Raw genomic sequence first — 57,113 nt, forward strand, 5'->3', positions numbered from 1 at the left:
GACAAGGGCAAGGGCTTTGGTTTTGCCAACGTCTTTGGCCGCCCCGAAGATGTGTTCATTCACATCGAGGTGCTGCGCCTGTCGGGCTTTGCCGATCTGTCGCCGGGCGAAGCGGTCTGCCTGCGCATCATCGAAGGCAAGCGCGGGCGCATGGCGGTTCAGGTCGTCTCTTGGGAGGCAGCCACCCGCGAACCCATCGAGGTGACCGCGTGAAAGCCTTGGCCTTGGCGCTGATGGTTCTGCCTGCGGGCGGGGCCTTGGCGCAATGCGCTCCCGACCGGGTGGATATCCGGGGGGCGGGCGGGGCCATGGCGCATTTCACGGTGGAAGTCGCCGATGAGGTTGACGAACGCGCGCAGGGCCTGATGTTCCGCGAAAGCATGGCAGCAGATGCTGGCATGCTGTTCGTCTATCCCGCCCCCCAGCGTGCCATGTTCTGGATGAAGAACACACTGATTCCCTTGGACATGGTTTTTGTCGGGGAATCCGGCAAGGTGCTTGCCGTCCATGAAGGCGCCGTGCCGCATGATGAAACCCCCATCGACGGCGGGCAGGGGGTGAAATTAGTGCTGGAAGTGAATGCTGGCACCGCCCGCGCCACGGGAATCACCCCCGGCGCGGAACTCCGGCACCCTTCCATCGACGCCACATTGGCCGTTTGGCCCTGTGCAGGCGATTGACCCTTTTCATCCGCAGAAAAGCCGGGTAATCCCCCGCCCAGTCGGGGCGTAGCGCAGCCTGGTAGCGCGACGGTTTTGGGTACCGTAGGTCGAGAGTTCGAATCCCTCCGCCCCGACCATCTTCTAAATTGTCTAACCTGGTCGCTCGCCCCTTGGGCGAAAGACCGCCGCCTTGACGCGGCATCCGAAAACCCGTGGAACGTATTTCCTGCCCCGCCGTTGTCTGGCTGATGTGACCGAACCGTCACAAACCCCCAGACGACAGGAGCTTTCCATGCTTGGATACAAGACAACCCTGCTTTGCGCCGCTTTCACCGCTGCCATGGCCAGTGCTGCCGCCGCACAAGGCACCGCCGACTGCGACGCGCAATTCACCGCCCTCGACACTGACGGCAACGGATTCCTCTCGGACACCGAAGCCCCGCGCGACTATGCCCGGACACGGATCGACGCCATCACCTTGCAGGAAACTGGCATCTCGCCCGCCGAATTCGCGGCCCTTTGCGCCTCGGAAAACTGGGCCGAGAACAAGCCCGAGGAGGGCGCGCCTTTCGAAGGGGCCAACAGCTTTACCGAGGAACAGGCGCGCGACCGGGCCTTGGCTTGGGACGTGACCGGCGTTTCGGCGCTGACCCTGGATGAGCAAGGCATCTGGCGGGGCGAAGGCCAGCTGGCCGGGGCCGCTGTGTCGGTGGCCATCGACTACAAAGGCAATGTCGTCACCACGCCGAAGTCGTAACGCCATAACAATTCGCCAAAACATCTGAAAACGAAGGAGAATATCATGTCTGTGATCACCCGCGTTTATGACGACTACACCGCCGCCCATGCCGCCCGCCTGAATGTAGAGGCTTTGGGCCTGCCGGGTGTAGAGGTTTCCCTGATGGGGAATGAAAGCATCCAGGCGCATTATCAGCACGATCCGATCCGGTCGCCGGACGAGGTTTCTGGGACCGCGACGGGGGCTGGTGTCGGGGCCACCATCGGTGGTGGGGCAGGGCTTTTGGCCGGTCTGGGGATGATTGCCATCCCCGGTGTTGGGCCGCTGGTGGCCGCCGGTTGGCTGGCCGCAACGGCGGTGGGGGCTGCCGGTGGCGCGGTGGCGGGCGGCGCGATTGGGGCTCTGGCGGATATCGGCGTGCCGGACGAATATGCGCCGGTCTTTTCCGAAGCCATTCGGCGGGGTGGGGTCGCCGTCAGCGTGCAGTTCCCCGAAAGCGCGCGGGCGGATGTCGAGGCCGCACTGGACCGGATTTCCACCCTTCCTTTGGCCGACCGGCGCGTGACCTATGAGGCCGACGGCTGGCGCTATGACGAAACCGAGGCCGAACGCGAAACCCGCCTGCGGGCCACCGCGCCGCTAAACCCGGCCCTGCCCATCGTCTGACCGAAGATGTCGTACAAGACAAAGGGCCGCAGCAATGCGGCCCTTTGGCATGGAACGTTCTGTTTCGATATGAAAATCTCTGGAGGCGGGTACCGGAATCGAACCGGTCTACTCGGATTTGCAATCCGGTGCATAGCCTGCCTGCCCACCCGCCGTCTGGACGTTCCCTAGACGATCTTTTCCGGCCCCGCAAGACCTCTCCGGTCCGCACTGCAAACATATTGCATATTTTGAATATATAATATATTCGAGAATCGCAATGTATGCGAGGCCAGAGGAGGGCCGTTCAGCATGGCGCATGTCGTGGTTCTTGGGGCGGGCTTGGGTGGAGTCATCATGGCCTATGAAATGAAGGATCAGTTGGGGCCGGGGGACAGCCTCACGGTGGTCAGTAAGGGCACGCATTATTCCTTTGTGCCGTCAAACCCTTGGGTTGCCGTTGGCTGGCGCGGGCGCGACGAGATCGAGGTTGATCTGACCGAAACCATGGCGCGCAAAGGCATCACCCTGCGGCCCGAAGGGGCCGCGCGGGTGCATCCCGCCGAAAACCGGGTGGAATTGATCACGGGCGAGAATCTCCCCTACGACTATCTCATCATCGCCACGGGACCCGATCTGGCCTTTGACGAAATTCCGGGCTTGGGCCCCGATGGCCATACCCAATCGGTCTGTCACATTGACCATGCCCTCGTCGCCGAAAAGGCCTTTCATGCACTCGTCAAAAACCCTGGCCCGGTGATCATTGGCGCCGTGCAGGGGGCCAGCTGCTTTGGCCCGGCCTATGAGTTTCTTTTCATCCTCGAAACCGCCCTGCGCCGCGCCAAGATTCGGGACCGCGTGCCGATGACCTTTGTCACCGCCGAACCCTATATCGGCCACCTGGGGCTGGATGGGGTGGGCGACACCAAGGGCCTGCTGGAAAGTGAAATGCGCGCCCATCACATCAAATGGGTGACCAATGCCCGTGTCACATCGGTCGACCCCGACGTCATGCATATCGAGGAACTGGCCGAGGACGGCCAGCTGAAGAAAACGCTTGATCTGCCCTTTGCCTATTCGATGATGCTGCCCGCCTTTCGCGGCGTCCCGGCCGTCAAGGGGATCGAGGGCCTGACCAATCCGCGCGGCTTTGTCCTGATCGACAAGCATCAGCGCAACGCAGCCTTCCCCAATGTCTTTGCGGTGGGCGTGGGCGTCGCCATCCCACCCTTGGGGCCAACTCCGGTGCCCGTGGGCGTGCCGAAAACCGGCTTCATGATCGAAAGCATGGTCACGGCCACGGCGCATAACATTGCCAGCCTTTTGCGGGGGGAAGAACCGCATGAGGTGGCCAGTTGGAATGCCGTCTGTCTGGCCGACTTTGGCGACAGCGGCGTGGCCTTTGTGGCCCAGCCGCAGATACCGCCCCGCAATGTGAATTGGTCGTCTTCGGGCAAATGGGTCCATTACGCCAAGGTCGGGTTCGAAAAATACTTCCTGCGCAAGATTCGCATGGGCAAATCCGAACCCTTTTATGAACGCCTGGCGCTACAGGCGCTGGGCATCGACAAGCTGAAATCCACACATCAGGAGTAAGAAAATGACCGTTCAACGCGCTGTCACGGCTTTTGCCGGTTTCATGGTGCTTTTGTCTTTGGCGCTGACTTGGTGGGTCTCGCCGCATTTCGTCTGGCTGACCGTCTTTGTCGGGGCCAATCTGCTGCAATCGGCCTTCACCGGCATTTGCCCCGCCGCCAGCATCTTCCGTGCTCTGGGTTTGAAAGGGGCCGTGTGATGCTTCGAGTCTCTCTGATCGCGCTGCTTCTGGCCGGGCCCCTGGCCGCGGCGGAATACGAGGTGCAGCCAGTTCTGCGAACCGAAACCAAGGCGCTGTTCGGCACGGTCGAGGCGCGGTTCGTCTCGGCGGCAAGGGCGCGGATCGGGGGGACGCTGGTTGAACTGACGGTGGTCGAGGGCGATATCGTACAGGCGGGCCAGCCCATCGGGCGCTTGGCCGATGCGAAACTCGATTCGGCTCTGGCTGCGGCCGAAGGGCAGTTGGCCTCGGCCCAGTCGCAGCAAGACAATGCCCTTGCCGAACTGACCCGCAACGAAACCTTGTTGGAACGCGGGGCAGTGACGGTGCAGCGCGTGGATCAACTGCGCACGCAACTGGGCGTGGCCGAAGGGGCCGTTCGCGCGGCAAAGGCCGCCCGGGAAACCGTGTTGCAGCAAATGGCCGATGGCGCCGTTCTGGCCCCTGCTGACGGTCGCGTGCTGGCCCTGCCGGGCCGTCTGGGTTCTGTGGTGATGCCGGGCGAGGCAGTAGCCACCGTCGCGGGCGGTGGGTTGTTCCTGCGGCTGGCCATCCCCGAACGCCATGCGGCTGGGCTGGCCTTGGGGGCCTTGGTCGACGTCGCGGGGCAGGGGGGGCAGATCGAAAAGATCTATCCCCAGATCGAACAAGGGCGGGTGATGGTCGATGTCGCGGTTGCAGGGCTGGACAAGGCCTTTGTCGGTCAGCGGGTTCTGGTCGCCGTGCCTGTGGCCGAGGAACAGGTTCTGGCCGTGCCAGAAACCGCCTTGGACAAGGTCTCGGGTCTTGACCTCGTGCATCTGGTCGGCGGGGCCACGGTCACCGTCGTGCCCGGGCGCCGCTTTGATGCCAAAGGCCAGCCGATGCGGGAAATTCTTTCGGGCCTGCGGCCCGGCGATCTTGTGGTGACGCCATGACCAAAGCCAAACTGGGCATCGCTGGGGCCTTGACCCGGGCCTTTATCACCTCGCCGCTGACACCGCTTTTCCTTTTGGCCTCTCTTGCCTTAGGCCTTGTGGCGCTTGTCACCCTCCCGCGTGAGGAAGAGCCGCAGATTTCCGTGCCGATGGTCGATATCCATATCATGGCCCCCGGCCTCAAGGCCGAGGATGCGGTCAAGCTGGTCACCGAACCGCTGGAAACGGTGGTCAAATCCATCAACGGCGTCGAACATGTCTATTCCCAGACTCAGGATGACGGTGCCCTTGTCACCGCCCGTTTTCTGGTCGGAACCCCCGCCGATGCGGCTATCCTCCGCGTGCATGAAAAGATTCGTGCCAACATCGACCGTCTGCCCAAGGGCATTCCCGAACCGCTGATCGTCGGGCGCGGCATTGATGATGTTGCCATCCTTGTCGTCACGCTGACCCCAGAACCGCAGGTCGCTGACCGCTGGACCGCTGCCGACCTGACCCGCGTTGCCGCAGAATTGCAGGTGGCGCTCTCGGCCCTGCCGGATGTCGGGCTGACCTATCCCATCGGCGCCCAGACCGAAGAACTGCGCGTTGTGCCCGACCCGGAACGCCTGGCCCAGGCGGGGCTCACCTTGCAGGCACTGGCCGCCAAGCTGGAAGGGGCCAACGCCAGCCTGACCCTGGGCACCATCCGCGCCGACGGTGGACAAATCCCCTTGGCGGCGGGTGAAACCCTGACCGACCCCGCCCAGATCGCCAATCTTCTGATCACCACCCGCGACGGACGGCCCATCTATCTGCGCGATGTGGCCGATGTTCTGCTGGAAGCCGACCCTGCCGAAACCCGCGTCTTCCATCTGTCGCGTGACGGCGAAGGCTTTGCCCGCACCCCGGCCGTCTCGCTGGCTGTCGCCAAACGCGCCGGGGCCAATGCCGTCACCATCGCCCATGAAATCCGGGCCGAGATTGATCGCCTGACCGGCACAACCATTCCCCCCGGTCTTCAGGCCGAAATCACCCGTGACTATGGCGAAACTGCCGATGAAAAGGCGAATGAACTGCTGTTCCATCTGGCGCTGGCCACCCTGTCCATCGTCGCCCTGGTCTGGCTGGCCATCGGCTGGCGCGAGGCGGCTGTCGTGCTGGTCGTCATTCCCGTCACCATCCTGCTCACCCTCTTTGCGGCGCGCGTCATGGGCTACACGCTCAACCGGGTCAGCCTGTTCGCCCTGATCTTCTCGATCGGCATTCTGGTGGACGATGCCATCGTCGTCATCGAAAACATTGCCCGCCATTGGGGGATGAAGGACGCCCGCAGCCGCAAACAGGCCGCCATTGATGCCGTGGGCGAGGTGGGCAACCCCACCATCATCGCCACCCTGACGGTGGTCGCCGCCCTGCTGCCCATGCTTTTCGTGTCAGGCATGATGGGCCCCTATATGTCACCCATCCCCGCCAATGCCTCGGCGGCCATGCTCTTTTCCTTCTTTGTCGCGGTTATTGTCACGCCCTGGCTCATGCTGAAATTCGGCGGCGGCGCGGGCGGCCATGCGCAGGATCACGGCACGGGTGGCCGCTTGGGCGCGCTTTATCTTGCGGTTGCCCGTCCCATCCTCGCCACCCGCCGCCGCGCGGGCCTGTTCCTGCTGCTGGTCACAATGGCCACCATCGGCTCCATGGGCCTGTTCTACACCCGCGATGTCACCGTCAAACTGCTGCCCTTCGACAACAAGTCCGAGCTTTCCATCATGGTCGATCTGCCGCGCGGCGCTGCGGTCGAAGAGACTGACCGCAGCCTTCAGCAGATCGCCGCCGCCTTGGCCCCGGTCGCGGAAATCGACACTATTCAAAGCCATGCAGGCACCGCCTCGGCCTTCAACTTCAATGGCCTTGTCCGCCACTATTACCTCCGCAGCGAACCTCGCTATGGCGATCTTCAGATCAATTTGCTGCCAAAAGGCGAACGCACGCGCGAAAGCCACGCCATTGCCCTGGATCTTCGGGCCCGCATCACAGCCCTCGATCTGCCCAAGGGCACGGTCGTCAAGGTCGTCGAACCCCCGCCCGGCCCGCCGGTCATGGCCACGCTTCTGGCGGAAATCTACGGCCCCGATCCTGAAACCCGCCGCGCTGTCGCGACCAAACTGCGCCAGATCTTCGCCAGCGTCTCCTTCATCGTCGATGTCGATGACAGTTTTGGCACCCCCGGCCCGCGTCAACGGCTGCTGCTGGATGACGCCCAACTCGCCTATCACCGCGTCGAACAGGGCGACGTTTTCCAAACCCTGCATCTGCTCTATCACGGCACCACCGTCGGCTATTCCCACCGCGACGGTGGCCGCCGGCCGCTGCCGATCACCCTTGCCCCCTCGAAGTCAGGCAAGGTTCTGGACGAACGTGCCTTGGCCACCCCCGTCCCCGCCAATCTTTTGCCCGGCGACCGGGCCGTGGTTGAACTGGGCGATGTCGTCACTCTGCGCCAGGAAACCCAATCCTTCCCCATCTTTCGCCACAACGGCAAAGCCGCCGAAATGGTCACCGCCGAGCTGGCCGGCGATTTTGAGGCCCCGCTCTACGGCATCATGGCGGTCAATCAGGCCATCGAACAGGCCGATTGGGGAACGCTGCCGAAACCTGAAATCCGCCTGAACGGTCAGCCGGACGCCACTGACAAACCCGTCATCCTCTGGGATGGCGAATGGGAGGTGACTTGGGTCACTTTCCGCGACATGGGGGCCGCGTTCATGGTCGCCTTGTTGGGGATCTATATCCTTGTCGTCCTGCAATTCGGCTCGTTCAAACTGCCGCTTGTGATCCTGACGCCAGTGCCCCTCACCTTTATCGGCATTCTGGGCGGCCATTGGCTGTTCGGCGCACCTTTCTCGGCCACCTCCATGATCGGGTTCATCGCTTTGGCGGGCATCATCGTGCGCAATTCCATCCTCCTCGTGGATTTCATCCGCCATGCCCACAAACCGGGTGCCCCCCTTCTGCCCGTTTTGCTTGAGGCGGGGGCCATCCGCTTCAAGCCTATCCTGCTGACTGCCCTTGCCGCCATCATCGGGGCCATCACCATCCTGACCGATCCGATATTTCAGGGGCTGGCCATTTCGCTGCTCTTTGGCCTTGCCTCGTCAACGCTGTTGACCGTTCTGGTCATTCCGGCGATTTATATCTTGCTGCGCGGGGGGCGTGCGGCATGAACGGTGGGTGTTGGATGGACGGTGCAGTGAAACGGCGCAGTTTCAGCGACGAGGGTCCGCTGACCCCCGCCGCGCGCGAGGCGGCCGCGCTTTTAAAGGCGCTGGCGCATGAGGGGCGCTTGGAAATTCTTTGCCTCCTGCTGGAAAACCCCTGCACCGTGGGCGAGATGGAAGAGGCGCTGGGCCTGCCGCAGGCTGCGGTCTCGCAACAACTGATGCGCTTGCGCGGCGATGGCTTGGTCCGCGCCGAAAGGGAAGGGCGGCACATCCGCTACTCCCTGGAACGGCCCGAGGTGCGCGGCATCATCCAGGAATTGCAGCGCGCCTTCTGCCCGCCGGAATAGAGCAATGCCATTGCAAGACCGCCGCCGCGTCTGACCTCTGTCAGGCGCGGTTTTGCTTTGCCTTGCCGGGCAGGGGGCTTGCGCGCAAGCTTGGATGGATATACCCATACCCCCTATAGCTATGGAATCATCATGTCCCACCTGCACCGCGACAAATCCAAACTCCTCGCACGGGTCAAACGCCTCAAGGGCCAGATCGAAGGCATTGAACGCGCTGTTCAGGCGGATGAGGATTGCGCCGCCCTGCTGCATCTGGTGGCCTCGGTTCGCGGTGCGATGCAGGGTTTTACAGCGGAACTGATCGACGAACATCTGATCCACCATGTCCGCGATGTGACCGATGAACGGGCCCGCCAAAAGGGCGCCGATGAACTGGCCCGCGCCCTGCGGACCTATCTGAAATAGGGGGGCTATCATGCACGATCATCACCACGACCACGCGCATGACCATTCCGCCCTCCACAGCCATGATTTCCTCGGCGAAAACCACGACCGCAACGCCCGCCGCACCTGGGCCGTCATTGCCATCACCGCCGCCACCATGGGCATCGAAATCTCGGCGGGGCATCTTTACGGCTCTATGGCCCTCATTGCCGATGGCTGGCACATGTCCACCCACGCCGCCGCCTTGACCATCACCGCCCTCTCATACGGTTTCGCCCGCAGACACGCCCAAAACCCGCGCTTTGCCTTTGGCACCGGCAAGGTCGGCGATCTGGCAGGTTTTGCCAGCGCTGTCGTCCTCGCCATCGTCGCTTTGCTTATCGCTTGGGAAAGTTTCTGGCGGCTCGCTGACCCAAGCCCAATTCAATACGGGCAGGCCACACTTGTCGCCATCATTGGCCTCCTCATCAACCTGCTCTGCGCCTTCATCCTGCGCGATGATCCTCACGGCCATGACCACGGCCCCGCCGACAACAATCTGCGCGCCGCCTATCTTCATGTTCTCGCCGATGCCCTGACCTCGGTCCTTGCCATCGCCGCCCTGCTTTTGGGCCGCGCCTACGGCTGGCTCTGGCTTGACCCCGCCATTGGCCTCCTTGGTGCGCTCATCATTGCCCGCTGGTCCTGGGGTCTCATCCGGCAGGCTGGGGCTGTCCTCGTTGACTATACCCCTCAATCAGAAGACATCACCCCCGACATCCGACGCGCGCTCGAACGGGACGGTGATACCATCACCGATCTCCATGTCTGGCAGCTTGGCCCCGGCCATCGCGCCGCCATCATCAACCTCAAATCCCCCCACAGCCCCAACGAATGCCGCGCCCGCCTTGCCGCCATTCCCGGCCTGTCCCATGTCACGATCGAGGTTGCCCCCTAGGCCAGCGTCAGTTCCACGCCTGCCGCCTCCAGCATCGCCCCCACATCACCGGGCGGCGGCGCATCCGTTACCAACCTCCGGATCGCCCCCGGCTCGCAAATCCGGATCGGTGCGCTTTGCCCGAACTTTGTTGCATCCACCACCATCACCGCCTCTTCCGCGCTGGCAATGATCGCCCGGCTGAATTCGGCCTCCCGCATATCTTGCAGCATAAAGCCTGAACGCGCATCCACCGCCTCGGCCGTCAACACTGCATGTTTGACCTTGAACTGCCCCACAAAGGCCAAAGCTTGTGCCCCAAACACCCCCCCGTCATGCGCCCGGATTTCACCGCCCGCCACAAAGACCCGATTGCCATTCCGCATCGCCAGCGCCTGGGCCACCATCAACGAATTCGTCACCACCATCAGATCGTGATGATCCCGCAAAGCCTGTGCCACATAGGTTGTCGTCGTTCCCACGTCCAGAAACAGCGACGCCCCGTTTTCCAGCATTCCCGCCAACCGTGCCGCAATCCGTCGCTTCGCCGTCGGGTTTACCCCCATCCGCACCGCAAAGGCCGCCTCATGCCCCGAATCCCGCAGATGCACGGCCCCATGCACCTTTGTTACCAGACCCTGCCCCTCCAGCCGCCGGATCGTCCGCCGGATCGTCTCTTCCGTCACATTCATCGCCCGCGCCAGATCCTGCACCCGCGCTTCTCCTGCCGGTTTCAGCAGCGCCAGCAATTGCCCTTCCCGTCGCGGTTCTGACATGTTGGAATTCCTGTTGTTATTTTGGTAATAGTAACGTTTACAATAGATAAAGCCACAACCATCCTGTAAAAACAACAAAAAACCCAAATTGGTTTTTGACACGACTCGCTTCCGGCGCGATGAATTCTGTATTGGCCGGTGCCGGGGCATCCCGTGCAGACCCGCAACGTCCCATCAGGCGGGGACCGGTCGCGTGACAAAACTTTTTCCGGAAGATTCCCGCATCTTGTGGACCGAGGATTGCGTATTGAGTGCCGGGATAGTGTGACCCGGATCTGATCTTGCCCCATGGGCTTGGTCAGCAACTTTTGGGGGGGAAGGCGCGTCTCTGCTTTCCCCCCAAATTGCCGCTAGGAACCTCTCGTCCAAATGCTTGAATTTGTGTCACTTTGCCTCAAGATGGGTTCGATGCCCGGCAAAGGAGTTTTGGCCGCATGACGGCGATGGAAAAATTGCAGGCCCTGTCCTTCTGGCAGGGAAATGTGCGTGCTCAGCCTTTGAATGGTGGCATCACCAATGTGAATTTCGTGGCCGAAGATGACAGCGGCCGCTATGTCGTTCGCATCGGCGACGATATTCCCGTGCATCAGATCCTCCGTTTCAATGAACTGGCGGCCAGCCAGGCGGCCCATGCGGCCGGGGTTTCCCCAGCGGTCCGCCACGCCGAACAGGGTGCTCTGGTTCTCGATTTTATCGACGGTCGCACCTATGCCCCAGGCGATGTTCAAACCGATCTTGACAGTTGCATCAACCTTATCGCCCGCGCCCATCGCGACATCCCGAAATATCTGCGTGGTCCGGTCCTGTCGTTCTGGGTGTTCCATGTGATCCGCGACTACGCCAACCGCTTGATCGCCGAAGAAAGTCCCCACGCCCCCGCGCTCGCCCCCTTGCTGACCAAGGCCGAGGCGCTGGAACAGGCCGTCGGCCCCATCGACATCGTCTTTGGCCACAACGACCTTCTGCCCGCCAACTTCATGCGCGATGCGAACCGCCTTTGGCTGATTGACTGGGACTATGCCGGCTTCAACTCGCCGCTGTTCGATCTGGGCGGCCTCGCGGCCAACAACGCCCTTGCCGCGGATCAGGAAACCCACCTCCTCACCGCCTATTTCGACCGTCAGCCCGACCTTTCCCTGCTGCACCGCTATACTGCCATGAAAGCGGCCAGCGCATTGCGCGAAACCCTTTGGTCCATGGTCAGCGAAACCCATTCTGATCTCGATTTCGACTATGCCCAATACACCGCCCAAAACCTTGCCACCTTCCAAGCCGCCTGGGATCACTTCATGCAAAGCTGATCCTTTCATCTTGCCATAAATACCTGCGGGGAAGGGGCCCCTTGGCCCCTTGGGGGCCGCGCCCCCACCGATCCAAGGGGGCTCGATGCCCCCGCGGATCGGCCCCTGCGCTGACATCACAAGCTTGAGGCCCCTATGTCCGACTTCCCCAACACCGCCCGCGTCGTTGTCATCGGTGGTGGCATCATTGGCTGCTCCACCGCCTATCATCTGGCGAAACTCGGCCTGACCGACACCGTCCTTCTGGAACGCGCCAAGCTCACCTCGGGCACGACCTTTCATGCCGCAGGCCTTGTCGGCCAACTCCGCACCTCGGCCAACATCACCCAGCTTCTGGGCTATTCCGTCGATCTTTACCGCCGTCTTGAACAGGAAACCGGGTTGCAAACCGGCTGGAAGATGAACGGCGGTCTGCGGCTGGCCTGCAATGCCGACCGCTGGACCGAGGTGAAGCGTCAGGCCACCACGGCCCATTCCTTCGGCCTCGACATGCATCTTCTGACGCCCAAGGAAGCCCAAGAACTCTGGCCCCTGATGTCCATCGACGATCTGGTTGGTGCCGCCTATCTGCCGACCGACGGGCAGGCGAACCCTTCCGACATCACGCAGAGCCTTGCCAAAGGCGCCCGCATGGCCGGTGCCCGGATTTTCGAGGATACCCCCGTCACCCGCATCCTCGTCGAAGGCGGCAAGATCAAGGGTGTCGAAACCGCCCATGGTCTGATCGCCTGCGAAAAGGTCGTCCTTTGTGCCGGCCAATGGACCCGCGCCTTGGCCGCCACCGTGGGCGTCAACGTCCCCCTCGTCAGCGTCGAACACCAATATATGGTCACCGAACGCATCGAAGGCGTCACTTCGACCCTCCCCACCCTGCGCGATCCCGACCGCCGCACCTATTGGAAGGAAGAGGTCGGCGGTCTGGTCTGGGGCGGCTATGAGCCGAACCCCAAGCCCTGGGCCCAAAACGGCATCCCCGAAGGCTTTACCTTCCAACTGCTCGACAGCGATTTCGACCACTATTCCCAGTTCATGGCCGACGCCATCGCCCGCGTCCCGGCGCTGGAAACTGCGGGTGTCAAGCAACTAATCAACGGCCCCGAAAGCTTTACCCCCGACGGCAACTTCATCCTGGGCGAGGCCCCCGAACAGACCGGCCTGTTCATCGGCGCGGGCTTCAACGCCTTTGGCATCGCCTCGGGCGGCGGCGCGGGTATGGCCTTGGCCGAATGGGTCGCCACGGGCGCTGCCCCCTTTGACCTTTGGCCCGTCGACATCCGCCGCTTTGGCCGCATCCACGGTTCCACCTCATGGGTGCGGGAACGCACGCTCGAGGCTTATGGCAAACACTACACCATCGCCTGGCCGTCCGAGGAAATGCAATCCGCCCGCCCCACCCGCCGCTCACCGCTTTACGCGCATCTTCGGGCCGCAGGGGCCTGCTTTGGCGAAAAGCTGGGTTGGGAACGTCCCAATTGGTTTGCAGGCCCCGGCCAAGAACCCAAGGACCGCTATTCCTATGGCCGCCCCGGCTGGTTCGATGCCGTCGCCCGCGAACACCATGCGGCGCGGAACGCCGCCGTGGTCTTCGACCAAACCTCTTTCGCCAAATTCATCCTAAAAGGCCCCGACGTCGCTGCCCGCCTGAACTGGATCGCTGCGGGCAATGTCGATCGCGCCGTGGGCAGCCTCACCTACACCCAGATGCTGAACCAAAAGGGCGGCATCGAATGCGACCTGACCGTCGCCCGTCTGGCGCAGGACGAGTTCTACATCGTGACCGGTACCGGCTTTGCCACCCATGATTTCGACTGGATCGCCCGAAACCTTGCTGACGCCCGCGCCGAATTGGTCGATGTCACCGGGGCCAATGCCGTCCTCTCCCTGATGGGCCCAAAGGCCCGCGACATCCTCTCCCGCATCTGCCCCGACGAGCTTTCCGCCCCCTTCGGCACCGCACGCCGCCTTTCCGTCGCCAACTGCCCCGTGCTGGCCCTGCGCGTCACCTATGTCGGTGAACTCGGCTGGGAACTCCACATGCCGGTCGAGGTCGCGGTGACGGTTTATGAGGCGCTGATGCAGGCCGGGGCAGGGGACGGGTTGATCAACGCCGGCTACCGCGCCATCGAAACCCTGCGCCTGGAAAAAGCCTATCGCGCCTGGGGCTCCGACATCGGCCCCGATCATACCCCGGTCGAGGCCGGCCTTGCCTGGGCCATGAAAATGAAATCCGGCATCGATTTCCAAGGCCGCGCCGCCGTCGCCCGTCAGCTCGAACAAGGTGTCACCAAACGCTTTGCCGGTTTCACCGTTGACGATCCCAACGTCACCCTCTGGGGCCGCGAGACGATCCTTCGCAACGGCGAAAGGGTCGGTTGGCTCTCCTCCGGCGGCTATGGCCATACTGTCGGCAAGTCGATTGGCTTCGGCTATGTCCGCAACAAGGACGGCGTCACGCCAGAGATGCTGACAACGGGGGAATGGGCCCTGGAAGTCGCCAGCGAAATCATCCCGGCCCAGATCCATTTGGAACCGCTCTATGACCCGCAGAATCAGCGGGTCAAGGGGTAACCACCGTAGGATGGGCCATCGGCCCATCTTCCGGATCTAACCCGCCGGAACCCACATCACATCCTCGATCCGCGGCGCCCCCGTCGCCAGCATCACCAGCCGGTCAAACCCCATCGCACAGCCGCTCGCCGCCGGCATCACCTCCAAGGCCCTCAGAAAATCCTCGTCCAAGGGATACCGCTCCCCATAAACCCGCTGCTTTTCGTCCATCTCGGCATGGAACCGCCGCCGCTGTTCCCCCGCATCCGTCAATTCCCCAAACCCATTCGCCAATTCCACCCCACAGGCGTAAATCTCGAACCGCTCTGCCAGACGCCCATCATCCGCCGCAGGCCGCGCCAGGGCCGCCTCCGCCACCGGATACCGATCCAGCACAGTCATCCGCCCATGCCCCAGATGCGGCTCCACCCGCGCCACCAACACCCGCGAAAGCAAATCCGACCAGGTATCATCCTCGGCCACCCGCAGCCCCGCCATCGCCACTTGCCCCCGCAAGGCCTGCACATCCGTCGTCCCATCCCCCCGGATCGTCGCCAAAAGGTCCACCCCCGCATAGCGCCCAAACGCCTCCACCACCCCCAACCGCTCTGCCTCCGCAAATGGATCGCAGACCACCCCCCCATAGCGCAGCACATCCGCCCCCGCTGCCCGCGCCGCCGCCCGCGCGAACCCCACACAATCCTCCATCAGCGCCGTATAATCCGCCCCCACCCGATACCATTCCAGCATCGTGAATTCCGGGCTGTGCAGCGCCCCCCGTTCCCTGTTCCGCCACACATGCGCAAAGGCAAAGATCTTCTCCTCCCCCCCCGCCAGCAGCTTTTTCATCGCAAACTCCGGGCTTGTATGCAGATACATCTTCCGCCCCTGCCCATCATTCCCGATCGCCACCGTTGCAAACCCATGCAGATGCGCCTCATTCCCCGGACTTGCCTGCAAACCCGCCGGGTCCACCTCCACGAACCCCTCTTCCCCCAGCATCCCCCGGATCGCCCCCTGCGTCCGGTTCCGCGCCAAAAGCAGCGGCCGCCGGTCGGCATGGCGCACAGGGGACCAGAACGGCGTTTCCATCATCATCTCTCTTTCGACTGGCGATTTCATCGCAAATAGGCTATCCGCCACCCCAATTCCGGGCCGCAGGCCCTGACCATTAAGGAACAACCACGTGAAAGTCATCGCCTCGTCTTTGCGCAAGGGCAATGTCGTCGATCTGGACGGCCGCCTTTACGTCGTCCTCTCTGCCGCCAACTTCCACCCCGGCAAAGGCACCCCCACCACCTCGGTCGACATGCGCCGCATTTCCGATGGCGTCAAAGTCTCCGAACGCTGGCGCACCACCGAACAGGTCGAAAAGGCCACCGTTGACGAACGCGGCTACAACTTCCTTTACGAAGACGGCGAAGGCTTCCACTTCATGGAGCCCGAGACCTATGAACAACTCGCCGTCAGCGCCGATGTCGTCGGCGACGGCAAGGTTTACCTGCAAGAAGGCATGTCCTGCATGTTGAAAACATTCGAGGGCGTCTGCATCGCCATCGAATTCCCCCAGCGCATCACGGTTGAGATTACGGAAACCGAGCCTGTCGTCAAAGGCCAGACCGCCTCCTCCTCCTACAAGCCCGCCATGACCGACAGCGGCCTGCGCATCATGGTCCCCCCCCATATCGGCGCCGGCACCCGCGTCATCATCAACACCGACGACAATTCCTATGTGGAACGCGCCAAGGATTGATTTTTAGGGCCGGATAAAGGCTCAACGAAAGTAGGGTGCGCCTTTAGGCGCACCTTTTTCATTGGTGATACCGGAGTAAAAATCGCGACCCGTAGGGTGCGCATTCATGGCGCACCATCACGCCGCAAAAGGTGCGCCGTGAAGGCGCACCCTACGGCTCGCTTAGTCCTTCATGTAAGACTGAATTTGGCCGCGAACTGCCTGATCGATTTCGATAAAGGGGGGGACTTCAACGTATATATCAAGCTTGAAGTCATATCTGATTTTAAGATGTTTCTTTAGCCTGTATGATACCACGCAGAGCAAAGTGCATTGTGCGGTGATAAAGTCTCCGATGGGGCTTTTGTACCTATCGGGCCAAATCCAGCCTCCGCCGACTGGGGGTGTATTCTGCCATCGCTGATATCGAAAACCCTCAATGGTTTGCGGATTGGATGTGGCGATGTGTTCAAAGTGCCTGTTCGCATATTCATCTTCATATTCCGGATTATAATGGTCTATGCGTAATTGCCACATCTTTACACCAAAAGGCACTTTGAACATGTCGGTGACTTGCCCCAAGCGCGGCTCCACGAAGGTTCCGATGATTCCTCCAACTTCTACCGGCTCTTTCTGGCATGGAAGCCAACGTAGTCCGTCTGTTTGGCCGACTGGATAGGCTTCCCACCCCTGCGGTTGGGGCAGTGAGAAATCTGTGCGCTCCAGTTCGATACCATCCTTATCTCGCGCAACAATCGAAACCTCAAGCGTTTCGCCATAGCAGGCGTTCATATCGGTTCTTGGCGGCGTTTCTGCCCAAGCGCCGCCCGCCCAAACGACCGCCACCAACCCCAAAGCCCAAACCCGCATCATCCTCATTCCGTTCCCAGAAGCCCCCCGCTCACACTATTCGCTTGCGCACAAGGGCGGGTAATACCCTGCATGCGTGTGCGGCATTCTGAAGTGAAAAGTAGGGTGCGCCTTCATGGCGCAACCTTTGCACCAAAATGGTGCGCCATGAATGCGCACCCTACAGCTTGCTGATCACTTCAACAAAATCAGCTTTCCATCTAGAACTATAAACCCGAATCTGTTGTCGTAAAAATTATTACTCTCAAAGCGTGGGACCGTATAAGATCCGATAAACCCACGTCTATCAAGGCTTCTGGCGACAGACCTGCGGCACTTGTTAAAGTCTTTTGCCGCAAGAGTTTCTTTCCGAATTTTCTCGGACGAGGACAAGACACTCGCGGCCAAATCCTTCTCTGCCATAGCCTTGTCGTAGCTGGACTCACAACTGATCCAATCTGGATTATCAAAAAAATAGGCCATCAGCTCTTTGACAAAGTGCCCTATGTTGCCGCTGTGATCTCTTGTCGTAAGAGGGTCGTGCTTTATAGCGTGTGCAAAAGAGGTGGTGAAACGATCTGGAGACAAGTCGCTGATGCTCGCAAAGTAGGATATCCAGCAGTTGGAGCCTTTAATAATGGCATAGCGCGCCTCTATCGTCGCATCTGATGTTTCTGAATATTTTATGATCTTGCGCTCACCTCTTATTTCAAGATGAACAGGGCTTCTTGCGACGACTGGGCCGCGCGGGGGCGTGCCGCATTGTCGCGTTGGAATATAGGATGAATCTGGTTCAGTTTGGCCGTAGGCTTGGTGTGGTATTCCCAAAAAGATGAATATCGTAAATATAGCTTTAGCGAGATAAGATGACCTTGCGGTGAAGTGTCTTGTCTCGTCACAGGATGAATGTCCGTATGTTGATGCCGCCCGGTCCGACGTGTCGGGGCCAAAATCTTGATAAGGCCGGAGGAATTTCTGCAACATGGGTAATATCATTTATGCTTCGTGGATTTATGATGATCGCAATCATAGCGACTTTCAGACAGATTTCAAGCCGCTGGACGGCCTAATTGTCGAGCCTTTGGGTTAAGACTTTTTGATTTTTCGTTGCAGGGTTAACTAGTGGATCATTGACCTGTAGGGTGCGCATTCATGGCGCTCCTTTTATGCTAAAAATGGTTCACCATGAATGCGCACTCTATAGCTTGCTAATCGTGGTGATGAAAGCAAGTGTCATTTTATCATCCAAGTGCAGAAGGCCAGTTGAACGAAACCATCAGCGCGGACACCGAAAATTTCCGCGCCAAACGAAGTTTCGCCTTGTTCTGGGTATTCAGAGTTTGTCGAATACAATGATGTGAGGGCGATTTTTGGTTGGGCCGATGTGAACAGCGCGATGTCTATTGGCCCGTTCTGGGCTGTCTGCGCAGGTTCTGCGTGGAAAAAGACCGCTCCATAGCGGTAGCTAGTCAGTCCGCCGCTGCCATTGTCGGTTTCGCGATAATCCATTTCCCACATGAAGGTTTGAAAATGCGGCAAGCGTTCGTAACGCTGAAAATCCCGCATCTGATATCTGACGCTTCTTCCGTTATTAAAAATGTCCGAGTCACAGTACGATGTTCTCGGGTCGTCGAAATCGCAGAAAAGTGTCAGGCGATATTCATAGCGATACCGCCCTGGACCACCCTGAAGATAGTTTCCAAAAACGACCAACTCATCCTTGCCATTCGCATCAACGTCGGTGCTTTGATAGACCATCCGTTCATAGCTTAGAACGGGCTTCGGACTTTCCTGTTCGAAAGCATTTTCCACCATCCCGGTCGCTGCTTCAAAGGCGGGATCATGGACGCGCCAACCATACTTCTCGGCGACACCTTGGGTAAAAAGCGCCTTCCGGTCGGCGAAGGACTGTTCCAGGAGGTCCGTGGGCAGATTATCACACTCAGATCCATTTCGTGCAAGCCCTTCAGCCCCAGCACACCCAACCCAGACCACCGCTACCAACCCAAAAGCCCAAACCCGCATCATCCTGATTCCCTTCCCAGAATCCTGCCCGCTGACACTATCTGATTGCGCTAAGTGGGGAGCAATACCCTTTATGCGTGCGCAGCATTCTTTGGGAGGTCGAGGGGGGACTACAGTGGAAATCTGTTAACCATGCCACCCTTGCCACAATGTTTTTATGAAAAAACAATCCCTTGCACTCTTTTCACGCGTGAAAAGCAAAACGCCGCCCCAAGGGGCGGCGTTTCTTGCGGTCTTGAAAACCTCAGCCCGGCCAATATCCGAACCGGCTGAAATCGGCGGTCCAGCCTTGCCCGGTCACATCATGGGCGAACATCCCGACAAAGGCCCCGGTAAAGGACGCATGCTCCCCCTTGCCCCCCTCATCCGTGATGATCTTGGCATCGAGTTCCGGCCCCACAGCCGCCCCGTTCAACGTGAACTGCTGGCTGGCCCCGCGAACCTCCACCCCAATCGTGACCGGCCCGGATTGCGGCATTTCATAGCGACCGTGATAGGTCAGTTTCGTGGTCTGCCAGTCCCCCAGACAAGAACAGACAACCAGCATCTTGCGGCCTTCTTCATGGCTGACGAGGGCCATGTGGAACTTGTGGCGGTTATAATAGGTGGCCAACCCCGCCGCCTGCTGCCAGGTCTGCGGGTCCGCCTCGACCACACATTTCGCCCGATAATGGTGATGCTCCTGCCGCCGCGCGACGAGGGCCTGCTCAAACCACGACCCCATACTCTCCCGCCCCGTCAGCCGCAGGGCTTGGCCGGTCAGCTTGAACAACCGCTCCGGCTCGGGCGTCCGCAGCCACTGATAATCCATGGGAAGGTCGGCCATGGTGAAATCATGGACCACGGGCAGGTCGGGTTTCTTTTCGGCGGGCATCGGGATGGTCATCGGGGGCACAAACCCGCCGCCTTCCAGATAGAGCCAATCATCCCGCCATTCCACCCGCGCCAGCCCCGTCTCGCGACCCATCGGGCAATAGCGCCCCTCGGGCAGGGGGCGGCCGCACAGAAAGCTGTGCCAATGGCTGCCATCGGCGGCCTCGACATACTGGCCATGGCCCACCCGTTGCAGCGGGCTTTCCGGGTTGAAACGGGCGGTCAGCACATGTTTGTCTGGATGGGTTTCATAGGGGCCAGTGATCGAACGTGACCGGGCCAGGCTCACGGCATGGTCATAGCCGGTGCCACCTTCGGCGATGGTCAGGTAATAGTAACCGTTGCGCTTGAACAGATGCGGCGCCTCGCCCAGACCCAGGTCAGTACCCTGCCAAAGGTCCACCACCGGCCCCATCAGCCCTTTGACCGGGTCCCATTCTTGCAGAATGATCCCATCAAAGCTGTCATTCTTCGGGTTGCCGCCCGTGCCCGAACCGCGATGGTTCCAGCGCATGTTGATGAAGTACTTGCGGCCATCATCATCATGGAACAGCGAAGGGTCAAAGCCCGAGGCGTTGACATAGATCGGGTCGGACCATTCACCGTCAATCGTGTCGCAGGTGACGATATAGTTGTAGGCGTCCTTGAACGAACCCTCCAGCCGTTTCACGTCGGTATAGACCAGCCAGAATTTGCCGTCGGCATGGGAAAGGCAGGGCGCCCAGATGCCGCAGCTGTCCGGGTTGCCGCGCATGTCCAACTGCGCCTTGCGTCGCAGGGGGCGGCTGACCAGCGTCCAGTTCACCAGATCGCGGGAATGGTGGATCTGGACGCCGGGATACCATTCGAAGGTGGAGGTCGCGAGGTAGTAGTCATCCCCCACGCGGATAAAGGACGGGTCGGGGTTAAAACCGGGCAAGACGGGGTTCTGGATCATGTGCCTACCTGTTGTTTTATGTGGTTGGGGCGGGGCCAAGGGTTTCCCCAAGCCCCGCCCCGTCAGTCCGGGAGGGAGGTCCCGGAATTACACCAGCAGTGCGCGGGCCTCATCCGGCCCCAGCGCTGCCGGGCGGGTGCAGGTGGTGGTCAGGGTGACGAATTCGCCCGTTTCGCCCGATGTCAGGCAGGCGGTCATCACCTCAACCCCGTGCAGGGTGCGTTCCAGCGAGCAACGCGCATCGCGGCCCTGGGCCACAGCAATCGCCATATCGGCCAGACCGGCGGTGCGATAGTTCGCGACCGCGCCGCGCGGGTGTTCCTGGTTGTTTTTGCCGAAGGGGTGATCCCAGGCCTCAACCTCGGAAATGACGCCGTCGCGGCCCGCAATCTCCAGCTTGCCGCCAAAGAAGTTCGGATCGGGGACGTAAAGCGAACCTTCGGTGCCGTAGAATTCGAAATGGTTGCGCTTGTGGCTCCAGACATCCCACGAGGTGGTCAGGTTCACCGTCGCGCCCGAATGGAATTCCAGCAGGGCGTGGATGTTCGTGGGCGTCTTGACAGGAATCTCTTGCCCAGCCCGCGCCCCCGAACCGATGGTCCGCGTCGGCGTGGCGGATGTGGCCAGCGCGCCAACCCGTTTCACCGGGCCCAGCAGGTTGATCAGGTTGGCGATGTAATAGGGGCCAAGGTCCAGCATCGGGCCAGCGCCCGGCAGGAAGAAGAATTCGGGCGAGGGGTGCCAGCCTTCCGGCCCGTGGTTCTGCACGCCGCAAACGGCAGCGGTGACGGTGCCAATTTTGCCTTCGTCGATGATCGCGCGGGCTTGCTGATGCGCGCCACCCAGGAAGGTGTCCGGCGCGCAGCCGACCGACAGGCCCTTGGACTTCGCCAGATCGCGCAAGGTCACGCCTTCTTCCAGCGTCAGAACCAGCGGCTTTTCCGAATAGGCGTGCTTTCCAGCCTCTAGGATGCGTTTCGACACCGCGTAATGGGCGTCGGGGATGGTCAGGTTGATGACCATATCGACATCCGGGTTTGCCAGCAGGTCATCGACCGACTGGGCGCGGGTGTTGAATTCGGCGGCGCGGGCGGTCGCCGCGTCCATGTTCATGTCGGCGACGGCGCGCACCTCCATCCCTTTGAACAGCGGGGCCAGCCGCAGATAGCTGGTGGAGATATTGCCGCAGCCGATGATGCCAATGCCAAGATTGCTCATATTCTTATTTCCTTACAGAGCTTTAGCCGCCGCGATCGACCGCGTGGCGAAACGTTTGTGGTCCGAGGGGTTGTCATGTTCCATGACGAAATGTTTCACGCCAATGCCGCGCAGGGCGGCGATGATGGTTTTCCAATCGACGGTGCCTTGGCCCAGATCGGCCCAGCCGTCCTCATCCGTATTCTCGCCCTTGGGCGCAATGTCTTTGACATGGGCGGCGGTGATGCGATCCTTGTAATCGGCGATCCATTTCAGCGGATCAGCGCCACCGCGAACAACCCAAGCCACGTCCATTTCCCATTCCAGCGAAGGCCCGCCTTCGAACATCGCCGCTTGCGGGATGGTGCCATCGGGCAGGGCCACCAGTTCAAAGTCATGGTTGTGCCAGCCAAAGCCGTAACCTGCGGCCTTATAGGGTGCGCCAGCCTTTTCCAGCCGGGCACCAAAAGCGCGCCAGCCGGCGGCATCGGTGGGGCGGTCTTCGGGCATCACATAGGGGCAATAGATTTTCGACATGTTCAGCGATTTCGCAATCGACAGAACCTTATCCACTTCGGTTTCCAGCATCTGCAAACCGAAATGCCCGGTGGCCATCGACAGGCCCGTAGCCTTGAGCGCGGCCCCCAGTTCGGCGACAAGCTGGTCATTGGCATAAAGCGCGCCGTAGCCTTCGACGCCGGTATAGCCCGCCTCGGCCAGCATTTTCAGCGTGTCGGCCAAGGGCGGAAAGTTGCGCGAGGAGTAGAGTTGATAGCTGAACATCGTTCGTTCCTTTCAGGTGTTCTTTCCATAGGTCGCGCTGTGCAGATCCCGGAGGGTGAACTGCGGCTGGGCCTTGGGGTCTTTCGGGGTGAAGGTGATCGTCGCCGGATGGCCGGGGAACAGCGCCATCGCATTCTGGCTGAACCGCCCGTCACAGTCGGCTTCGACAGCAACGAAGAGCGCCAGCTTTTCGGCGGCGATGGTGATGGTCCAGACGGGGCCGGGTGTGATGGTGTGGCTTAGGCCTGCGTCCTGTAGATCATAGGCCTTGTAGGGCAGGGGGGCGAAATGGTCGCCACCCAAGCGGTTGCCAGCGGCATCGGTCCAAGTGAAGGCCAGCATGTCCTGCGGGCCAAGGGCGGATTTCGGTACCGTCAGCGCCAGTTTGGCGGCATCCGGGGCGACCGTGACCTGCGCTTTGTTTATCGCCCGTGTCGTCCCATCCATCGCCACGGCGACAGCGGAAACCACCAGATCGACGGCGGTCAGCGTGTCATTCACCGCGCGCAGTTCGATGTTGTCGCCCAAGGGCACGGCGGAAACCGTGATTGGGGCGAAGAAGGCTTTCGCCATATGGTGCATCAGCTTCCAATCACCGCCGTGGTCCAGCGATGCCCAAGAACAGACGGGCCAGGTGTCGTTCAACTGCCAGTACAGTGCCCCCATGCAATGCGGTTTCAGACTGCGCCACTGGGTGACGGCGGTCTTGATCGCAAGGCCCTGCTGGACTTGGGACAGATAGACAAAGTTCGGGAAATCCACCGGAAAGCGGAAATAGCGGAACATGGTTTCCGCGATGCGCGCATTGCCACCCTTGTTCTTTTGGTGGCTTTCCATGACGGGGGCGGCGATGTTCCAATCCTTTTCATCGGCAAAGCGGCGGATGGTGTTCATCGAAGGATAGGACTGGAACCCGAATTCCGAACAGAAGCGCGGCTTTACATCGCGGTAATGATCGAAATCGCGCCCCTCGTGCCAGACGGACCAAAAGTGCATGTCGCCCGATGAATCATCATGCCAAGCGTCGCCGAAATTCATCGGGCCGGGGCTGGGCGAGGATGGCCACCAATTCGCATGGGGCAGAACCGACAGCATGGCGGTTTCGATGGTGCGGTTCAGACGGTCATAGTTCACCAGATAGCGGTCACGGTCTTTGCGCGTGACCTCGTACCAACTGATCGCGCCGATCAATTCGTTGTCGCCGCACCAGACGGCGATACAGGCATGGTGATTCATGCGGGCGACGACATCGCGCACCTCGGCGTCCACCTCGGCCAGATAGTCGGGGGTGGAGGGGTAGATGTTGCAAGAGAACATAAAGTCCTGCCAGACCATCAGCCCCAATTCGCTGCACAGGTCATAGAACCAATCCGGTTCATAGCGCCCGCCACCCCAGACGCGGATCATGTTCATATTCGCATCGACCGCCGATTGCAGCAAATCGCGCACGGCTTCGGGGGTGATCCGGCCTGCCAAGGCATCGGCGGGAATCCAGTTTGCCCCGCGGGCAAAGACCGGATGGCCGTTGACCTTGAAACCAAAGCTCCGACCCGCCGCATCGGGTTCACTGACCAGTTGCAGGTCGCGCAGCCCGATCTTGCGGTGGGCCGAGGCCCCGTCGCAGGTAACGATCAGGTCGTGCAGGGTCTGCGGGCCAAGGCCAGCGGGCCACCAGAGGTCTGGCTTGTCGATCACCAGTTGCAGGTGCGCCTTGCCGGTGGCATCGGGCTGGGCGGTGGCCGTCACGCCGCAAAGCGTGGCGGTCACGGGTGCGGTGGTGTTCACGACCTGAACCGTCAGATCGACCGTCGCCTTGCCGCCGGAATGCGTCTGCTTGACGATGATATCGCCCACACGCGGGCCGATGGGCTCCAGCCGGATCGCGCCATAAAGGCCAAAGGTCGCCAGCGCAATGTTCCAGTCCCAACCAAAATCGCATTGCTGTTTGCGCAGCAGGTTGCCGTTCGGGATGGGCGAGTTTGCATCGCTCCACGGCAGAAAGAACGGCTGGGCCGCCTGCCGCGCCGCCCCTTCGCGCACCGGGGATTTAAAGCGAATTTCGATGTTGTTCTTGCCCGCCCGCAGCGTTGTCGAAACGTTAATACGATAACGCCGAAACATGTTTTCCGCAGCCAGAACCTGAGACCCGTTGAGCCAGATTTCCGCCACGCAATCGAGTTCTTCGATCACCAGTTCCGACGCGGTTCCGGCGTGATCAAACTGCCGTGTCGCCGTCCAGTCGCGTTCGCCGATCCAGCGCAGGTCGTATTCGTTCCGACCCCAATAGGGGTCGGAAATCTTGCCAGCCTTGTGCAAGGCATCCACGCCATCGCCGGGCAGGGCGAATTCAGCTTTGATTTGGCCGCTTTCATCAGAAAGCGACCAGATTCCGCTAAGGTCTTGCATCTTACACCCGTGCCTCGGTTTCCGCGTCAAAGATCGAGGCCTTGGACATATCGACCTCCAGATGCACTGACGTGCCTGCGTTCAGCCGGTCTTCGACCGGAATCCGCACGCTGATCTGGTTGTCTCCGGCTTTCAGCCACAGCAGACTGTCGGCCCCAAGGTTTTCGTCAATCTCGACCGTGGCGGCGATGGTTTTGCCCGCGACGGCGGTGTTCGTCACCGTCAGATGTTCCGGGCGCAGGCCCAGAATGGCCTTGGGCCGGTCGATCAGCGCGCCGCCTTCGTAACCTGCAAGATCGACCACGATCCCCTCGGCATAGAACTTGCCGCCTTTGACCGCACCGTGGATGAAATTCATCGACGGGCTGCCGATGAAGCCTGCGACGAACAGGTTTGCCGGGCGGTTATAGATGGTCTGCGGTTCGTCCAATTGCTGAATGACCCCGCCGCGCATCACGGCGATCCGGTCGGCCAGCGTCAGCGCCTCGATCTGGTCATGCGTCACATAGACCATCGTGTTGTTCAGCTTGTTGTGCAGCCGCTTGATTTCCACCCGCAGTTCCGAACGCAGCTTTGCGTCCAGGTTCGACAGGGGTTCGTCAAACAGGAACACGTCTACATCCCGCACCAACGCCCGTCCGATGGCGACGCGCTGGCGCTGACCACCCGACAGGGCCCCCGGTTTGCGATCCAGCAAGGGCTGGATTTGCAGAATTTCGGCGGCGCGGGCCACCCGCGCGTCGATTTCCGCCTGCGGCATCTTTTGATTTTTCAGGCCGAAGGACATGTTCCCCCGCACCGTCATCTGCGGATACAGCGCATAGGATTGGAAAACCATCCCGATGCCCCGCTCGCTGGGCTCGGCCCAGGTCACGTTCTTGCCCTTGATCCAGATTTGCCCGTCGGTGATGTCCAAAAGGCCCGCGATGCAGTTCAGCAGCGTCGATTTGCCACAGCCCGACGGCCCCAGCAGCACGATGAATTCGCCGGGTGCCACCTCAAGATCCATCCGTTTCAGCACTTGCACCGCGCCAAAGTTCAGCGTCAGGTCACGGATCGAGATGGAGGATTCCGTATTCACAGCAGTCATGGTGTTCATTTCAGGTCAGCCTTTCACAGCACCGGCGGCGATGCCGCGAACGAAAAGTTTGCCGGACACAAAGTAGACGATCAGCGGAACCAGACCCGTCAGCAGCGTCGCCGCCATGTTGACGTTGTATTCCTTGATCCCCTGGACCGAGTTGACGATGTTGTTCAACTGAACGGTCATCGGATAAATTTCGGGCTTGGTGTAGATCACCCCGAACAGGAAGTCATTCCAGATCCCCGTCACCTGCAAGATCATGGCCACCACAAAGATGGGCAAGGACATGGGCAGCATGATGCGGAAGAAGATGCCCCAGAAACCAGCCCCATCGACACGGCCCGCCTTGAACAGCTCTTCGGGCAGCGATGCGAAATAGTTGCGGAACAGCAGGGTCAGGATCGGCATCCCAAAGATGGTATGGACGATGACCAACCCCCAAAGCGTGCCATAGACTTGGACCTTACCCAAACCGAGGGCCACGGTGAAAAAGCTGATCCCGTCGCCCAGATTCTTCAGCACCAGAACGATGGGGTAAAGCATCACCTGATAGGGGATGAAGGCCCCGATCAGCAGGACGGCAAAGAAAAACTCCGATCCCTTGAACTTCCAGTTGGCAAGGGCATAGCCCGTCACGCTGGCGATGGTGATCGACACGACCACCGAAGGCACCAGAATCCAGACCGAGTTCCAGAAGCCGCGCGACAGGCCATCGCAGTTGATGCCGGTGCAGGCGGTGGACCAGGCCTTGACCCAAGGCTCGAACGTCACCTCCAGCGGCGGGGCAAAGATGTTGCCCATACGGATTTCGGGCATACCCTTCAGCGATGTCACGATCATCACATACAGCGGCAGGGCATAATAGATCGCCACGATGATCAGCGTGCCATACAGCATGATGTTGCGGGGCGCGAAAGCATTGCGCGGTTTGGCACCGCGCGGGCCGGGGCCGATGCCCACGGCAGGGGTGTTTGCGGTTGCGTCAGCCACGGCTCTTCTTGCCTCCGAATTCGAGATAGGCCCAAGGGATCAGGATGATGGCCACCGCGACCAACATCATGGTGGATGCGGCAAAGCCTTGGGCCAAGTTCTGATCCTTGAACATGCGGTCCATGACGTAAAGCGCAGGCATTTGGCTGGAGGTGCCGGGACCGCCAGAGGTTTGCGCGACGACGAGGTCATAGACCTTGACGATACCGCTGGCGATCAGCACGACCGAGGTCACGATCACCGGGCGGATCATCGGGATGATGATTTGCACATAGGTCTTCCAGACGGGAATCCCCTCAATCCGGCTGGCCTTCCAGATGTCTTCGTCGATGCCGCGGATGCCCGCCAGCATCAGGCACATGACAAGGCCCGTGCCTTGCCAAAGCCCGGCGATCAGGATGCCGTAGATCACAAATTGGTCGGAATGCAGCGGGTCAAAGACAAAGGATTCAAAGCCCAGATCGCGCACGACTTTCTCAATCCCGAAGTCAGGGTTGAGGATCCATTGCCAGACAAGCCCCGTCACGATGAAGGACAGGGCGAAAGGGTAAAGGATGATGGTGCGGAAGGTGTTCTCGAACCGAATCTTGCGGTCCAGCAAGGCGGCCAGCGTAAAGCCGATGACCAGGCTAAAGATCATGGAGCAGGTGCCGTAGACGGCAAGGTTCTTGATCGAAACCATCCAACGGTCATTGCCCCACAACCGTTCGTATTGGGCCAAGCCTACGAAATCCAGCTTGGGCAGCAGCTTGGAACTGGTAAAGGAATGGACCACCGTCCAGATGGTGCAGCCAACGAAAATGACCAGAACGGTCAGGATCATGGGCACAAGCGCGATCTTTGAGGCGAGGTTGCGGAACAGCCGACTGGGTTTGCGGGCGATGGGTAAGGTTGCCTGTGTGGCAACGGAACCCGGCGCGCCGCGCGCCCCGGATGACGAAGAAATGCCGGTATCGGCCATTGTACGATTTCCCCCTGGGTACTTCCCACCTTGACCGCAAGCGTATCATCAAAGCGGGTAGACAAATAGGCCCGACCGTTTCCGGCCGGGCCTGCGATCCTAACGCCGGATCATTCTGCGGCAGCGATGATTTCGACGTATTTCGCTTGCGCGTCAGCCGCCGTCATCGTGTCCGAGTTCCAGAATTCGACCATCAGGTCTTCGATCTGGCCAGTGGTGTCGGGGGTCAGCAACTCGTCACCCGACGGGATGATCGCGCCCGAAGCCAGGATTTCCAGACCTTGCTTCATGCAGTCGTTGGCAGCAGCCAGATCGACGTCGCCACGGATCGGCAGCGAGCCTTTCTTCAGGTTGAACGCCACTTGCACTTCCGGCGAGACCAACAGGGCGGCCAGGCGCTTTTGTGCTTCGGTGACTTCCGGATCGTCGTTCAGCGGGAAGTAGAAGGCGTCCCCGCCGGTCGAGATGATCTTGTTCACGCCCAGACCCGGCAGGCAGGTATAGTCGGTGCCGGCCACTTGGTTCGCGACCTGGAATTCACCCTGCGCCCAGTCACCCATGATCTGGCCGCCGGCTGCGCCGGTGATAACCATGTTAGTCGCTTGGTTCCAGTCCTGGACGTTCGAGCCTTTCGCCATTTCGCGGGCTTCGACAGCCGCTTCAAAGACTTTGGTCATTTCCGGGCCGGCGGCCACGGCTTCGTCCTTGTCTTTGTTGACTTTCAGCCACACGTCCTGACCGGCGATGGCGACGTTCAACACGCCGAAGGCGCCCGACGACTGCCAAGGCTGCTGACCCATTGCCAGCGGCTGGATCCCGGCCTCGCGCAGTTTCGGCGCTGCGGCGGCAAATTCGGTCCAGTTGGTCGGAACCGCAACACCAGCTTTGGCGAAGGCGGCGTTCGACAGCCAGATCCACTGCCACGAGTGGATGTTCACCGGGGCGCAATAGATTTTGCCGTCCAGCGTGCAGGCGTCCAGCAGGCTCGGCGGGTTGATGACTTCCTTCCACTTGTTGGCTTCCGCCACTTCGGTCAGGTCCAGCATCAGGCCGGCTTCGATCAGCTCTTCAGCCTGCCGACCGTGGTTCAATTGGGTCGCGCCCATCGGGTCACCGCCCAGAATGCGGCTGATGATGATCGGACGCGCGGTGCCGCCCGAACCGGCAATAGCGCCGTCGATCCACTTGTCGCCCGAAGCGTCGAACGCTTTGGCGAATTCGGCCACGGCCGCGGCTTCACCGCCCGAGGTCCACCAGTGGGTCACTTCCAATTCGGTGGCCGATGCCGACATCGGCAGCGCAACCGAAGCGAACAGCGCAGCGGCGATTTTGAAGTTCTTCATATAGTCCTCCCAGACATGAAACGTTATGGCGTGATAGCTATAACGTTATAGTTTTTAAGGGCAAGCCAAGTTTGCCCCGATTGTGCAGCTTTTCAAGGGTTCCAGCAGACCTTCCCAGAATCACACCGCTGTCACCGAATATGCACGGAAAACTGCCGCCCGTGCATCAAATCTTTGTCCTCAAGCGAATGTTAGCGGGGTTTCATGTTTGCGCAAACATTTTCCGCGCCTCCGCGAAAAGAAAATGAAAGCCCCGCCGGGCAGTTGCCACGGCGGGGCCAAGGTGCAGGCCTGTTTCGCCTAAAAACTATTGTGCCCTCGCAATGATTTCCGCGTATTTTGCCTGAAGATCAGTCGCCGTCATCTGGTCCGAATTCCAGAATTCGACGAGCAGATCCTCAATCTCACCATTGGTCTCGGGCGACAACAACATGTCGCCGCTGGGCAGGATGTTGCCCGAAGCAAGAATGTCGAGGCCCTGTTTCATGCAATCGTTTGCGCTCGCCAGGTCGATATCCCCCCGAATCGGCAGTGAGCCCTTCTTCAGGTTGAAGGCCACCTGAACCGCTGGCGAAACCAGCAGCGAGGCCAGGCGTTTCTGGGCGGCTGTAATGTCGGGGTCATCGTTGGTTGGGAAATAGAAGGCATCCCCCCCGGTCGAGATGATTCGGTTGACACCCAGTCCCGGCAGGCAGGTGTAATCTTGCCCTGCTGTCTGGCCCGCGACTTGGAATTCACCCTGCGCCCAATCGCCCACGATCTGCCCGGCGGCCTTGCCCTCGATCACCAGTTTTGTGGCGTGGTTCCATTGGTCAATGCGTTCTGGCACTTTGGACATGGCGCGCGCCATGTCGGCGGCTTCAAAGACCTTGGCCATTTCGGGGCCCGCCGCCACGGCTTCGTCCTTGTCGACGTTGACTTTGGCCCATACTTCTTTGCCCGCAATCGCGATCGACAGAACCTCGAACAACCCGCCGATTTGGCGCGGCTGATCTGGCACCGCCAACGGCAGGATACCCGCCGCCCGCAGGGCATCGGACGAGGCGACATATTCGTCCCAGTTTGTTGGCACCGGAACGCCGGCCTTTTCAAAGGCCTCGTTCGACAGCCAGAGCCATTGCCAGGAATGGATGTTCACCGGCGCGCAATAGACCTTGCCGTCAATCGTGCAGCTGTCCAGCAGACTCACCGGCTGGATGATGTCCCGCCAACCTTCGGCCTCAGCCACATCGGTGATGTCTTGCAAGACCCCCGCGTCGATCAATTCTTGCGCCTGCAAGCCGTGGTTCAACTGGGTCGCTCCCATCGGGTCGCCCCCAAGGATCCGGCTGACGATGATCGGTCGCGCTGTGCCCCCCGAACCAAAGATGGCCTGATCCACCCAATGGTCGCCCGAAGCATCAAAAGCCTTGGCGAATTCGGCCACGGCCGCTGATTCTCCGCCCGACGTCCACCAATGGGTGACTTCCAATTCGGTCGCTTGCACGACCTGCGGCAGCAACGACAAAGTCAGCAACGAAGCCCCGCGAATTCCGCTTCTCATAAAAGTCTCCGGCTCTACAACGATATAGTGATTCCCTATATCGTTGTAGTAATACCTTTCAAACGATCTTTTCGCTTGCGCGCGTTTACAAGCACATCATTGTAGAAGGTAAGGAATCAGAAGGTTCCAAGATTTGCTGCAAGAAACTGGTGTGTAAGAAGGTGCGTGAGTGTTGATAGATCAAGGTGTTGCTGGGCCGCGGGGGCCTGTTCTTGTATTGCGGGTGGGGGGGCGGGAATGAACGGATCCGATCCGGAAATCGTGGTGGAACCGCCACGCCCCACGCTGAAAACGATCGCGCTTGAGACGGGGCTTGCCATAGCCACTGTCAGCCGGGCGCTGAAAGATGCCCCTGACATCGGCGAGGAAACCAAGCGCCGGGTGCGCGAGGTGGCGAAACGCGTCGGCTACCAGCCGAACCGGGCGGGGGTGCGCCTGCGGACGGGCAAGACGAATGTCATCGCATTGGTGCTCTCGACCGAGGCGGATGTGATGAACCACACCTCGCAACTGATCTATTCGGTGGCGGCGGCCCTGCGGGGCACGCCCTATCACATGGTGGTGATGCCCTTCTTTCCGGATCAGGATCCGATGGAGCCGGTGCGCTATATCGTGGAAACCGGCTCGGCGGACGGGATCATCATCAACCAGACCAAGCCGAACGATGCCCGGGTGGCCTATATGGCGTCGCATGGTTTTCCCTTTGCGGCGCATGGACGGACCGACATGGGGATCGAACATACCTATTTCGATTTCGACAACGAGAACTTCTCGCGTTTGGGGGCCGAGGTTCTGCTGGGTAAGGGGCGGCGCAAGCTGGCCATTCTGGCCCCGCCGCCGGAACACAGCTATGGGCGGCACATGATCGAAGGCTTTGCACAGGCCGCTTCCAAAGAGGGCTTGTCGATCGAGGTGCTAGAGGATGTGACCTCGGACAACCTTGCCGCCCATATCGACAATGTCATGCGGGTCAGGATGGCGCGCGAGGATCGGCCCGACGGCATCTTGTGCGGCTCGACGACCGCCGCGATGGCGGCGATTGCGGCGGCCGAGGCGGTGGGGCTGAAACTGGGCAAGGACTTTGACACGGTCGCGAAAGAGGCGTTCGGTCTGCTGCACCGTTTCCGGCCCGAGGTGATTGTGGTGCGGGAAAACGTGTCCGAGGCGGGTGATTTTCTGGCGCGGGCCTTGGTATCGGAAATCGAACGGCGGGCCGAAGGCGTGTCGCAGTTCGTGGCCCAGCCCGTCATCTGGGAACGGGAATAACCCAAAGCGCTGCGGGGGGCAGGTTCAACAGCATGTCCCCTGCAACAGGCGCGCCTGTCGGCAGAACGGCAGTCAGACGAATGTCGCCTGCCATAAGTTCCAGCCGTTTTTGTGCGCCCAGATCACGTTCCTGAAACAGCCTGGCCCGGACCGGGTTGGTCCCATCGCCCAGGCCGATGGCTTCAGGTCGGATGGTCAGCAGGCCGGGGCCGTTGGGCGCTGGGTGGTGCAGGGTCAGCGGGCCAAAGGGGCTCTGGAATATCTGGCCCTCGACCGTTCCCGCAATGAAATTGCAGCCACCGAAAAAGCGGGCCACCTGTTCATCGGCAGGTCGATCCAGAAAATCCCGCACCATGCCCTGCTGGCGCAGCCGACCGTCGAACATCAGGGCAATGTGATCGGCCAAGGCCGTGGCCTCGGCCTGATCATGCGTGACCATCAGCGTCGTGACGCCGGTCTGGCGTTGCAAATCGCGGATCAGGGACTGCATCTCACCCCGCAGATGGGGGTCCAGACTGGCCAAAGGCTCGTCCAGCAACAAAACCTTGGGCCGCAGGATCAGGGCGCGGCCCAAGGCCACGCGCTGCGCCTGCCCACCGGAAAGCTGATCAGTGCGGACGTTTTCAAAACCGGGCAGGTGCAGGGCTTCCAGCATCGCGTGTACGCTGGCCGCAATGCGCGCGGCCGGTTCCCGCCGCATCCGCAGGCCAAAGCCCAGATTTTCGGCGACATTCATCTGCGGAAACAGCAATCCGTTTTGAAACACCATCACTGCCGCGCGCTTTTCCGGCGGAAGGGGGGCCTGATCGACCCCGTCAAAGAAGACATCCCCCGAATCCGCCGCCAAAAGCCCCGCAACAATCCGTAGCGCCGTCGTCTTGCCGCAGCCCGACGGCCCCAGCAGCGCGGTGATCTCTCCTGGCACCAGCGTCAGGTCCAATCCGTCCAAGGCGCGGCGCTTCGGCCAGCCTTTGGTCAGCCCCCGCAATTCGACCCGAACGCTCATTTCCGCACCGTCAGGGCAAGGATGATCAAACCCGGCAGGATGTAGATCAGGCCCAAGGCCCCCGTCAAATCGTTCCGTCCGGCGGACAGGGTGGAAAACAGCAGCAAGGGCAGGGTTTCGACCCGCCCACCGCCTATCATCAGAGTCAGGGCATATTGGCCCCAAGAAACAAGGAAGGTCAGGGCAAAGGCCAGCATCAGCCCCGGTCGGATCATCGGCAAAGTCACGCGGACAAAGGCCTGCCAAGGGCTGGCCCCCAGACTGCGGGCTTGGGCCACATAGCCGCGGTCTAGGCGGGCAAAGAGGGCGGCAAGGATGAAAATGGCATAGGGCAGGGCGGGAATCAGATGGGCAAGGATCACGCCCGTCCGTGTGCCGGTCAGATGCAGCCGCGCGAACAACCCATGTAGGCCCATCAGCGCGGCAAAGGGCGGCAGCAAAAGGGGCAGGGCGATCAGGGCCAGCAGCAGGCCCTTGCCGCGAAAATTATGTTGCCCGATCAGCTGGGCCGGGGGCAGGGCGACCACCACCGAAATCAGGGCCACCATCAGGGCGATGATCACCGTCTCGGCCAAGGCAGGGCCAGTGCCCGCGCCAGAGGAAAAGGCAAAGGCCCAGGCGCGCAGGCTAAATTGCTGCGGCCAAAGATCCGGAAAGCGCCAGCCATGGGCGATGGACCTAAAGATCAAGGGCAGCAGCGGCAGGATCAGCAGCAGACTGACCGCCGCACCCGAAAGCGGCACCAAGCGTTTCATGGCGTCCCCCTTGCCAACCAGAACAGCAGCGGCAACAGTAGGGCCGCCGCCGCCCCCGTCAGCAGCAGGGCCATGGCCACCGCCTGCGGTTGGCGCGTCAGGTCGGCATCAGCAAAGGCCTGCCAAGCCAGCACCGGCAGGGCCTGCGGATCATGCGTCCCTAGGATCAAGGGCACTTCATAGGCCCCCAGCGCAAAGCCGAAGGTGATGACCGAAGCCCCCAGCAGGGCCGGGGCCAAGGCGGGCAAAGTCACATGCCGGAACGCCCCCCAAGCCCCCGCGCCAAGGGAACGCGCCGCCTGTTCCTGTTCGACAATCCGCCCCCGCAACGCGGCCAGCAGCACCAATGCGACAAAGGGCGCCTCCTTCCACGCATAATGCAGAATGATGCCAAGCCCCCAGCCATCATGGGTCAATGCCGGGAAATCGGCTGGGGCATCGGTCAGGCCCAAGGCAAAGGCCAGCCGCGACAGCCAACCCGATTGCGACAACAGGAACAGCATCCCCACCGCCACCACCGCATGGGGCAGGGTCAGGCTGGCGGCGACCATGCCGCCCACGACCCTGCGCCCGCGAAACGACTGCCGCAGCAGCATCGCCAAAGCCAGCCCCAGAACCGCCGCCAGCAGGCTGGAGGCCAAGGCGATCCACAGGCTGAACCCCAGCGCGGCCCAGACGCGCCCATCGGGCAGAACCGCCGCCCAATCGGCCCAGCCCACCCGGCCCAAGGCAAGAGCTAGCCCGCCCCCCGACAGGCCCGCCAACACCAACAGCGCGGGCAGCAGTGCCCACAAGGGCGGGGCCGTCCTCACTTCTGGCCGACCTCGGCAATCCAGCCCCTTTCGATGGCCGCGATCCAGTCGGCCTGCAATTCGGGCAGGGCCAACTCTGCCAGCTCATTTGGCGAAACGACCGAGGGATGCTGCGGCAAGGCCTGAAACTGTGCAGCCAGTTCCGCTCCCGCCTGATCCATCGACAGCACGGTGGCCGCCCCCCAGACCGCCGGATCGGCCTTGGCCAGTTGCGCTTCCCACGACAGCAGCACATCCTGCGCCACCATCGCCGCCGCCTTGTTCGGCGAATTGAACGGGATCAGCGTGTAGTTGGTGTTCCCGATCGTCCCATCCGCCAGCCCATAGCTCCGCACCGTATCTGGATAAATCCCGGCATCCACCGCCTGCCCGAACTGCGCTGCATCATAGTTGAAGGTCAGCGCCACCTCGCCATTGGCGAACAGGTCGTTCAACTGCGCCACCGTCGTCGGATAGGTCTTGCCCTGGCGCCAAAGGAAGGGCTCGATCTCGTTCAAAATCGCCCAGGTCTTTGCCGCCGCCGCATCATATTTTGCCTGATCAAACGGCCCCATCAAGGCCGCTGGCCCCCCCGCCGCATGATAAAAGACATGCCGCACAAACACCGATCCGGTAAAATCCGGCGGGGCCGGATAGGTGAATTGACCGGGGTTCGCCTTGATCCAGTCCAGCAGCGCGGCGATGTCTTGCGGCGGTTCCGCCAGGGTGGCGCTATCATGGGCAAAGGCGAACTGCGCCCGGTTCCATGGCACCTCGCATCCCTCCACCGGCACGCCGAAATCATGGGCGATGCTGGCATCCGTCCAATCCACCAGCGCATTCGCGGGCAGGGTTTCGACATAGCCGCAGAAAGCCAATCCCTCGGCCTTCATCGCCTTGAAATTCTCGCCGTTGATCCAGATCAGATCGACGGTGCCCGCATCGACATTGCCTACCTGCTTTTCCGCCGCGATCAGCGCCACCACTTCGGCCGCATCCGCCACCGGCACGGAATTCAGCGTGATCCCGTATTCGGCCTGCAAACGCCCACCGATGTTTTCCACGATATAGCGGTTGATCGTGTCCGACCCGCCCCAGTGGAAAAAGTTCACCTCGCCGCCCTTGGCCATTTCCGCAATCTTGGCCCAATCCTGCCCGATCAGCGCCGCGCCATCCGCGGTCTCGGCCTGCGCGTGCAGGGAAAGGCTGCCGACAAGGGCGGTGGCGATCAACAGGGGGCGCATAGCAACTCCATGAAAAGCAAGGTTGCAGGTTTGTGGCGGGGTGGGGGCCTTGGCGTCAAGCGCGGCGTCGGGCCCACACCGAAGCGTGATCTGGCACCTTGGTCGGTCATTCCTGCGGTTGCGCCTGTTCGCCGCGCGGTCTATCCTTGGGCAAGACCTGCCCGTCAACGGATGTGGAACCCCAGCCCGTGAACCAGCAAGTGATCCCCAACCTTTCCATCCATTGCGGGGATTGCCCGATCCGCCACCGTGCGATTTGCGCGCGCTGTGACAGCGATGAGATCGCAAAGCTGGACCAGATGAAATACTATCGCAGTTTTGAGGCGGGGCAGACCATTGCTTGGGCGGGTGATCCTTTGGAATTCGTCGCCTCCGTTGTCTTCGGCACGGCCAAGCTGACGCGGACGCTGGAGGATGGGCGGACCCAGATGGTGGGGATGTTGCTGCCGTCAGATTTTCTGGGCCGGCCGGGGCGTTCGACGGTGGGCTATACCGTGACGGCGGTGACGGATGTTTTGATGTGCTGTTTCCGCAGGAAGCCGTTTGAAGGGCTGGTGCAGACCATGCCCCATGTGGCCGAGACCCTGCTGGACAAGACGATGGACGAGCTGGAGGCGGCGCGGGAGTGGATGCTTTTGCTGGGCCGCAAGACGGCGCGGGAAAAGATTGCGAGCCTGCTAGTGATCCTGGCCCGGCGTGAGGCGGAGCTGTCGGTCAAAAAGCCCGAGGGGCGGGTTCATGTCGATCTGGTCCTGACCCGCGAGGCGATGGCGGATTATCTGGGGCTGACTTTGGAAACCGTCAGCCGTCAGTTTTCCGCGCTGAAAAAGGACGGGGTGATCGATCTGGATGGGAACCGTCATGTCACGGTGCCGGACTTTGACCGGCTGCTGGACGAGGCGCAGGATGATGGGGTGATGGGATAGGATTTCACGCGTGAAATCCTGATTACCCCGCTGAATAGGCTGGAAAACCCCGAATCTCATTCTTCGCGGCATCACCTTGGTTAACGCCTTGGATCCAACCTATCCCCGCCGCGCCGCCTCGATCTTAGCGACGTCGATCTTGCCCATTTCCATCATCGCGGCAAAAACTCGTTCCGCCTCGGCCCCGCCTGCGGCCATCCCTTCCGTCAGGGCTTTGGGCGTGATCTGCCAGTTCAGGCCCCATTTGTCCTTGCACCAGCCACAGGCACTTTCCTGCCCGCCATTCCCGACAATGGCATTCCAGTAGCGGTCGGTTTCTTCCTGATCTTCGGTGGCGATCTGAAAGGAAAACGCCTCGGACTGCGGAAAGATCGGGCCGCCGTTGAGGCCCATGCAGGGAATGCCGCAGACGGTGAAATCGACGGTCAGCACATCGCCCTTTTTGCCCGAAGGATGATTGCCCGGCGCGCGATGAACGGCGAGGACGGCGCTGTCGGGAAAGGTTTCGGCATAAAACCGGGCGGCGGCCTCGGCGTCTTTTTCATACCAAAGGCAGATCGTGTTCTTGGCGATGGCCATGGCGCGTCCTTTCGCTTGCAAAGGCGGATCGGTCAGGGATCAACGGGAAGACCCCGCATGGGTTCCCATGCGGGGCATCCTGCACCAGAATTGGCTGTTGGCAAAGACCGCGAGAGCCCAGGCGAGCCCCGGCCTACCGCGCCATCAGCACGGGCAGGTTGGCCTTTTGCAGCATGTCGCGGGTGGCCCCGCCCAGCAGGGTTTCGCGCAGGCGGGAATGGCCGTAGGCGCCCATCACCAGCAGGTCCGCCGCACTTTCGCGGGCTTGGCGCAGCAGGGTTTCGGCCACTGGATCGCTGCCCTTGGCCAGCACGATGATGTTGCAGGAAACGCCATGCCGCGCCAGCATCTGCGCCAAGGCCCCGCCCGGATCGGACCGGCCTGCGCCATAAACCGGCGGGTCGATCACCACGATCGAGACTTCGCTGGCCCCCCGCAGTACGGGAAGGGCGGCGCGGACGGCGGCCAAAGCCTCATCCCCGTCGTTCCAGCCGATCATCACATGCAGACCGGGCAGGGGCAGTCTGCTGGCCTTGGGCGTGATCAGCACGGGGATGCGGCCATCGAACAAGGCGGCCTCGACCACCGCCTCATCCTCGGACCCGCCACGGGGGCCGAGCGGCGGGGCGGAAATCAGCAGGTCGGCAAAGCGGGCATATTGGCCCACGACTTGCCCGATGTTGCCCATGGGGGCGATGGCTTTTTCCACGGCCCAACGGATGTCTTCGGCCTGAAGCCGGGCAGTGGCTTGTGCGGCCAGTTTGTCCGACGCCTCGCGCACCTGATCCAGCAAGGACGCGTGGACGATGACGCCGCCACCGGCGATTCCCATCACATCAACCTGCGTTCGGTCGATGCCCAGGCAAAGCACATCCAGATGCGCGCCATCGGCGCGGGCAAGGCCGATGGCGGCGTCCAAGGGTTCGCTGGCGTCGGACGCGCCGGTCAGCACGACGAGCAGGGATTTAAAGGCCATGGCGACCTCCTGTCATTTGGGATGAAGACGCCCAAGGGTGCGCCGAGGTTCCCCTGACTGCTTTGACGCAGATCAAAGCCACCCCTCACAGCGGCGTGACAGAAGGGGGTCAAGATGCCCCCGGTCCGTCTGCACGATGGAATCGGGGCGGCTTGATTGTTGCCAAGGAAGGGACGGCCCGTCATGTGGGATTATTTCAAACTGATCATACTGGGGTTGATCACCCTGGGGGCGGCGATTGCAGCCAATTATGCGCGTGATCTGGCCTATCAGGTGAATATGCTGACCGTGATGCTGGCGGCCGGTCTGACCTTTCTTTGGACCTTGCGCCAGACGGATGAGGAAAAGCCGAACCTTTCCCACGAATACAACGATGGCGTCGTGCGGGCTGGGGTGATTGCCACGGTGGTCTGGGGCGTGGTGGGGTTTCTGGCGGGCACCTTCATCGCGTTTCAGCTGGCCTTTCCGGCGCTGAACTTTGAATGGGCGCAGGGCTATTTGAACTTTGGCAAGCTGCGGCCCTTGCACACCTCGGCGGTGATTTTTGCCTTTGGCGGCAATGCGCTGATCGCGTCGAGCTTTTATGTCGTGCAGCGGACCAGTGCGGCGCGGCTTTGGGGCGGGAATGCCGGGTGGTTCGTGTTCTGGGGTTATCAGCTGTTCATCGTGCTGGCGGCGAGCGGCTATATTCTGGGGGCGACGCAGTCCAAAGAATATGCGGAACCGGAATGGTTGGTGGATTGGTGGCTGACCGTGGTCTGGGTGACCTATCTGCTGGTGTTCCTGGGCACGATTCTAAAGCGGAAAGAGCCGCATATCTATGTGGCGAACTGGTTCTATCTGTCGTTCATCGTGACAGTGGCGATGCTGCATGTGGTGAACAACCTGTCGATCCCCGTCTCGATCTGGGGTTCCAAATCGGTGCAGGTTTTCGCGGGCGTTCAGGATGCGATGACGCAGTGGTGGTATGGGCACAATGCGGTGGGGTTCTTTCTGACCGCCGGGTTTCTGGCCATGATGTATTACTTTGTGCCGAAACAGGCGGAGCGTCCGGTTTACAGCTATAAGTTGTCGATCATCCACTTCTGGGCGCTGATCTTCCTGTATATCTGGGCCGGTCCGCACCATTTGCACTATACCGCCTTGCCCGAATGGGCGGCGACCTTGGGCATGGTGTTTTCGATCATCCTTTGGATGCCGTCCTGGGGTGGGGCGATCAACGGGCTGATGACGCTGTCGGGGGCCTGGGACAAGCTGCGGACCGATCCGATCCTGCGGATGATGGTGATCAGCATCGGCTTCTATGCGATGTCGACCTTTGAAGGGCCGATGATGAGCATCAAGGCCGTGAACTCCTTGAGCCACTACACCGACTGGACCATCGGCCATGTGCATTCGGGGGCGCTGGGCTGGAACGGGATGATCACCTTTGGGGTGCTGTATTATCTGGTGCCGAAGCTGTGGGCGCGGGAGCGGCTGTATTCGCTGTCCTTGGTCAACTGGCACTTCTGGTTGGCGACAATTGGCATCGTGCTTTACGCGGCATCGATGTGGGTCACGGGGATCATGGAAGGGCTGATGTGGCGTGAGGTGGATGCGCAGGGTTTCCTTGTGAACGCGTTCAGCGACACGGTGGCGGCGAAATTCCCGATGTATGTCGTCCGCGCCTTGGGCGGGGTGATGTATCTGACCGGGGCCTTGATCATGACGTATAACCTTTGGGCCACGGTCGCCCGGCAACCGCAGCGCGGTGCCGTGTCGGTCGCGGTTCCGGCTGAATAGGGGGGCCGGACCATGGGCATTCTAGACAAACACAAGATCCTTGAAACCAATGCGACGCTGCTGCTGGCGGGTTCGCTGTTCGTGGTGACGATCGGGGGGATCGTGGAAATCGCGCCCCTGTTCTATCTGGAGAATACGATCGAAAAGGTGGAAGGGGTGCGGCCCTATTCGCCGTTGGAGCTGGCGGGGCGGGATATCTATATCCGTGAGGGTTGCTATGTCTGCCACAGCCAGATGATCCGCCCGATGCGGGACGAGGTGGAGCGGTATGGGCATTACTCGCTGGCCGCGGAGTCGATGTATGACCATCCGTTCCAATGGGGGTCAAAGCGGACGGGGCCGGATCTGGCGCGTGTGGGGGGGCGGTATTCGGATGCCTGGCATGTGGATCACCTGATCAACCCGCAATCGGTGGTGCCGGAATCGATCATGCCGAAATACGGGTTCCTGATGGATCGGGTGATCGAGCCGGAATTCATCGTGGAACGGCTGGAGACCGACCGGATGGTGGGGGTGCCCTATAGCGATGAGATGCTGGCGGAAGCGGCGGCGGATTTCATGGCGCAGGCCAATCCCGATGCCGATACCGAAGGGCTGATGGCGCGCTATCCGAAGGCGGTGGTGTCCAATTTCGATGGGCAGGCGAGCCTGACGGAAATGGATGCGCTGGTGGCTTATCTGCAAGTTCTGGGCACGATGGTCGATTTTTCGACCTTCCAGCCTGATCCGATGCGTTGAGGGGGGCAAGAGATGGATATGTATTCGATCCTGCGCCATTTCGCGGACAGCTGGTTTCTGATTGCGATGACGCTGTTTTTTCTGGGGACGGTGCTTTGGGCTTTCCGGCCCGGATCGCGCGCTGTGCATCAGGAAACCGCCAGCATTCCGTTCCGTCATGAAGATCGGCCCGCCGTGGCCGCGCCCGACCAGAAAGGGGGGGCAAAATGAGCCGTAAACCCGTTGTGAAAAAGCCTGATCCTGAAACCACCGGCCATGAATGGGACGGGATTCAGGAGTTCAACAACCCGCTGCCGCGCTGGTGGCTGTGGACCTTTTACCTGACGATTGTCTGGGGGATTGGCTATACGATTGCCTATCCCGCCTGGCCGATGCTGACCCATGCGACACGGGGGTTTATCGGCACTTCGACAAGGGATGATGTCGCGGCTGAAATCGCGGCCTTTGACGCGGCGAATGCGCCTTTGGAGGCGAAGCTGGTCGCCGCCGATCTGGGGGGCATTGCGGCCGATCCGGAGCTGGCGAACTTTACCCGCAACGCGGGCGCGGCGGTGTTTCGCACCAATTGTGCCACCTGCCATGGCGCAGGGGCGGCGGGGGCCAAGGGCTATCCGAACCTGCTGGACAACGACTGGCTTTGGGGCGGCAGCATCGACGACATCGTGCTGACGATCAGCCACGGCATTCGCAACACCACCGACGCGGATGCGCGCTATTCCCAGATGCCCGCCTTTGGCAAGGATGGCATTCTGGAGCGTGGCCAGATCGAGGCTGTCGTCGAATATGTCTTGTCGCTGTCCAGCGCCGAACATGATGCGGCCAAGGCGACCGAGGGGCTGACGGTCTTTGCGGACAATTGCGCCGCCTGCCATGGCGAGGATGCCAAGGGGATGCGCGAACAGGGCGCGCCCAATCTGGTCGATGCGATCTGGCTTTATGGCGGCAGCCGTGCAGCCATCACCGAAAGCGTGATGAACGCCCGATTCGGCGTGATGCCCGCCTGGGCCGACCGCCTGTCCGAGGCCGAAATCCGTGCGGTCGCGGCCTATGTTCACCAATTGGGCGGCGGCGAATAGCCGCGGCCCGGTCCTCCGCGCTGTTTCCCGCGCGGTGTTGTCGGCGGCAGGTCGGGCCCAGGTTCCCCGATTTGCCGAAACTTCCGGTCCGGTCGCAAGATCGGGCCGGTTTTTCCCTGTCTCTTGACCCAGATCAACACGGGTCGGGGCTGGGGGCCCTAGGGTAAGGCCAATGAAAGGCCCCTTCTGATGTCTGATTCCGCGCCAGCGCCCCTGTATCAAGCCCGCGAGCCGATTTTTCCCCGCAAGGTGAAAGGCAAGTTCCGCACGCTGAAATGGTGGATCATGGGGTTCACGCTGGGCATCTATTACCTGACGCCCTTTCTGCGCTGGGACCGGGGGCCCAGCCTGCCGGATCAGGCGGTGCTGGTGGATCTGGCCAGCCGTCGCTTTTTCTTTTTTATGATCGAAATCTGGCCGCATGAGTTTTACTTTGTCGCCGGTCTGCTGATCATGGCGGGGCTTGGCCTGTTCCTGTTCACCTCGGCCTTGGGACGGGTCTGGTGCGGCTATGCCTGCCCGCAAACCGTTTGGACCGACCTTTTCATGCTGGTGGAGCGTTGGATCGAGGGGGACCGCAACGCGCAGGTGCGGCTGTGGAAGCAGAAATGGGATCTGCACAAATGGCGGCTGCGGCTGTTCAAATGGGCGATCTGGTTGCTGATCGGTCTGGCCACGGGGGGTGCTTGGGTCTTTTACTTCACCGACGCGCCGACGCTGGCGCGCGATCTGCTGGCAGGCACCGCCCATCCGGCGGCCTATACCACGATGGCGATCCTGACGCTGACCACCTTTACCTTTGGCGGCTTTTTCCGCGAACAGATCTGCATCTATGCCTGCCCCTGGCCGCGCATTCAGGCGGCGATGATGGACGAAGACACGCTGACGGTGGCCTACCGCGAATGGCGGGGCGAGCCGCGCGGGAAAGCGACGGTCGAAGGCAACGGCGATTGCATCGACTGCATGGCTTGCGTGAACGTCTGCCCGATGGGGATCGACATCCGCAACGGGCAACAGTTGGAATGCATCACCTGTGCGCTGTGCATCGACGCCTGTGATGATGTGATGGACAAGATCGGCAAACCGCGGGGCCTGATCGACTATCTGGCGCTGAAAGATGAGCCGTTAGAGCGGGCAGGGATGCAGCCGCGCCCCATCTGGCAGCATATCCTGCGGCCAAGGACGATGGTTTACACGGTGCTGTGGTCGCTGATCGGGATTGGGCTGGTGGTGGCGCTGTTCCTGCGGACGCCCATCGGTGTGAATGTGACGCCCGTGCGGAACCCGGAATATGTGACTTTGTCGGATGGGCGGATCCGCAACATCTATGAACTGCGCTTGCAGAACAAGCATGGCGAGGCGCGGACCTTTCATCTGTCGATTGCCAGCGACGAAGTCATTCGGATCGGGCTGGAGGGCACGAATGAATTGACGGTGCAGGTGCCGCCGGATGGTATGGTGATGCAAAGGGTGTATCTTTCGGCCGAGGCGGGCAGTGCGGCGGCCTTGGCGGACAGAACCGACGTGCGGTTCTGGGTGGAAGACTTGGGCAGTACGGACCGGGTTCATGTCGATACGGGTTTCAACGGAACGGGGGCGGGCGATGGCAACTAAGGTGGAACGGCCTTTGACCGGCTGGCATGTGCTGGCGATTTGTGTGGGGGCCTTTGGGGTGATCATCGGGGTGAACATCACGATGGCCTTCAAGGCGGTCAGCACCTTTCCGGGGTTGGAGGTGGGCAATTCCTATGTCGCCTCGCAGACATTCGATGCGGAACGGCAGGCGCAGATGGCTTTGGGCTGGGTGCTGACGCCGACCTATGACGACGGGCGGTTGGCGCTGGGCTTTGCCGATGCCTCGGGTGTGGCGGTGGTGCCGGAAGGGCTGAGCGCGATGGTCGGGCGGACGACCGAGGCGAAGGATGATCAGACCCTGGCCTTTCGGGCCGAAGGCGGGGCGCAGGTGGCGGATGTGGCGCTGGCGCCGGGCAAATGGATGCTGCGGGTGGAGGCTTTGGCGCCAGACGGGACGGTGTTCCGGCAAAGAATTGATCTGTTCGTTGAACCGGGGCAGGGGGGCTGAGGTATGAGTGCCGTTCCCGCCGCCAGTGCCTGCCCGGCCTGTCTTGCCGCGCCTGCGGCCGAGGCTTTGGCGCAGGGCCCGACCCAGGCGCGGCTGATGCTGGCGCTGCCGACGGCGCATTGCGCCGCCTGCATTTCGGATGTGGAGGCGGCGATGCTGGCCACGCCGGGGGTGCGGACAGCGCGGGTGAACCTGACCCTAAAGCGGGTGGCGGTGGATGCCGAGGCGGCGGTGACGGCGGAAAGCCTGATCGAACGGCTGGCGGCGGTTGGCTTTCCGGCGCATGAGCTGGACCCGGACGCGTTGAGCTTGACAGAAAACGACCGGCAGGGGCGGGATCTTTTGATGCGGCTGGCGGTGGCCGGGTTTGCGATGATGAACATCATGCTGCTGTCCGTGGCGGTCTGGTCGGGGGCCGAGGCTGCGACGCGTGATCTGTTCCACTGGATCAGCGCGGCCATTGCCTTTCCGACCTTGGCCTTTTCCGGCCAGCCGTTCTTTCGTTCGGCCTGGGCGTCGATCAAGGTGCGGCGTCTGGGGATGGATGTGCCGATTTCGCTGGCGTTGATTCTGGCGTCATCGGTGTCTTTGGCGGAAACGGCGCTGGGCGGGCATCATGCCTATTTCGATGCGGCGGTGTCGCTGTGCTTTTTCCTGCTGATCGGGCGCTATCTGGAATACCGCAGCCGCGCTGTGGCGCGTTCGGCGGCCGAGGAACTGGCAGCTTTGGAGGTGCCGCGGGCGATCCGGCTGGAGGCGGAGGGGGAGGTTGTGGTGGCGGTGGCGGCGCTGCGGCCCGGTGATCTGGTGCTGGTGCGTCCGGGCGCGCGTCTGCCTGCGGATGGGGTGGTGGAGGAGGGCGCGTCGGAACTGGACCGTTCGCTGCTGACGGGGGAAACCGCGCCTGTGGCGGTGGGGCCCGGGGCGGTGTTGAGCGCGGGCGAGGTCAACCTGACGGGGCCGTTGGTCCTGCGGGTGACGGCGGCGGGGGCGGATTCCTCGCTGGCGCGGATGGCGGCGCTGGTGGCGGCGGCAGAGGGGGCGAAGGGGCGGTATCGGTCTTTGGCGGATCGGATGGCGCGGGGCTATTCGCCGATGGTGCATCTGCTGGCGGCGGGGTCGTTTGGGGCCTGGCTTTATCTGTCGGGCGATCTGCGGCTGTCGGTGAACATTGCGGCGGCGGTGCTGATCATCACCTGCCCCTGTGCCTTGGCCTTGGCGGTGCCTGCGGTGGTGACTTCGGCCAGCGGCCGGTTGTTCCGCAAGGGGTTGCTGATCAAGGACGGCACGGCGCTGGAACGGCTGGCCGAGGTGGATGTGGTGGTGTTTGACAAGACGGGGACGCTGACACTGGGCGCGCCTGTGGCGCATGTGCCTGTGCTGGCGGATGCCACCGATCTGGCGATTGCGCGGGCTTTGGGCGAGGCTTCGGCCCATCCGCATGCGCGGGCCTTGGCGGGGGCGCTGGCCGCGCGGGGGATTGCGCCGGTGCGGCTGGATGCGATGGAGGAAGTGCCGGGCAAGGGGATTCAAGCGCGGTGGCATGGGCAGCCGGTGCGGCTGGGGCGGGCGGATTGGGTGGGGGCGAAGGCGGGGGAGATGTCGTCGAGCCATCTGTCGGTGGCGGGGCGGATCACGGATTTCAGCTTTGCTGATGCGCTGCGGCCCGGTGCCGCAGAACTGGTGCAGGCGCTGCAAGGGCAGGGCAAGCGGGTTGTTCTGCTGTCGGGCGATCAGCCGGGGCCGGTGGGGCGGTTGGCGGGGGAACTGGGCATCCGGGACTTTCATGCAGGCGTCAGCCCTGCCGAAAAGGCGGCCCATGTGGCCGGGCTGGTGCGCAACGGCGCCAAGGTGCTGATGGTGGGCGATGGGCTGAATGATACAGCAGCGCTGGCCTCGGCCCATGTGTCCATCTCACCCGCCTCGGCCCTTGATGCGGCACGGGCGGCGTCGGATATTGTGCTGCTGGGGGCGTCTTTGGAACCCGTTGCCGATGCGCTTCGCATTGCGCGGCAGGCCCGTCGCCGGATCAAAGAGAACTTTGCCCTATCGCTGGGCTATAACCTGCTGGCCGTGCCCGTGGCGATGATCGGGCTGGCGACCCCCCTCATCGCGGCCTTGGCGATGTCCTCCTCCTCGATCATCGTCTCGGTCAACTCCCTGCGTTTGAAGTAAGGATCACACCATGGAAATGCTGGTCATCCTGATCCCCGTCTCCTTGCTGCTGGGTGGTCTTGGCCTTGCAGCCTTTGTCTGGGCGGTGCGGGGGCGGCAGTATGAGGATCCTTCCGGCGATGCCGCAAGGATCTTGGTCAAGGATTGGGACGAGCGGCCAAAGCCCTAGACAGCCAGCGAATGCTGGCCTTTGCGGGGTTGCAGATAGGCATCGAAACGCGCGGCCAGGGTGCGCAGAAACGGGCGGCCTGCGGGGGTGACGGTGAAACCCTGCGGGGTTTCCAGAACAAAACCATCCATATCATCGGCGATGATTTGTGCGGCAATCTGCCGCATCGCGGCGGCGGCTTCGCCAAAATGGGCGGTCAGGGCCGCGCCGTCAAAGGCCAGATCGCACATCAGCCGTTCGATGACATGGCCGCGCAGGCGGTCTTGGTCCGTCAACGCCCGGCCCTTGACCGTGGCCAAACGCCCAGCCTGCACGGCGCGGCCATAGCGGCCCATCGCGGCGTCATTCTGCACATAGCCCTGCGGCAAACGCCCGATGGACGAGGCCCCCAGCCCGATCAGCGCATCGGCGGGATCCACCGTATAGCCCTGAAAATTCCGCTGCACGCGGTTTTCCTGCGCCGCCAAGGCCAGTTCATCGCCGGGGCGCGCGAAATGGTCGATGCCGACGCGCAAATAGCCTGCCGCCATTAGCAATTCCGCCGCGCGTTCGGCATGGTCGTGGCGTTCCACCGGACCGGCCAGCGCCTCTTCGGGGATCAGGCGCTGGTGGGGTTTCATCCAAGGCACATGGGCATAGCCAAACAGGGCAATGCGGTCGGGGGACAGGGCCAGCACCTGATCCAGTGTCGCGGACAGTTCGGCCCAGCCTTGATGGGGCAGGCCATAGACCGCATCAATGTTCAGGGACCGAACGCCATTGGCGCGGAAACGGTCGATCACCGCCTTGGTCTCCGCAAAGCTTTGCACCCGGTTGATGGCCTTTTGCACCTTTGGGTCAAAATCCTGCACGCCCAGACTGACCCTTGTCAGCCCCGCCGCGCAAAGCGCGTCGATGCGGTCATTGTCCATGCCGCGGGGGTCAACCTCTACCGCGAAATCGGTTTCCTCTAAGGTGAAATGGTCGCGCAGATGGTTCATCAGAGCGGCGCTGTCTTGGGCCGTCAGGATGGTCGGCGAGCCGCCGCCCCAGTGGATGTGATGGACCCGCGCCTTAGCGGGGATCAACGAGGCCACCAGCGCAATCTCGGCCATCAGGCTGTCGAGATAGCTGCGGATCGGGGCATATTGCCGGGTGATCTTGGTCTGGCAGCCGCAGAACCAGCAAAGGGAATCGCAAAAAGGCACATGCAGATAAAGCGACAGCTTGGCCTGATCGGGCAGTTCCCCCAGCCAGCGGCGATAAAGCTCTGGCCCGACATCGGTGTTGAAATGCGGTGCGGTCGGATAGCTGGTGTAGCGCGGCACAGGTTGGCTGGCGTGGCGTTGCACGGTGGCTGCATCAAGCGGCATGGGGTGGCCTTTTCGGTAGAAACTGCGCAGTTCTTGCACAGACCGCCTTTCCGCCCCTTGATTTGGGTCAAGCCCAGCATCAGATCGCTTGACAGTTGCGTGATCTCTGCTAAGTGAATGAATGTTCATTCGCGCCGCGATGCAGCATAAGTCTGCCGTGCGGGCCAGTTCTGATATAGAAAGGTGCCTCCTGCCCATGCAACTTGCCGTCACCCCCGCCGACGCACGCAGTGCCGAAATCCTGCAAAGCATCCGCAAGATGTTTGCAGACAAAGGCTTTGACGGCGCGTCGATGCAGGATCTGGCGCGCGCCGCTGGGATGAGTGTGGGCAATTTCTATCGCTATTTCCCGTCCAAGGCCGCGATTGTCGAGGCTTTGGTGATGTATGACGTCAAGGATGTGTCTCGGGAATTCGAAAAGGTGATGGAAGCACCCGATCCACTGGCGGCGGTGCGGTTCGCGCTTGAGGAACATGTGCGCGGCCATCTGTGTGATGAAGATATTGACGCCCCCCTCTGGGCCGAAATGTCGGCGGCAGCGATGCGCAAGGTGGAAATCGCGACGGCGATGCACCGGATGGAAGACGAGATCAAAAACTACTTCTTTCGCGTTTTTGCCAAGGTAACGGGCCTTTCCGTCGAGGAATGTGCCGCGCGGTTCAACGCGCATGTGCTGTTTATGATGTTGATGATCAAAGGCTCGGCGATGGTCTGTCCACCCTCGCTGCGCACCGAACCCGGCCTGCAAGCACTGATCATGCGGGCTGTCGATGATGTTCTGGCGGATATTTCCGCCGCAAAACTCTCTGCCCAGCGGGCGAAAGGCTGAAAAATGCGTATGTCGACGAAAATTGTGCTGTCGGTCTCGGTGCTGGCCCTGATGGTCGGTCTGGGGACTATCGCGCCGGTTCTGGCGCAGGAAACCGAAGCGGCGGAAACCGGGGGCGAGGCGCAGATCGTGCTGCCGGCGATCACGGTTTCGACGGTGACGAAACGCCCGCTGCGCGACATGGTGCTGGCCTCGGGCCTGATTGGCGCCGTAGAAGAAGTGCAGGTGCAGCCGCTGATCGAGGGCCAGCCGATCGAGACGCTTCAGGCCGAAGTGGGCGATGTGGTGACCGAAGGGCAGGTTCTGGCAACGCTGTCGCTGTCGACGCTGGAATTGCAGAAAAGCCAGTTTGTCGCCTCCTTGGAATCGGCCAAGGCCACCATTGCGCAGGCCGAGGCGCAGGTGCTTGAGGCACAATCCAGCGCGGATGAGGCGCAGCGGGTGAACGAGCGGACCGAAAAGCTGCGTGAGCAGGGAACCGCAAGCCAGGCGCAGGCCGATACCGCCCAATCGGCGGCGATTTCGGCGACGGCGCGGGTGACGGTGGCGCGGCAATCGCTAGAGGCGGCCCGGGCGCAGCTGGCGCTGGCGCAGGCGCAACTGGCGAATGTGGAACTGCAATTGCAGCGGACCAAGGTGGTGGCCCCGGTGTCCGGGGAAATCATCCAGCGCAATGCGCTGGTCGGTGGGATTGCGACGGCAGCAGGGCAGCCGATGTTCGTGATCGTCAAGGAAGGGGCGTTGGAACTGCGGGCCGACGTGACCGAGGCCGATCTGGCACGGATCAAGGCAGGACAGACCGTGACAATCAAGGCCGTGGGGGCGACTGAAACCTTGACGGGGCAGGTCCATCTGGTGGAGCCGCGGATTGATACGGCAACCCGGCTGGGAACGGCGCGGATTCGGATCGACCATCCGGAACTGGTGCGTTCGGGCATGTTCGCCGAAGCCAATATTCTCGCCGCAGAACATGAGGCGGTGGCCGTTCCGGTGACCGCCGTGGGATCAGGGCCCGATGGCGCCAGCGTGATGCGCATTTCAGCGGATGGGGCGGTGGAAAGGGTTCTGGTCAAGACCGGTATTCGCGACGGCGGTTTTGTGGAAATCGTTGAAGGTTTGGCCGACGGGCAGGTGGTGGTGACGAAGGCAGGGGCCTTTGTGCGGCCCGGTGACAAAATCAACCCGGTGCCCGACACCGCCGCGACGAACTGAGGGATAGAACATGAACTTCTCAGCCTGGGCCATCCGCAACCCCGTTGCGCCGCTGCTGGCCTTTTTCTTGCTGCTGTTGTTGGGTTGGCAGTCTTTCAACGTGCTGCCCATCACGCGGTTCCCGAACATTGATGTGCCATTGGTGGCCGTGTCAGTGGCGCAGCCCGGTGCGGCACCGGCCGAGATGGAAACCCAGATCACCAAGGAAATCGAAGACGCGGTGGCGGGGATCAACGGGGTGAAGAACGTCACCTCGAATCTGTCCGACGGGCTTTCGACGACGGCGATCGAGTTCCGTATGGAGATTCCCACGGACAAGGCGGTGCAGGACACGAAGGATGCGATTGACCGCATTCGGGGCGACCTGCCGGGGGATATTGAGGCCCCCATCGTCAGCCGGATCGACATTGAAGGTCAGGCGATCATGACCTTTGCCGTGTCGGCGCCGAACATGACCATCGAGGAACTGTCGTGGTTTGTCGATGATACGGTGACGCGCGCCTTGCAGGGCCGTCCGGGGATTGGCCGGGTGGACCGTTACGGCGGCGCGGAACGGGAGATTCGGGTAGAACTGGATCCGGTAAAACTGGCCAGCCAAGGCATCACGGCGCTGGCCGTCAGCCAGCAATTGTCGCAGACCAACGCCGATCTGGGCGCAGGTAAGCTGGAAATCGGTTCGGGCGAACAGGCGATCCGCACCCTGGGCGATCAGGATACGGTCGAGCAGCTGGCAAATACGACGATTGCTTTGCCGTCGGGCCGTTTTGTGCGGCTGACCGATCTGGGCACGGTCGTCGACACTTACGAAGAACTGCGCAGCTTTTCGCGGCTGAATGGCGAGCCGATTGTCGTCTTCTCGGTCTTTCGGTCAAAAGGCGCATCCGAGGTCAGCGCGGCCGAGGTGGTGAACGAACAGCTTGAAACCCTGCGCGAGGATAACCCCGGCATTCGCATCGAGCTGATCGACGACACCGTTTACTATACCCACGGCAACTATGAGGCCGCCCTGCATACGCTGATCGAAGGCTCGATCCTGGCGGTTCTGGTGGTGCTGGCCTTTCTGAAAAACTGGCGCGCCACCCTGATTGCCGCCGTGGCCTTGCCGCTTTCGGCCATCCCCACCTTCTGGTTCATGGATTTCATCGGCTTTTCCCTGAACCTTGTCAGCTTCCTAGCACTGACGCTGGCCACAGGGATTCTGGTCGACGATGCCATTGTCGAGATCGAGAACATCGCCAGACACATGCGCATGGGCAAATCCGCCTATCGCGCCTCGATTGAGGCGGCGGATGAAATCGGTTTGGCGGTGATCGCCACCACATCGACGATCATCGCGGTCTTCGTGCCGGTGTCGTTCATGCCGGGCATTCCGGGGCAATACTTCCGGCAATTCGGCCTGACGGTCGCCATTGCCGTGCTGTTCTCGCTGCTGGTCGCCCGTCTGATCACGCCGATGATGGCGGCCTACCTTATGCGCGACAAGGATGCGGTCGAAGAACACGAAAGCGAAGGCCCGTTCATGCGGGGCTATATGTGGGTGGTCAAGGCGACCACTGCCAGCTGGTACTATTATCTGACGTTGGTGGGCGCCATTGCGGCTGTTTTCGTCTCGGTCTACTTCATGTTCCAGGTGCCGGGCAGCCTTTTCCCGCCAGAAGACGAAAGCCGGATCGCGCTGTCGGTGGAACTGCCGCCGGGCACGACGCTGGAACAGACCGATGCCACGACCGAAGCCATGCGCGCCGCGATTGCCGACATCGAAGGCATCGAACGCGTGGTCGTCGTCGGTGGCGCTTCACCCACCGGCGATGTCGATATCCGCCGCGCCAGCGTCACGGTCATTCTGGAACGGCTCGACAGCGGCTTCTTGCGGAAAATTTCCGATCTGGGGCAGGCTTTGCCACTGATCGGGGGGATTTTGCCCGAAGCGCCGCCGCATGGCCGGATCATTCCGCAAAACATGATCGAGGCGGAAATCACCAAGCGTCTGGCGCTGATCCCTGACCAGCGGTCGTTCAAGCTGGCCGGTGGGGGCGGTGGTGGTCGTGCGCTGACCTACAACATCCTGTCAACGGATGAGGCCCAGCTGAACCAGGCGATCCAGATGATCGAACGCGCCTTGGCGGGCGAACCGCTGCTGGCCAACGTCTCGACCGAAAGCGCCATGCCGCGGCCGGAAATTCAGATTACACCACGCCTGGAAGAGGCCGCCCGTCTGGGGATTACGACCCAGGCCATCGCCTCGGTCATCCGTGTGGCAACCATTGGCGATGTCGATGCGGCCTTGGCAAAATTGTCCATCGACAACCGCTTGATCCCGGTCCGTGTGCGGCTCGACGATGCCTCACGCGAAAATCTGGCGCGGATCGGGGCCCTGCGTCTGCAAACGGTGATGGGCGGCACGGTACCCCTGTCGGCTGTGGCGGACATTGCCATTGCCGAAGGGCCGGCCAATATCAAGCGTCTGAACCGTGAACGGGTTGCCACCGTCGGCGCTGACCTGCCTGTGGGTGTTGCCCTGGATACGGCGACGGCGCGCTTTGTTGAACTGACCAAGGCGCTGGACCTGCCGCCCAAGGTGCGGCTCGTGCCCTCGGGCGACGCCGAGATTCAGGCAGAATTGGTCAGCAGCTTTGGCAATGCGATGCTGATGGGCCTGCTGTTGGTCCTGACCGTGCTGATCTTGCTGTTCCGTTCGGTGATTCAGCCTTTCACCATCCTCTTCTCATTGCCTTTGGCGATTGGTGGGGTGGCGGCGGCGCTGATCATCACGGCGAACCCCTTCTCGATGCCGGTGATGATCGGGATGCTGATGCTGATGGGGATCGTGACCAAGAACGCCATCCTGCTGGTCGATTTCGCCATCGAGATGCGGGCGCGGGGGATGGACCGGGTCGCGGCGGTGGTCGAGGCTGGGCACAAGCGGGCGCGTCCGATCGTCATGACCTCGATCGCCATGTCGGCGGGCATGTTGCCCTCGGCTTTGGGGGTGGGCGAGGGCGGTTCCTTCCGTGCGCCAATGGCCATTGCGGTGACGGGGGGGATCATCATGTCGACGATCCTCAGCCTTGTGGTCGTGCCGTCGTTCTTTTTGATCATGGACGATCTGTCACGCCTGATGGCCTGGATCTTCAGCCCGCTGATCGGGCCGAAAGAGGCCGAGCCGGAAAATCCGGAGGGGCATGTGCTGGCCGAGCGGATCGAACAGGGCAATCGCGCCTTGGCCGAGCGGATCGAGGCGCTAGAAAACGCGACGGGCAAAAGGGGCGGTCCTGCCCTGCACGTCGCCGAATAGGGCGCCCAGAGAATCAAGACGCCGGGCTCTAAGGTCCGGCGTCTTGCGTTAGGGCAAAACCTTGCCCGGGTTCATCACACCCTTTGGGTCCAGCGCCGACTTGATGTTGGCCATCACCGCCAATGCCACCGGATCCTTGCGCCGTGCCATGCTGGGCTTTTTCGACAGGCCCACCCCATGTTCGGCGGAAAAGCTGCCACCCAGATCCTGCACCACATCCTCAATCGCGCTGACAATCCGGTCGGACAGTGCCGCGTCCTCGCGCGAAGGGAAGACCGTGTAATGCACATTGCCATCCCCCAGATGCGCCACCGCCAGATCACTGGCCCCCGCATCCAGCCCCGGCAGACGCGCGGCAATTCCGGTCAGGAATGCCTCAACCCCATCCAGCGGCAGGGCCACATCGGTATCAATCGCCGGTTTCTTGGCAAAGGTGATCTCGGCGGCCAATTCCCGGCGCTGCCACAGCGCCCGCCTTTGCGCCTCGTTCTGGGCCAGAACGGCATCCTCGATCAGGCCTTGTTCCATCATCGGGGCCAACACCCCTTCCAGCAGCCCCGTCAGCGCCACCTGCCCATCTGGCCCCGCCTCGGCCAAATGCGGGGCCGTGGCCCCCAGTTCGACCAGAATGTTCACCGGATAGCGCCCGGCAAAGGGGGCCCCCACATCGGGCCGCACCGCAACCAGCCGCTCGATGTAACTGGCGGGCATGAACTCAAACGCTTCCACCAAACCGCCGCTTTCGCCTTGCAAGCGGTTCAGCAAGTCCAAGGCATCGCCCAACCGCGCCATGCCCAGCATCGCCGTTGCATGGGCGCGGGGGGCAGGCACCAGCCGCATGATCGCGCTGGTGATCACGCCCAAGGTGCCTTCGGCCCCGATGAACAGGTCTTTCAGATCATAGCCGGAATTGTCCTTGTGCAGTTCCGATTGCAGGTTCAGCACCCGTCCATCGGCCAGAACCACCTCCAGCCCCAGACAAAGCCCCCTTGTCGAGCCATAGCGCAGCACGTTCGACCCGCCCGCATTGGTGGACAAAACGCCGCCAATCGTCGCCGACCCCCGCGCGCCGAACCACAGCGGAAAATACAGGCCCTCGGCCTCCGCCGCCTCGTGCAGGCTGGACAGGATCACCCCCGCCTCCACCCGCGCAAGGCGCGAGGCTGCCCGAATCTCATGAATCCGGTTCATCCGCTCTAGGGAAAGCATCACGCCGCCGCGCGTCATAAGGCCCCCAACAAGGCCCGTCCGCCCGCCCGCCGGAACAATCGCCCCGCCCGCTGCTGCAACCGCCTTGACCACCGCCGCGACGTCATCGGTGTTGGCTGGCCGCACCACCGCCAGAGGCTCCGCCTGATATTTCCCCGTCCAATCGCCGCAATAGGGGGCCATGTCCCGCCCCGTCAGCACATGGTCGCGCCCGACCAACCCCTGCAATGTTTCGATCATGCCCATCCCCTTTGCGCCGAATCTAGCCGCCTGCCGCGCGTACCGCCAGCCATGGCTTGACAATCCTGCGGCTTATACTTAGCTTTAATGCTAAGTATAAGGAGTCGACCATGCGCCACCTGCTTCTGACCGCCGCCCTGCTGCTGGCCACACCGCTTGAAGCGCAAGAGGCCGCCGAAAAGCCGACCGACCTGCCCGCGGGCGAATACAAAGCCGACCTTGGCCACACCCGCCTGCTGTTCAAGGTGAACCACCTTGGCTTTTCCAACTACTACGGCCTGTTCAAGCAAATCGACGCGACCCTGCAATTCGACCCTGCGGCCCCCGAAACGATGCAGCTTTCGGTGACGATAGACCCCAAGTCAGTCGAAACGCATTATCCCGACCCGGCGATGGATTTTAACGGCGTCCTTGCGGGACCAGAGCTGCTGGACGCGGACAAGTTCCCCACCATCACCTATCAATCCACCAAGATCACCCTCACCGGCCCGACCAGCGCCGATGTCACGGGCGATCTGACACTGCATGGCGTAACGAAACCCGTGACGCTGCAAGTGACGTTCAACGGCGGCTGGCCCGACCACCCGATGGACCCCGGCGCAAGGATCGGCTTTTCCGCGACGGGTTTCTTGAACCGCTCCGACTTTGGCATCGCCTACGGCATCCCCGCTGAAGGCAGCACGATGGGCGTCAGCAACCGCGTCGATCTGATTATCGAGACGGAAATGAAACGCGCGCCGGGGCCGTGAATCACGCGAAACTTGCCCGGCGACCAGCCGGGCCGCGCACGCCGCCCCCAGGGCGTGCGCGTTTGGAGCGTCAGCCAAAAGCGCCACGTCTTTCGGGGTTGAACCATAAATCAAGGGGAACAGCCGTGGCTGCGCACACCCGCGGCGCGCGCGGCCCTCACCTCTGCCGCCGCCGCCATTGGCGCCATCCGGGTCAAGGGCTAGTTTTCCCCGCCAACTCCACCACCCTCGGCCCCAGCCCCTGCACAATCAGCCCCACCCCTTCCGCATTCGGATGAATCCCATCCGCCTGCAACAAGGCCCCCAATTCCCCCAGATCATCCCCCATCAGCCGAAACAGGCTCGGCTCCAGCAAGGCCCCATATTCCCCCGCCAAGGCCGCATACATCCCATCAAACGACGCCTTATACGCCGCCCCATAGTTCCCCGGCGCTTCCATCCCCACCAGCAGCACCGGCAACCCCCGCTCCCGCGCCTTCTCCAGAATAGCCGCCAGATTCCCCCGCGCCTCGGCCGGATCAATCCCCCGCAGCATGTCATTCCCGCCCAGAATGACCATCAGCGCATCCGCATCCGCCCCCAAAGCCCAGTCCAGCCGCGACAGCCCCCCCGCCGTCGTATCCCCCGATACCCCCGCATTCTGCACCACAACCTCCGCCCCCGCCGCCTCCAGCCAGCCCTGCAACTGCGGCACCAACCCCTCTTCCGGCGGCAGACCATAGCCCGCCGTCAGACTGTCCCCCAGTGCCACAACGGTCACAGGTTCCGCCCAAACCGGCATCGCCAGAAAAATGAACCCGAAAGTGCAGTTGGCAAGTCGCTCGCGAAACCCATATGCAAAGGAACGGAACTTGGGGAAGAATGGCATGGCAGAACCTGTGATCGCGCTGGACGGGGCGCGGCTGACCTTGGCGGGCAATGCCGGTCCGGTGGAAATTCTCAAAGGTCTTAACCTCTCCGTCCCCAAAGGGCAAAGCCTTGGTCTGATTGGCCCCTCCGGTTCGGGCAAATCTTCGTTACTCATGGTCATGGGCGGGCTCGAGGCCGCCACCGGTGGCCGCGTTCTGGCCATGGGCCAGGATCTGACCGCCATGACCGAGGATGATCTCGCCCGCTTTCGCCAGCGCCACATGGGCGTCGTCTTTCAGTCCTTTCACCTGATCCCCACCATGACCGCCTTGGAAAACGTCGCTGTCCCCTTGGAACTCGCCGGCCACCGCGATGCCTTTGACCGCGCCGCCGATGAACTGCGTTCTGTCGGCCTCGGCCACCGTCTTGACCACTATCCCCGCCAGCTTTCCGGCGGTGAACAGCAAAGGGTCGCCTTGGCCCGCGCCGCAGCCCCGCGCCCCGCCATCCTTTTGGCCGACGAACCCACCGGCAACCTTGATGGCGTCAACGGGCAGGCCATCATGGACCTGCTCTTCGGCCTGCGCGACCGCCATGGCGCCACCCTCATCCTTGTCACCCATGCCCCCGAACTCGCCGAACGCTGTGACCGGATCGTAAGGCTCGCCGATGGGCTGATCGTCGGCGACGAATTGCGGGCCGCAGCATGAGCCTCTCTTTGGCCGCCCGTCTGGCCCGGCGGGAATTGCGCGGCGGTCTGGCCGGGTTCCGCGTCTTTCTCGCCTGCCTTGCCCTTGGCGTCGCGGCCATCGCCGCCGTCGGCCTTGTGCGTTCCGGCATTC

The 57,113-nt window shown here is 61.8% G+C and carries 53 protein-coding genes and 2 tRNA genes (2 of these 55 cut by a window edge); 31 read left to right on the forward strand and 24 right to left on the reverse strand.

The annotated features are described in order from the left end of the window. The 5 genes from IE095_RS13100 to IE095_RS13120 all read left to right on the forward strand — a co-directional run. Positions 1-213, forward strand: partial view of a cold-shock protein gene (locus IE095_RS13100; RefSeq protein WP_189412127.1) — the final stretch only. Its footprint begins 333 nt before the window's first position; 213 of the gene's 546 nt are visible here — the last part of the coding sequence; its start codon lies beyond the left edge, outside the window; the stop codon is at positions 211-213. Between the two features lie 20 nt (positions 214-233). Beyond that, positions 234-680: a DUF192 domain-containing protein gene (locus IE095_RS13105; RefSeq protein ID WP_189412254.1), complete on the forward strand. Its 447-nt coding sequence runs from the start codon at positions 234-236 to the stop codon at positions 678-680. 42 nt (positions 681-722) lie between these two features. Further along, positions 723-799, forward strand: a tRNA-Pro gene (locus IE095_RS13110). Between the two features lie 155 nt (positions 800-954). Then, positions 955-1,419, forward strand: a complete 465-nt coding sequence (locus IE095_RS13115; protein ID WP_189412128.1) for a hypothetical protein — start codon at positions 955-957, stop codon at positions 1,417-1,419. A gap of 45 nt (positions 1,420-1,464) precedes the next feature. Continuing rightward, on the forward strand, positions 1,465-2,067 hold the full coding sequence (locus IE095_RS13120) for a hypothetical protein (protein WP_189412129.1): 603 nt from the start codon (positions 1,465-1,467) through the stop codon (positions 2,065-2,067). 80 nt (positions 2,068-2,147) lie between these two features. Here the strand turns inward: IE095_RS13120 and IE095_RS13125 are convergent. Continuing rightward, positions 2,148-2,221, reverse strand: a tRNA-Cys gene (locus IE095_RS13125). A 137-nt stretch (positions 2,222-2,358) separates the two neighbouring features. Between IE095_RS13125 and IE095_RS13130 the strand changes: the two genes are divergently transcribed. From IE095_RS13130 to dmeF, 7 genes are all read left to right on the forward strand, one after another. After that, positions 2,359-3,642, forward strand: coding sequence for an NAD(P)/FAD-dependent oxidoreductase (locus IE095_RS13130; protein WP_189412130.1), 1,284 nt, complete (start codon positions 2,359-2,361; stop codon positions 3,640-3,642). A 4-nt stretch (positions 3,643-3,646) separates the two neighbouring features. Continuing rightward, entirely contained in the window at positions 3,647-3,841 is a 195-nt protein-coding gene (locus tag IE095_RS13135) for a YgaP family membrane protein (protein ID WP_189412131.1), read from the forward strand. After that, entirely contained in the window at positions 3,841-4,779 is a 939-nt protein-coding gene (locus IE095_RS13140; protein WP_189412132.1) for an efflux RND transporter periplasmic adaptor subunit, read from the forward strand. The genes IE095_RS13135 and IE095_RS13140 overlap by 1 nt, the downstream gene beginning before the upstream one ends. After that, on the forward strand, positions 4,776-7,979 hold the full coding sequence (locus IE095_RS13145; RefSeq protein ID WP_189412133.1) for an efflux RND transporter permease subunit: 3,204 nt from the start codon (positions 4,776-4,778) through the stop codon (positions 7,977-7,979). Before IE095_RS13140 ends, IE095_RS13145 begins: the two co-directional genes overlap by 4 nt. Before the next feature lie 14 nt (positions 7,980-7,993). Next, positions 7,994-8,323 carry an ArsR/SmtB family transcription factor gene (locus IE095_RS13150; RefSeq protein ID WP_189412134.1) on the forward strand — a complete coding sequence of 110 codons (330 nt, stop codon included), beginning with the start codon at positions 7,994-7,996 and terminating at the stop codon, positions 8,321-8,323. A gap of 132 nt (positions 8,324-8,455) precedes the next feature. Continuing rightward, a complete protein-coding gene (locus IE095_RS13155) occupies positions 8,456-8,728 on the forward strand; it encodes a metal/formaldehyde-sensitive transcriptional repressor (RefSeq protein ID WP_189412135.1) in 273 nt (90 codons plus the stop codon). A 10-nt stretch (positions 8,729-8,738) separates the two neighbouring features. Further along, entirely contained in the window at positions 8,739-9,644 is a 906-nt protein-coding gene (dmeF, locus tag IE095_RS13160; RefSeq protein ID WP_189412136.1) for a CDF family Co(II)/Ni(II) efflux transporter DmeF, read from the forward strand. Here the strand turns inward: dmeF and IE095_RS13165 are convergent. Beyond that, complete coding sequence (locus tag IE095_RS13165; RefSeq protein ID WP_189412137.1) at positions 9,641-10,399, reverse strand: DeoR/GlpR family DNA-binding transcription regulator; 759 nt, start codon at positions 10,397-10,399, stop codon at positions 9,641-9,643. The genes dmeF and IE095_RS13165 overlap by 4 nt on opposite strands. 434 nt (positions 10,400-10,833) lie before the next feature. Here IE095_RS13165 and IE095_RS13170 point away from each other — a divergent pair, with 434 nt between their 5' ends. Together IE095_RS13170 and IE095_RS13175 are read left to right on the forward strand one after the other, a co-directional pair. Further along, a complete protein-coding gene (locus tag IE095_RS13170) occupies positions 10,834-11,700 on the forward strand; it encodes a choline kinase family protein (protein WP_189412138.1) in 867 nt (288 codons plus the stop codon). Between the two features lie 135 nt (positions 11,701-11,835). Then, on the forward strand, positions 11,836-14,268 hold the full coding sequence (locus IE095_RS13175; RefSeq protein ID WP_189412139.1) for a GcvT family protein: 2,433 nt from the start codon (positions 11,836-11,838) through the stop codon (positions 14,266-14,268). A gap of 36 nt (positions 14,269-14,304) precedes the next feature. Here the strand turns inward: IE095_RS13175 and epmA are convergent, their stop codons facing one another. Next, a complete protein-coding gene (gene epmA, locus IE095_RS13180) occupies positions 14,305-15,342 on the reverse strand; it encodes an EF-P lysine aminoacylase EpmA (protein ID WP_189412255.1) in 1,038 nt (345 codons plus the stop codon). A gap of 91 nt (positions 15,343-15,433) precedes the next feature. Between epmA and efp the strand changes: the two genes are divergently transcribed. Continuing rightward, positions 15,434-16,000 (forward strand): elongation factor P, encoded by a 567-nt coding sequence (gene efp, locus IE095_RS13185; RefSeq protein WP_189412140.1) that lies wholly within the window; start codon positions 15,434-15,436, stop codon positions 15,998-16,000. A gap of 162 nt (positions 16,001-16,162) precedes the next feature. Here the strand turns inward: efp and IE095_RS13190 are convergent, their stop codons facing one another. The 12 genes from IE095_RS13190 to IE095_RS13245 form a co-directional block, all read right to left on the reverse strand. After that, positions 16,163-16,852 (reverse strand): hypothetical protein, encoded by a 690-nt coding sequence (locus tag IE095_RS13190; protein ID WP_189412141.1) that lies wholly within the window; start codon positions 16,850-16,852, stop codon positions 16,163-16,165. A gap of 171 nt (positions 16,853-17,023) precedes the next feature. After that, complete coding sequence (locus IE095_RS13195) at positions 17,024-17,812, reverse strand: hypothetical protein (RefSeq protein WP_189412142.1); 789 nt, start codon at positions 17,810-17,812, stop codon at positions 17,024-17,026. 249 nt (positions 17,813-18,061) lie between these two features. Beyond that, positions 18,062-18,856 carry a hypothetical protein gene (locus IE095_RS13200; protein ID WP_189412143.1) on the reverse strand — a complete coding sequence of 265 codons (795 nt, stop codon included), beginning with the start codon at positions 18,854-18,856 and terminating at the stop codon, positions 18,062-18,064. A 241-nt stretch (positions 18,857-19,097) separates the two neighbouring features. Beyond that, positions 19,098-20,663: a glycoside hydrolase family 43 protein gene (locus IE095_RS13205; protein ID WP_189412144.1), complete on the reverse strand. Its 1,566-nt coding sequence runs from the start codon at positions 20,661-20,663 to the stop codon at positions 19,098-19,100. An 87-nt stretch (positions 20,664-20,750) separates the two neighbouring features. Then, complete coding sequence (locus IE095_RS13210; RefSeq protein ID WP_189412145.1) at positions 20,751-21,881, reverse strand: Gfo/Idh/MocA family protein; 1,131 nt, start codon at positions 21,879-21,881, stop codon at positions 20,751-20,753. Between the two features lie 12 nt (positions 21,882-21,893). Beyond that, positions 21,894-22,643 (reverse strand): sugar phosphate isomerase/epimerase family protein, encoded by a 750-nt coding sequence (locus IE095_RS13215; protein WP_189412146.1) that lies wholly within the window; start codon positions 22,641-22,643, stop codon positions 21,894-21,896. 12 nt (positions 22,644-22,655) lie between these two features. Next, positions 22,656-25,049 (reverse strand): beta-mannosidase, encoded by a 2,394-nt coding sequence (locus IE095_RS13220; protein ID WP_189412147.1) that lies wholly within the window; start codon positions 25,047-25,049, stop codon positions 22,656-22,658. Between the two features lies 1 nt (position 25,050). Continuing rightward, complete coding sequence (locus tag IE095_RS13225) at positions 25,051-26,148, reverse strand: ABC transporter ATP-binding protein (RefSeq protein ID WP_189412148.1); 1,098 nt, start codon at positions 26,146-26,148, stop codon at positions 25,051-25,053. Positions 26,149-26,154: 6 nt separating this feature from the next. After that, complete coding sequence (locus tag IE095_RS13230; protein ID WP_189412149.1) at positions 26,155-27,123, reverse strand: carbohydrate ABC transporter permease; 969 nt, start codon at positions 27,121-27,123, stop codon at positions 26,155-26,157. Further along, positions 27,116-27,946, reverse strand: coding sequence for a carbohydrate ABC transporter permease (locus IE095_RS13235; protein ID WP_229804793.1), 831 nt, complete (start codon positions 27,944-27,946; stop codon positions 27,116-27,118). Before IE095_RS13235 ends, IE095_RS13230 begins: the two co-directional genes overlap by 8 nt. A gap of 248 nt (positions 27,947-28,194) precedes the next feature. Then, positions 28,195-29,427: an ABC transporter substrate-binding protein gene (locus IE095_RS13240; RefSeq protein ID WP_189412151.1), complete on the reverse strand. Its 1,233-nt coding sequence runs from the start codon at positions 29,425-29,427 to the stop codon at positions 28,195-28,197. Positions 29,428-29,734: 307 nt separating this feature from the next. After that, a complete protein-coding gene (locus IE095_RS13245) occupies positions 29,735-30,970 on the reverse strand; it encodes an ABC transporter substrate-binding protein (RefSeq protein WP_189412152.1) in 1,236 nt (411 codons plus the stop codon). A gap of 237 nt (positions 30,971-31,207) precedes the next feature. On the opposite strand from IE095_RS13245, the gene IE095_RS13250 reads away from it, so the two are divergent. Beyond that, the gene (locus IE095_RS13250) at positions 31,208-32,236 is read left to right on the forward strand and encodes a LacI family transcriptional regulator (protein WP_189412153.1); all 1,029 of its coding nucleotides are present in this window, start codon (positions 31,208-31,210) and stop codon (positions 32,234-32,236) included. Here the strand turns inward: IE095_RS13250 and IE095_RS13255 are convergent. The 4 genes from IE095_RS13255 to IE095_RS13270 are packed head-to-tail and all read right to left on the reverse strand — an operon-like array spanning position 32,217 to position 36,032. Next, complete coding sequence (locus IE095_RS13255; protein ID WP_189412154.1) at positions 32,217-33,242, reverse strand: ABC transporter ATP-binding protein; 1,026 nt, start codon at positions 33,240-33,242, stop codon at positions 32,217-32,219. The two genes, IE095_RS13250 and IE095_RS13255, sit on opposite strands and share 20 nt — an antisense overlap. Next, positions 33,239-33,997: an ABC transporter permease gene (locus IE095_RS13260; protein ID WP_189412155.1), complete on the reverse strand. Its 759-nt coding sequence runs from the start codon at positions 33,995-33,997 to the stop codon at positions 33,239-33,241. The genes IE095_RS13255 and IE095_RS13260 overlap by 4 nt, the downstream gene beginning before the upstream one ends. Next, complete coding sequence (locus IE095_RS13265) at positions 33,994-34,791, reverse strand: ABC transporter permease (protein ID WP_229804779.1); 798 nt, start codon at positions 34,789-34,791, stop codon at positions 33,994-33,996. The genes IE095_RS13260 and IE095_RS13265 overlap by 4 nt, the downstream gene beginning before the upstream one ends. 14 nt (positions 34,792-34,805) lie before the next feature. Continuing rightward, a complete protein-coding gene (locus IE095_RS13270) occupies positions 34,806-36,032 on the reverse strand; it encodes an ABC transporter substrate-binding protein (RefSeq protein WP_189412157.1) in 1,227 nt (408 codons plus the stop codon). A gap of 188 nt (positions 36,033-36,220) precedes the next feature. Between IE095_RS13270 and fnrL the strand changes: the two genes are divergently transcribed. Next, complete coding sequence (fnrL, locus tag IE095_RS13275; protein ID WP_229804794.1) at positions 36,221-36,958, forward strand: transcriptional regulator FnrL; 738 nt, start codon at positions 36,221-36,223, stop codon at positions 36,956-36,958. A 99-nt stretch (positions 36,959-37,057) separates the two neighbouring features. On the opposite strand, the gene IE095_RS13280 is transcribed toward fnrL, so the two are convergent. Next, positions 37,058-37,537, reverse strand: coding sequence for a VOC family protein (locus IE095_RS13280; protein WP_189412158.1), 480 nt, complete (start codon positions 37,535-37,537; stop codon positions 37,058-37,060). Positions 37,538-37,670: 133 nt separating this feature from the next. After that, on the reverse strand, positions 37,671-38,513 hold the full coding sequence (locus IE095_RS13285) for a universal stress protein (RefSeq protein WP_189412159.1): 843 nt from the start codon (positions 38,511-38,513) through the stop codon (positions 37,671-37,673). A 183-nt stretch (positions 38,514-38,696) separates the two neighbouring features. Here IE095_RS13285 and ccoN point away from each other — a divergent pair, with 183 nt between their 5' ends. From ccoN to ccoS, 8 genes are all read left to right on the forward strand, one after another. Then, entirely contained in the window at positions 38,697-40,295 is a 1,599-nt protein-coding gene (gene ccoN, locus IE095_RS13290; protein ID WP_189412160.1) for a cytochrome-c oxidase, cbb3-type subunit I, read from the forward strand. Between the two features lie 12 nt (positions 40,296-40,307). Then, on the forward strand, positions 40,308-41,033 hold the full coding sequence (gene ccoO / locus IE095_RS13295; protein WP_189412161.1) for a cytochrome-c oxidase, cbb3-type subunit II: 726 nt from the start codon (positions 40,308-40,310) through the stop codon (positions 41,031-41,033). Between the two features lie 12 nt (positions 41,034-41,045). Then, positions 41,046-41,243, forward strand: coding sequence for a cbb3-type cytochrome c oxidase subunit 3 (locus IE095_RS13300; protein WP_189412162.1), 198 nt, complete (start codon positions 41,046-41,048; stop codon positions 41,241-41,243). After that, entirely contained in the window at positions 41,240-42,109 is an 870-nt protein-coding gene (gene ccoP, locus IE095_RS13305) for a cytochrome-c oxidase, cbb3-type subunit III (protein WP_189412163.1), read from the forward strand. Before IE095_RS13300 ends, ccoP begins: the two co-directional genes overlap by 4 nt. Positions 42,110-42,298: 189 nt before the next feature. Then, positions 42,299-43,723: a cytochrome c oxidase accessory protein CcoG gene (ccoG, locus tag IE095_RS13310; RefSeq protein WP_189412164.1), complete on the forward strand. Its 1,425-nt coding sequence runs from the start codon at positions 42,299-42,301 to the stop codon at positions 43,721-43,723. Then, positions 43,713-44,192, forward strand: a complete 480-nt coding sequence (locus IE095_RS13315; RefSeq protein ID WP_189412165.1) for a FixH family protein — start codon at positions 43,713-43,715, stop codon at positions 44,190-44,192. The genes ccoG and IE095_RS13315 overlap by 11 nt, the downstream gene beginning before the upstream one ends. 3 nt (positions 44,193-44,195) lie before the next feature. After that, positions 44,196-46,367: a heavy metal translocating P-type ATPase gene (locus IE095_RS13320; protein WP_189412166.1), complete on the forward strand. Its 2,172-nt coding sequence runs from the start codon at positions 44,196-44,198 to the stop codon at positions 46,365-46,367. Between the two features lie 10 nt (positions 46,368-46,377). Further along, positions 46,378-46,536: a cbb3-type cytochrome oxidase assembly protein CcoS gene (gene ccoS / locus IE095_RS13325; RefSeq protein ID WP_189412167.1), complete on the forward strand. Its 159-nt coding sequence runs from the start codon at positions 46,378-46,380 to the stop codon at positions 46,534-46,536. Here ccoS and hemN read toward each other — a convergent pair. Further along, entirely contained in the window at positions 46,533-47,888 is a 1,356-nt protein-coding gene (gene hemN / locus IE095_RS13330) for an oxygen-independent coproporphyrinogen III oxidase (protein ID WP_189412168.1), read from the reverse strand. The two genes, ccoS and hemN, sit on opposite strands and share 4 nt — an antisense overlap. Before the next feature lie 196 nt (positions 47,889-48,084). Here hemN and IE095_RS13335 point away from each other — a divergent pair, with 196 nt between their 5' ends. Genes IE095_RS13335 through IE095_RS13345 form a run of 3 tightly spaced genes read left to right on the forward strand, consistent with a single transcriptional unit; the run spans position 48,085 to position 53,224 of the window. Further along, a complete protein-coding gene (locus tag IE095_RS13335) occupies positions 48,085-48,717 on the forward strand; it encodes a TetR/AcrR family transcriptional regulator (protein ID WP_189412169.1) in 633 nt (210 codons plus the stop codon). A 9-nt stretch (positions 48,718-48,726) separates the two neighbouring features. Further along, positions 48,727-49,929 carry an efflux RND transporter periplasmic adaptor subunit gene (locus IE095_RS13340; RefSeq protein ID WP_229804780.1) on the forward strand — a complete coding sequence of 401 codons (1,203 nt, stop codon included), beginning with the start codon at positions 48,727-48,729 and terminating at the stop codon, positions 49,927-49,929. Between the two features lie 10 nt (positions 49,930-49,939). Then, complete coding sequence (locus IE095_RS13345; protein ID WP_189412170.1) at positions 49,940-53,224, forward strand: efflux RND transporter permease subunit; 3,285 nt, start codon at positions 49,940-49,942, stop codon at positions 53,222-53,224. A gap of 48 nt (positions 53,225-53,272) precedes the next feature. Here the strand turns inward: IE095_RS13345 and IE095_RS13350 are convergent, their stop codons facing one another. Further along, on the reverse strand, positions 53,273-54,679 hold the full coding sequence (locus tag IE095_RS13350; protein ID WP_189412171.1) for an FAD-binding oxidoreductase: 1,407 nt from the start codon (positions 54,677-54,679) through the stop codon (positions 53,273-53,275). A 104-nt stretch (positions 54,680-54,783) separates the two neighbouring features. Here IE095_RS13350 and IE095_RS13355 point away from each other — a divergent pair, with 104 nt between their 5' ends. Next, positions 54,784-55,422: a YceI family protein gene (locus IE095_RS13355; protein ID WP_189412172.1), complete on the forward strand. Its 639-nt coding sequence runs from the start codon at positions 54,784-54,786 to the stop codon at positions 55,420-55,422. Positions 55,423-55,615: 193 nt separating this feature from the next. Here the strand turns inward: IE095_RS13355 and IE095_RS13360 are convergent, their stop codons facing one another. Then, a complete protein-coding gene (locus IE095_RS13360; RefSeq protein ID WP_229804782.1) occupies positions 55,616-56,203 on the reverse strand; it encodes an arylesterase in 588 nt (195 codons plus the stop codon). A gap of 85 nt (positions 56,204-56,288) precedes the next feature. Between IE095_RS13360 and IE095_RS13365 the strand changes: the two genes are divergently transcribed. Both IE095_RS13365 and IE095_RS13370 read left to right on the forward strand, forming a co-directional pair. Next, a complete protein-coding gene (locus IE095_RS13365; protein ID WP_189412174.1) occupies positions 56,289-56,981 on the forward strand; it encodes an ABC transporter ATP-binding protein in 693 nt (230 codons plus the stop codon). Beyond that, on the forward strand, positions 56,978-57,113 hold the beginning of the coding sequence (locus IE095_RS13370; protein WP_189412175.1) for an ABC transporter permease. It continues 2,369 nt past the right edge of the window; the window shows 136 of its 2,505 coding nt (coding positions 1-136); it begins with the start codon at positions 56,978-56,980; its stop codon lies beyond the right edge, outside the window. Before IE095_RS13365 ends, IE095_RS13370 begins: the two co-directional genes overlap by 4 nt.

The sequence above is a fragment of the Neogemmobacter tilapiae genome, assembly GCF_014652215.1.
GTDB lineage: Bacteria > Pseudomonadota > Alphaproteobacteria > Rhodobacterales > Rhodobacteraceae > Neogemmobacter > Neogemmobacter tilapiae.

Bases quoted from the DNA above. Each gene is read 5' to 3' on its own strand.
- IE095_RS13105 (WP_189412254.1), top strand. From the start codon at position 234: ATGGTTCTGCCTGCGGGCGGGGCCTTGGCGCAATGCGCTCCCGACCGG.
- IE095_RS13115 (WP_189412128.1), top strand. From the start codon at position 955: ATGCTTGGATACAAGACAACCCTGCTTTGCGCCGCTTTCACCGCTGCC.
- IE095_RS13120 (WP_189412129.1), top strand. From the start codon at position 1,465: ATGTCTGTGATCACCCGCGTTTATGACGACTACACCGCCGCCCATGCC.
- IE095_RS13130 (WP_189412130.1), top strand. From the start codon at position 2,359: ATGGCGCATGTCGTGGTTCTTGGGGCGGGCTTGGGTGGAGTCATCATG.
- IE095_RS13135 (WP_189412131.1), top strand. From the start codon at position 3,647: ATGACCGTTCAACGCGCTGTCACGGCTTTTGCCGGTTTCATGGTGCTT.
- IE095_RS13140 (WP_189412132.1), top strand. From the start codon at position 3,841: ATGCTTCGAGTCTCTCTGATCGCGCTGCTTCTGGCCGGGCCCCTGGCC.
- IE095_RS13145 (WP_189412133.1), top strand. From the start codon at position 4,776: ATGACCAAAGCCAAACTGGGCATCGCTGGGGCCTTGACCCGGGCCTTT.
- IE095_RS13150 (WP_189412134.1), top strand. From the start codon at position 7,994: ATGGACGGTGCAGTGAAACGGCGCAGTTTCAGCGACGAGGGTCCGCTG.
- IE095_RS13155 (WP_189412135.1), top strand. From the start codon at position 8,456: ATGTCCCACCTGCACCGCGACAAATCCAAACTCCTCGCACGGGTCAAA.
- dmeF (WP_189412136.1), top strand. From the start codon at position 8,739: ATGCACGATCATCACCACGACCACGCGCATGACCATTCCGCCCTCCAC.
- IE095_RS13165 (WP_189412137.1), bottom strand. From the start codon at position 10,399: ATGTCAGAACCGCGACGGGAAGGGCAATTGCTGGCGCTGCTGAAACCG.
- IE095_RS13170 (WP_189412138.1), top strand. From the start codon at position 10,834: ATGACGGCGATGGAAAAATTGCAGGCCCTGTCCTTCTGGCAGGGAAAT.
- IE095_RS13175 (WP_189412139.1), top strand. From the start codon at position 11,836: ATGTCCGACTTCCCCAACACCGCCCGCGTCGTTGTCATCGGTGGTGGC.
- epmA (WP_189412255.1), bottom strand. From the start codon at position 15,342: ATGATGGAAACGCCGTTCTGGTCCCCTGTGCGCCATGCCGACCGGCGG.
- IE095_RS13190 (WP_189412141.1), bottom strand. From the start codon at position 16,852: ATGATGCGGGTTTGGGCTTTGGGGTTGGTGGCGGTCGTTTGGGCGGGC.
- IE095_RS13195 (WP_189412142.1), bottom strand. From the start codon at position 17,812: ATGTTGCAGAAATTCCTCCGGCCTTATCAAGATTTTGGCCCCGACACG.
- IE095_RS13200 (WP_189412143.1), bottom strand. From the start codon at position 18,856: ATGATGCGGGTTTGGGCTTTTGGGTTGGTAGCGGTGGTCTGGGTTGGG.
- IE095_RS13205 (WP_189412144.1), bottom strand. From the start codon at position 20,663: ATGATCCAGAACCCCGTCTTGCCCGGTTTTAACCCCGACCCGTCCTTT.
- IE095_RS13210 (WP_189412145.1), bottom strand. From the start codon at position 21,881: ATGAGCAATCTTGGCATTGGCATCATCGGCTGCGGCAATATCTCCACC.
- IE095_RS13215 (WP_189412146.1), bottom strand. From the start codon at position 22,643: ATGTTCAGCTATCAACTCTACTCCTCGCGCAACTTTCCGCCCTTGGCC.
- IE095_RS13220 (WP_189412147.1), bottom strand. From the start codon at position 25,049: ATGCAAGACCTTAGCGGAATCTGGTCGCTTTCTGATGAAAGCGGCCAA.
- IE095_RS13225 (WP_189412148.1), bottom strand. From the start codon at position 26,148: ATGAACACCATGACTGCTGTGAATACGGAATCCTCCATCTCGATCCGT.
- IE095_RS13235 (WP_229804793.1), bottom strand. From the start codon at position 27,946: ATGATCCTGACCGTTCTGGTCATTTTCGTTGGCTGCACCATCTGGACG.
- IE095_RS13240 (WP_189412151.1), bottom strand. From the start codon at position 29,427: ATGAAGAACTTCAAAATCGCCGCTGCGCTGTTCGCTTCGGTTGCGCTG.
- IE095_RS13245 (WP_189412152.1), bottom strand. From the start codon at position 30,970: ATGAGAAGCGGAATTCGCGGGGCTTCGTTGCTGACTTTGTCGTTGCTG.
- IE095_RS13250 (WP_189412153.1), top strand. From the start codon at position 31,208: ATGAACGGATCCGATCCGGAAATCGTGGTGGAACCGCCACGCCCCACG.
- IE095_RS13255 (WP_189412154.1), bottom strand. From the start codon at position 33,242: ATGAGCGTTCGGGTCGAATTGCGGGGGCTGACCAAAGGCTGGCCGAAG.
- IE095_RS13260 (WP_189412155.1), bottom strand. From the start codon at position 33,997: ATGAAACGCTTGGTGCCGCTTTCGGGTGCGGCGGTCAGTCTGCTGCTG.
- IE095_RS13270 (WP_189412157.1), bottom strand. From the start codon at position 36,032: ATGCGCCCCCTGTTGATCGCCACCGCCCTTGTCGGCAGCCTTTCCCTG.
- IE095_RS13280 (WP_189412158.1), bottom strand. From the start codon at position 37,537: ATGGCCATCGCCAAGAACACGATCTGCCTTTGGTATGAAAAAGACGCC.
- IE095_RS13285 (WP_189412159.1), bottom strand. From the start codon at position 38,513: ATGGCCTTTAAATCCCTGCTCGTCGTGCTGACCGGCGCGTCCGACGCC.
- ccoN (WP_189412160.1), top strand. From the start codon at position 38,697: ATGTGGGATTATTTCAAACTGATCATACTGGGGTTGATCACCCTGGGG.
- ccoO (WP_189412161.1), top strand. From the start codon at position 40,308: ATGGGCATTCTAGACAAACACAAGATCCTTGAAACCAATGCGACGCTG.
- IE095_RS13300 (WP_189412162.1), top strand. From the start codon at position 41,046: ATGGATATGTATTCGATCCTGCGCCATTTCGCGGACAGCTGGTTTCTG.
- ccoP (WP_189412163.1), top strand. From the start codon at position 41,240: ATGAGCCGTAAACCCGTTGTGAAAAAGCCTGATCCTGAAACCACCGGC.
- ccoG (WP_189412164.1), top strand. From the start codon at position 42,299: ATGTCTGATTCCGCGCCAGCGCCCCTGTATCAAGCCCGCGAGCCGATT.
- IE095_RS13315 (WP_189412165.1), top strand. From the start codon at position 43,713: ATGGCAACTAAGGTGGAACGGCCTTTGACCGGCTGGCATGTGCTGGCG.
- IE095_RS13320 (WP_189412166.1), top strand. From the start codon at position 44,196: ATGAGTGCCGTTCCCGCCGCCAGTGCCTGCCCGGCCTGTCTTGCCGCG.
- ccoS (WP_189412167.1), top strand. From the start codon at position 46,378: ATGGAAATGCTGGTCATCCTGATCCCCGTCTCCTTGCTGCTGGGTGGT.
- hemN (WP_189412168.1), bottom strand. From the start codon at position 47,888: ATGCCGCTTGATGCAGCCACCGTGCAACGCCACGCCAGCCAACCTGTG.
- IE095_RS13335 (WP_189412169.1), top strand. From the start codon at position 48,085: ATGCAACTTGCCGTCACCCCCGCCGACGCACGCAGTGCCGAAATCCTG.
- IE095_RS13340 (WP_229804780.1), top strand. From the start codon at position 48,727: ATGTCGACGAAAATTGTGCTGTCGGTCTCGGTGCTGGCCCTGATGGTC.
- IE095_RS13345 (WP_189412170.1), top strand. From the start codon at position 49,940: ATGAACTTCTCAGCCTGGGCCATCCGCAACCCCGTTGCGCCGCTGCTG.
- IE095_RS13350 (WP_189412171.1), bottom strand. From the start codon at position 54,679: ATGGGCATGATCGAAACATTGCAGGGGTTGGTCGGGCGCGACCATGTG.
- IE095_RS13355 (WP_189412172.1), top strand. From the start codon at position 54,784: ATGCGCCACCTGCTTCTGACCGCCGCCCTGCTGCTGGCCACACCGCTT.
- IE095_RS13360 (WP_229804782.1), bottom strand. From the start codon at position 56,203: ATGCCGGTTTGGGCGGAACCTGTGACCGTTGTGGCACTGGGGGACAGT.
- IE095_RS13365 (WP_189412174.1), top strand. From the start codon at position 56,289: ATGGCAGAACCTGTGATCGCGCTGGACGGGGCGCGGCTGACCTTGGCG.